This is a genomic window from Halobacillus sp. Cin3 (genome assembly GCF_947311855.1).
Classification (GTDB): Bacteria; Bacillota; Bacilli; order Bacillales; family Halobacillaceae; genus Halobacillus; species Halobacillus kuroshimensis.
On the sequence record NZ_CAMZMV010000005.1, the window covers coordinates 1 to 57,671 of the forward strand.

Below are 57,671 nucleotides of genomic sequence, written 5' to 3' on the forward strand. Positions count from 1 at the left end.
GCGGGAGTAGTTCAGTGGTAGAACACCACCTTGCCAAGGTGGGGGTCGCGGGTTCGAATCCCGTCTCCCGCTCCATACATTCACATATTCAGGATCCACTGAATATGATACAATCATAATTGAATATCTTATGGCGGCATAGCCAAGAGGTAAGGCAGAGGACTGCAACTCCTTTATCACCGGTTCGATTCCGGTTGCCGCCTCCATAAGATTATTTGCCGGTGTGGCGGAATTGGCAGACGCGCACGACTCAAAATCGTGTTCCTCACGGAGTGCCGGTTCGACCCCGGCCACCGGTACTAAATAGCTTGAATGAAAGACGATATCTACTTATTGTAGATATCGTCTTTTTTGTATGGTTTCCTACTCATAAAGGAACTCTTCCAGTCTAGTACACTTCCTTTTGCATACATTCCCGAACGTTATACACTGGATATCATAAGAAAGACTCTCTCTCCGTTTGAATATTTCAGGAGGAAATGCTGAATCTAATCAGGTGGTTCCATTACCGATGGATTAGGGAATGTGAGAAGTACGGATCGTTATTGAGGGAGGAAGATGGTAATGAAGATCGTAGTCACAGGTGCAACAGATGGCATCGGCCTTGCGACAGTAAAACGACTCGTCAAGGAAGGCCATGAGGTGCTTCTGCACGGCCGCAGCGCAGAGAAACTGGCTGACGTAGCCAACGAGCTGGGGGATGAGGAGATCGATCAGTATGTGGCTGATTTGTCTTCAATGAGTGAGGTAAGAAGGTTTGCAAAGGAAGTCGCAGCCAACCATGATTACCTGGACGTTCTAATCAACAATGCAGGCGTATACAATGCCACGGAGCCTGTCACGGCCGAGGGACTAGACATTCGCTTTGCCGTGAATACATTGGCTCCCTATGAGCTGACAAAAGCACTCCTTCCGCTTATGGATGCTTCAAGCCGTATCGTTAACTTATCCTCGGCTGCGCAGTCGCCGGTGGATGAGCAGGCTCTTTACGGGAAGAAGAAGCTTGCTGATGGAGAGGCGTATGCGCAGAGTAAGCTGGCGCTGACGATGTGGACGTATGAAATGGCCCGGCGGGTGGAGCCTGTTGTGGTTGCTGTGAATCCTATGTCCCTTCTGGGCAGCAAAATGGTGAAAAAGGCCTTTGGAACAGAAGGACGCGATATCAACATTGGTGCAGATATTTTGTGCCGGGCGGCCTTGTCTGATGAATTTGCAGATGCCTCAGGGGAATATTATGATAACGACATCGGATCGTTCGGTAAACCGCATCCGGATGCGCGTAACGTGGACAAGTGTGAAGCTCTTGTCAAACAGTTGGAAGAGATGGCAGCGAGGGTATAAACAACAGGTGTCCGGCGTGAAGCCGGGCACCTGTTCTATTCTCTCGTTTTCTTCCTGGTAGAAACGGGTAAACCTATGGATAGAGAATGTGAAGGAGGAATAGACGTGGGTCAAAACGCAGATTTAATTCACCACTATACAGAGTTTGCTTCATTTGAAGCCGAAGGGCTGCAAAAAGGGGAAATTGATTTTCCTGAGTTTGAAAAGGTCTTGAATGACTACATATTGAGCCAGCCGAAAGAGACGATGGAGTTCAAGGAGTGCTGGGTGTATAAAGAGCAGGATGGACTGCGGACGGTACGTGTGGATTTTTATGATCACAATTTGAAAAATGATATCCGTCTGTGGGGATCCAGAAATCCGGAGGACGGTCAGGTGAAAAGCTTGAACGTGGATGCTTTGGATGTGTCAACGAACGAAGTGGTTTATGAACGTAAACTGATGTAAGGAAAGAGAAGGCCGATGCTGTCATGAAGACCGCATCGGTTTTTTATATGCCGCAGAAGGACAATCATGCCTCCTTAGGAATAAAAAGGGGGGATAGGTGGATAGAATAGTAATGGGTGATAAACATGACGAATTCTACACTTTTTCCTACGTTGTTGTTCTTTCTATTTCTATTGTTCTCGTTTGGACTTATTTTTTCAAGTCGCCGTCAGGCTGAAGAAAAGCAGCTGGTTGAAAAGGAAGTGTCCAAGAAGGCGCTGGCAGAAAAGCTTCACAGCGAATTGTCCAAGTATGGGCTGCATCCACAGCAGTACTATCAGGAAGGGGAATTCATTATCGATATGGCTTTTCCTGAATTGAAAATTGCGATCGAAGCTGTGGAGCACGAGTATTTGGTATCTCCTGATGAGTGGGAGATGGAATGGGAAAGGGATGCCTTTTTGAAAAATCACGGGTGGACCGTACTGAGGTTCAGTGCGGCACGTATTGAAGAGGATATTTCAAGGATTGCGGAGAAAATCAGCAGGGAGCTGGCCGGCCGGCATCATGCAGGATCTTGAATAGGACGAAAAGATCGAGTCAGAGAGGCCTCTGGCTTTTTCTTTTTGTTAAAAAGGTCAGAATCTTTGATACAATGGAGAGGGTCCTGTTTCTGTGGGAAACAGGCAGGAGGGCGAGTACTTGGTAAAGGAAGGTTTTATGACAGCTATGGAAGATAACTTGACCAGATTAACGATAGAAGGAAAAGAATATATCCTGATCGGCACGGCTCACGTCTCCAGACAAAGTGCGGAGCAGGTGAAGCAGGTCATTGAACAGGAACAGCCGGATGCTGTCTGTGTGGAGCTGGACGAACAGCGTTACCAGTCTATCAGGGACGGTGACCGGTGGAAGAATACGGATATCTTTGAAGTGATTAAAAGTAAAAAAGCGACGCTGTTATTAGTGAACCTCGCTGTTTCATCGTTTCAGAAGCGGATGGCGAAGCAGTTTGGCATTCAGCCGGGTCAGGAGATGATCCAAGGGATTGAATCTGCGGAAGACGCAGGGGCTGAGCTGGTGCTCGCCGACCGGAACATTCAGGTGACATTCTCCCGGATTTGGGGCAATCTTGGCTGGAGTGGAAAGTCGAAGCTCTTAATGTCGATCTTCTACGGCATTTTCAGCAATGACAAAATTTCCGAGGAAGAGCTGGAGAAAATGAAGTCCCAGGATATGCTGGATGGGATGCTTCAGGATTTGACCGATCATTTCCCGGACTTGAAGAAGCCGTTGATTGATGAGCGGGATCAGTACCTCGCACAGAAAATCAAGGATGCGCCCGGAGAGAAAGTGGTTGCTGTACTCGGAGCGGCCCACGTGCCCGGGATTAAGAAAGAGATTTATAACGATCATGATTTGAAAGCGTTGAAAAAGCGGCCGCCTAAATCAAAAGCGCCGAAAATCATCGGGTGGTCGATTCCGATATTAATTTTATCAATTATTTTATATACATTCCTCTCCAATCCAGCCGCGGGTACCCAGCAGACGATCAGCTGGATCCTTTGGAACGGGTCGTTTTCAGCGATAGGAGCAGCGGCAGCTTTGGCACACCCGCTCGCGGTTGTGGCCGCATTTTTACTTGCGCCGATTACATCGCTGAATCCTCTCCTTGCGGCCGGCTGGTTTGCCGGGATTGTACAAGCCTATTTCCGACGGCCGAATGTGGGGGATTTTGAATCCCTTTCCGATGATGTCACGACGGTAAAAGGCTTCTGGCAGAACAAAGTAACGAGAATTCTGCTTGTTGTCGTGCTTGCAAATCTGGGAAGTACGCTTGGGACCGTCATTGGTGGAGCTGATGTGATCCGTTTATTTATTGAAAACTTGTAAAAGAGAAGTCTATGACAGACTTCTCTTTTTTTATGCTCATTTACAGTATTTTCAACGAATGTTACAATTAGATGACATGTGTTTGTCGGAAAAATATAAATTCAGAGAAAATATGCGCAATAAGGAATGAGAGGATATGAGCAGGTTTGTAAAGGGAACATCGATTCTTGGGATTGCACTCCTTGGTTTTGGTGTGTGGCAGCTGACAGAGATGGATCGGGAGAATCATGGGGAAGCGGAAAGTGCCCAGACGATTATTCAACAGGATCAAAGCTATGAGAAGGTTTTTATTGAACAGGAAGACGAAGAAGAGGAGAACCGTCCGGATTATGAACGCGTGGATAATCAGATGCTCCGAACGATTGAAGACAATGACGAAATGAAAGAACTCGTATCCGGCCTTGGTAAAGGGGTAACGGAGGATTTGAATGATCTGGAAGCGGAAACGGAAGAGCAGTGGAAAACAATTGAAGAAGATACAAAGCAGAAGAAGCAGATGTTGAAGCGGTTGATTGAGCTTACGGATGATAAGAAGATTGAGCAGATTGCTTCCAGTGCTGAGGCCAAACTGGACCGGATGATGGAGGATAAGAAAATCGACTTTTATAAGGAAGCTGTCCTTTCCTTCCAGTTGATTTCCGAGCGGTTGTCTTAAGATTGGCTGTCAGGTAAGAGCGAGCCTCCTCACGTTTTGTCGAAATCGTGAATCATTGGAATGAGTCATCATCAATGACATGGTAATTTTTGTTTATTTTGCCGTTTTTCCGTTTTTCATGGTGATAAAACGGGGATGTGGAGAATGTAAAACAAATAAGGAGGTTCTTCATTTATGTCCATTGCTGTAAAAGATAGGTTGAGTACAGACAAGCTTAGTAAACTGAGAACGGCCGCTGTTTTGGAGTTTACCGAGGAAATCTTTGAGTCAGACAATTACCGCTGCCTTGAAGTTCTGGATTCGGATCAGCAGCACCTGTTTATTGTGAACAGAAATGACCGCACGCTGACAGCCTTAAGCTTATCGCCGGATATGTCATTGAAAAAGGAAACGTTGTTTGCGGACAAGATCATTTCTATGAAGGAGTACTTCGACGATTACAGCCTCAATGAAAACACACCTCCTAGAAAAATTGAAATCGTATTTATGGAAAACCGGACAGTGCTCATTGAACCCGTCAGTTCCATGGAGCAGGATGAGGAGTACAAGAAAAACGATGTCGCTGCCCAAGTGAATGAGGATTTTGAAAACTTGATCGCTGCTTTGAAAAACACTTTAATTCTGTAAGTTAAAAAGAGGTAGAGCCATTTAATATGGCTCTTCTTTTTATTTGTGATACATAAAGGCGGCACGTCCGGGGACAATAAGAAGACCCCGGCAGTGGATGCGCCAGAATATTTCTCCAGATGCAGCTACCCTCCCGCACACATCCTCGTCCATCAGGATTGTGGAGGTGATTGAGATGAATACAACCGATCTGTTTGAGCTGTTTAAACTCTTCATTGACTCCCTGCATTTCACCGCTTTTCTCGTATTTTCCATCATCTACGTCTTCCAGCATAAGCAGAAGGATTAGTTCCAGGCGGACTGCTTCACCCGGCAGTCTGCTTTTTTATGTATAAAAAAGATTCCATCCGGGTATGGTAGGCCTATCAGGCTTTTAAACTATAACCCCATAACATTGTAAAGCTGCTATTAAGATTTCGACAAAAAAACGTAAAAATCATGTTGCATCGATAGAATTCGGATGTTATCATAACAAATATAGATGAGGGAAGTTGTACGGACAACTCAGCTCTTTATATGCGGGTGTAGTTTAGTGGTAAAACCTCAGCCTTCCAAGCTGATGATGAGGGTTCGATTCCCTTCACCCGCTCCATTCACTATTGTGATGCATTTATTTTTTATACTTATGTGAACCAACGCAGTGTTTCGTTAAATGGGTAACGAAGCATTGCGTTTTTTAATGCGGAAAAATGGATACAACCTATAATAGAACGAAGACAGGAGGATGCCGGAATGAAAAAACTTCAAACGATGCTGAAGCAGATCGACGGAAAGAGTTACAAAGGATATAAGCAGATTCAAGGGACGTACAGTTTTGAGGATTATACGCTTCATATAGACTATGTGCAGGGAGATCCATTTGCGGCTCCATCGAAAATCAGGATACAGGTGCCTCAAAGCAGGCGCCCTGTTCCTGCCGAATATAAAGAGACGAAGAGTCGAAAAACGTACGCAGAAGATACCTTTGCGAGAGCGGCAGCGGATACGATTAAGAAAACCCAGTTCAGTGTGAAGGGATCAGGAAAAAGCGGAATGGTCGCCATCGATCAGCCGGGGCAGGAAATTTTAGAGCGGACAGCGGTTACCCTGATGCCTGAAGACATCATCATCTGCCTGACGGTCGGCCTGCCCGCAAATGGTCGGCGCATTAATGGAAAGCAGGCAGAAAAGCTGTTTTTCTCTGTGATTCCGGAAATGCTGAAGCAGTCTGTGTTTACTGTCAAAGACAGCGAGCTGGAGGAAGTTTGTCAGCTTGCCGATCAGCACGATGCCCTTTTAGAGGCGATGCGTGAAAACGGCTGGATGTCCTTCGTGGCAGACGGGGCGGTTCTTCCAAGGGAGAGCGGAGTGAGCCAGCGTCCGATGAAAAAAGCCGTTCCCTTTGAAAGCCCTGAGGAGAACCGTGTTTCCATTGCTATCCCTCATCGTCAGGAGCCGCTGACAGGGATGGCCTTGAAAAAGGGGATTGTCCTCATCGTTGGTGGTGGGTACCATGGTAAAAGTACCCTCTTGAATGCCATCGAGCGCGGGGTGTATCCTCACATTAAAGGGGATGGACGTGAATATGTCCTGACAGATCCGGACAGTGTGAAAGTAAGAGCAGAAGATGGACGTCAGGTCACCAAGGTGGATATTTCGCCGTTTATTAAAAATCTTCCGCACGGAACGGACACGACGGCTTTTTCTACGGAAAACGCGAGCGGAAGCACCTCCCAGGCGGCCAACGTTATGGAGGCGCTTGAGGCTGGGGCACGCACACTGCTGATCGATGAAGATACCAGTGCCACCAACTTCATGATCCGTGATGAGCGGATGCAGGAGCTTGTCGTACAGGAAAAAGAACCGATCACGCCGTTCATTGATAAAATCAGACAGATGAGAGACGATCTTGATGTTTCTACGATTCTCGTCATGGGAGGTTCCGGCGACTACTTCCAGGCAGCGGATGACGTTATCATGATGGATCAGTATGTCCCGGTCAACGTCACGCAGAAAGCGAAAGAGATTGCCGAGAAGTATCCGTCAGAAAGACAAACGGCCGGAGAAGAACGCTTCGGCAGCGTTCCACAGCGTGCCTTTCTTCCGAATACGCTGCAGACGAGAAAAGGGAAGAAGGAAAAAGTCCAGGCTAAAGGACTGTTCAAGCTGCTGATGGGTCATGAAGATATCGACCTTTCCGGTGTAGAACAACTGGTCGATGCCTCACAGACACGTCTGATTGCCGATATCCTTCTGCATCTCGATAAAAAAGGCCGGCTGAAGGCTGAGCAGAGTCTGCCGGAACTTCTGGATCATATTGAAAAACAGCTGGACACGAAAGGCCTCGCTTCCTTCGGTCCGTTTAAAGACCAGCATCCAGGGGAGCTGGCCAGACCAAGAAGATTTGAAATCGCAGCAGCTATGAACCGGATTCGGACAGCTGCCGTGAAAGATATCCGTTAGAAAGGAGAACGTCCGGGTGGATTTTCATCAGTTTAAAGAAGAAGTGATCACCTACAGCAGAGAAATCGGCATCGATAAAATCGGATTTGCTTCTGCTGATGTGTTCGGAGAATTGAAAGCCCGTTTGAAACGCCAGCAGGAACTCGAATACCAGTCTGGTTTCGAAAAGGGGGAGGTGGACGAGCGGACCGAGCCCGGCCGCCTTCTGCCGGGCGCACAGTCGATTATTTCCATTGCTCTTGCGTATCCTTCGAAAATGAAAGATGCACCGCGCAGTGTGAAGGGAGAACGGCGGGGAATTTTCTGCCGAGCCTCCTGGGGACAGGATTATCACGATGTGCTGCGGGACCGGCTGCACAAACTCGGTGCTTTCATAAAAGAGAGGTTTCCGGAAGTGGAACTGAAATCCATGGTGGATACAGGGGAGCTCTCTGATCGTGCTGTAGCGGAGCGTGCAGGGATTGGGTTCAGTGGAAAAAATTGTGCCGTGATCACTCCGGAGTTTGGTTCATATGTATATTTAGGAGAACTTGTAACGAATATTCCTTTTGCTCCCGATGAGCCGGTGGATGACAGCTGTGGCGACTGCAACATTTGTGTGGACGCCTGCCCGACCGGAGCCCTCGTCCAGGGCGGCCAGTTGAATGCTCAGCGCTGTATCGCCTTTTTAACGCAGACGAAGGGTTTTCTGCCTGATGAGTTCCGCACAGTGATCGGCAACCGTCTCTATGGCTGCGACACGTGCCAGACCGTCTGTCCAAAGAACCGGAAGAAAGATTTTCATAATCATGAAGAATTCGAGCCGGATCCGGAGGTTGTCAAGCCGAAGCTTACACCGCTGCTGTCCATTTCCAATCGGGAGTTCAAAGAGAAATTCGGGTTCATTTCCGGCTCGTGGCGGGGCAAAAAGCCGATTCAGCGGAATGCGATTCTGGCGCTTGCTCATTATCGTGACGAAACGTCCGTTGATGAATTGATCCGTTTAATGAATCACGACCCAAGACCGGTCATACGCGGAACCGCCGCGTGGGGACTCGGGAAAATCGGCCGTCCCGATTGTTTTGAGGCCATTGAGAAAGCGATGGAAAAGGAAGAAGATGAACAGGTCTTGTATGAAATGGAAAAAGGGCTGCAATTTCAAACGTAATCAACTCCTGTACCTTTTCAATCCACTAGAGCTCTAGTATAATAGAAAAAACTGTTAATAAAGAAGGGGTTGGCTATGAACCATCATTCTTTTCTATATTACGACACGTTTCAAACTCCTTTGGGGGCTATGACTGTTCTGGCCAATGATGAAGGAGTCTGCCGCATTGACTTTGGTCACCATGAAGATCGACTCCCAACCTATCAATCTTGGAAAAGGAAGCATTTTCTAAAAGGTGAACTGGTTTATGACCCCGATCATTCATTGATTGTTCAGACAGAAAAAGAACTGCAGGAATACTTCCAGGGGATCCGCACAGCGTTTGATGTTCCGCTCAACTGTTACGGAACAGATTTCCAGCGGAAAGTGTGGAAGACACTGCTGCACCAAATCCCGTTTGGTGAAACACGATCCTACAAGGATGTAGCCTTAGCGCTGCATTCTCCGCAGGCAATCCGTGCTGTTGGAGGGGCCGTGAATAAAAACCCTTTCTCTGTCATCGTGCCGTGCCACCGTGTCATTGGAAGCAACGGAAAGCTCGTCGGTTATGCCGGCGGACTGGACAAAAAAGAAAAACTGCTGGATTTTGAAAAACAGCATACAGCTATACAACATTAAAAGTCCCTGCGGGGGCTTTTTTTCATGGCCTGACGCCCCCTTCATATACTGAAGGAGGGGGGAAGCGGATGAATAGCACGGAGGAAATCAAGCGTTACTGGCAGAAAGTGCTGGACCGGGTTTTCGATCAGGAGGAAGAAGGGTGGTTAAAGCGGAAAATGGAGGGCATGGAAGCGCGTGGTCACAAGCTCCAGCGGATGGCTTTCCGCATTTATCCTTATCACAGGAAGGCTTATGATCACGTGGTGGATGTTGCTTATGACTTGCATTTGACCATGCTTGTAAAAAGTGGGCGCCATGTTTTTTTAGAAGAAGGGTTCTACACAGGTCGTGGACAGTGGACCAAAGGGAAGTGGGTTCATCACGAAGTCGTAACGGAGATTCCGGCATCCGGGGATTCTTCTTTGCCTTTGACCTTCGAGATGGGGGAGAGAGAGCCGGTGGATGATCCACGCTTCGACTACAACCGCCGGGAGGCAGTGCGGTATGCTGACCGTTGGTGGGACAGCTACAACCCGGCTTATAAAAAGTTTGAAGTTGATTGTACCAATTATGTTTCCCAATGTCTGCGGGCCGGCGGTGCCCCGATGAGGGGAGCCGGGGACCGGACGCGCGGGTGGTGGTACGGGAATGGAACGTGGAGCTACAGCTGGACCGTGGCTCATGCACTGCGCTGGTATTTAAGTGGATCGCGTAGAGGCTTGAAAGCTGTGGAAGTATCCTCCGCGGATCAGCTCGCGCCGGGGGATGTCATCTGTTATGACTTTCAAGGAAACGGGCGGTATGATCATAATACTTTTGTTGTGAAAAAGGATGCCCAGGGGATGCCGCTGGTCAACGCTCATACATCAAACAGCCGGCACCGCTACTGGGCCTACGAGGATTCTACCGCTTACACGCCGGATATTCAGTATAAATTTTTCAGAATTAACGGGTGATCGATATGGTATAATGGTCTGGTTGACTACGATTAGACTGAGGTGAAAGTGATGCCTAACCATATTGTCCTTTTTCAGCCGGAGATTCCGGCCAATACCGGAAATATCGGGCGGACCTGTGTGGCGACAAATAGTGAACTGCATCTGATCCGGCCGCTCGGTTTCTCGACTGATGATAAAATGGTGCGCCGCGCGGGTCTGGATTACTGGCCCAAACTGACGGTCCATTACTATGACTCGATAGAAGAGTTGTATGAGAAATATCCAGAAGGCGAGTTCTACTACATTGAAAACTTCGGAACGAAATCGTATGCTGATTTTGATTTCAGTGATGCGGAAAAAGATCAGCTGTTTGTTTTCGGACGAGAGAGTGACGGCATACCGAAGGAGCTCTTAACAGGCCTTGAAGACCGCTGCCTCCGGATTCCTATGACCGGCGAGGTCCGCTCGTTGAACTTATCCAATACCGCATCGATTATTTTGTTCAATGCTTTACTGCAGCAGGGTTTTCCGGGATTAATCAAATAAGGCATGAAAAAACGCACCCCATGGGGTGCGTTTTTTTACTTTCTTGGCCCTGGCTTCGTATCATATCCAGCTGAGAAGATAGCTGTCAAAAATGCGAGGCAGACGAGAATAATCAAGGTTACATTCATGAATAGTCCTCCTTTTCTAGCCAGACAAGCGTTTCTTGTTTAAGTATACCCCATTTTATTCGAGGTGTGAATGGGCTTACAGTTAATTTTATCCTATCCCAGGTGACAGATGCCTATACGATGGCCGGGCTGGTGACATAGAGTGAAGAGTAGGTGAATAACCACAGGAATGGATAGGAGGAGAACGAGTGAATCAGTACCCATATGCTTATCCTTATGGAATAGAAGAAGACTTTCGGAATGAAGAAGAGCGTTTCTTCTTTTTCGGCCCCTTTGCCGGTGGGTTACTGGGTGGCTTTTTAGGCGGTGCCCTGGCTCCTGGTTTGTATGGAGGATTTGGCGGCGGCGGCGGTTATGGCTATCCACCTCCTTATTACGGACGCCCGCCTTATTATGGAGGCGGAGGCGGAGGCTATTACGGCCGTCCCCCGTACGGAGGTTTCTGGTAATCAATAAATCCCCTTCTCCTTAATCAGGAGAAGGGGATTTTGTTTAGAAGTTCGTCGTGTCGAGTTCTTTCCCTTGGGACTCATAGCCCTGCATGTATTTGATCCGCCGCTGGGCGGAGGTGCTGTTCACCTGTTCATCCGCATGATAGGAGGAGCGGACCATCGGGCCTGCCTCACAGTGCTTGAATCCTTTTTCAAGGGCAATCTGCTTCAGTTCCTCGAATTCGTCTGGATGGTAGTAGCGTTCCACATTCAAGTGTTTTTTCGTCGGCTGCAGGTACTGGCCGATGGTCATGATGTCTACGTTATGAGCAAGCAGATCATCCATTGCTTCGATGATTTCCTCTTTCGTCTCGCCAAGACCGACCATCAGGCTGGACTTCGTCGGTGTATTCGGACGGATTTCCTTCACACGGCGGAGCAGTTCAAGAGAACGGTCATACATGGCGCGTGCACGGACTTTCTTCGTCAGACGGCGGACGGTTTCAATATTGTGGTTGAAAATATCCGGCTCACCCTCCATCAAGGTATGCAGGCTTTCATAATCACCTTTCATATCAGAAGGAAGAATTTCTACCGTGCATCCCGGTACCCGTCGGCGGATCGCCTTCACCGTTTCACCGAATACAGCAGCACCGCCGTCATTCAAGTCATCACGGGCAACCGCTGTAACAACGACGTGTTTCAATCCCATGATTTCAACGGATTCCGCAACACGCTCCGGCTCGCCCCAGTCAAGTTCGTTCGGCAGCCCGGTCTTAACGGCACAGAAGCGGCATCCGCGTGTACATGTATCACCCAGGATCATGAAGGTAGCGGTTTTCCGTTCACTCCAGCATTCGTGGATGTTCGGGCAGCGGGCTTCCTCGCACACCGTGTTCAATTTCTTTTCGCGCATCAGTTTTTTCAGGCCTGTGTAGGACTTATTGGTGTTGATCTTGATTTTCAGCCATTCCGGCTTTCTTATGTATTCCTGGTTTTTACTCACGTTCACCACTCCTTATCCCGCTCAGCGGGCGTAGTTCCATTCATCTGTTTCGTAGCGTTCCCGGGCGATTTTCCTTACCTCGTCCCATTGTTCCTCAGACAGGTGGAAGGGCTCCAGGTGGACATTCAATCCTTTTTCAAACCCTTGTTTAAATGCATGTTTTGTTTCTTCGAAAGAGACAGGCTCTTCGAGGATTTCGTTGATGGCAACGGCTTTGCTGCCGAAAGCTTTGCGGGCTCTTTCCTTGATGCGTTCATTTTTGTAAACAAACATGTCAAAAAGCTTCCCATCATCCACTTCAATCGGGATGGACCCGTGCTGCAGGATGATGCCGCGTTTTCTAGTCTGTGCACTTCCGGCCGCTTTTTTTCCATTCACAATCAATTCATACCAGGACGGTTCTTCAAAACAGACAGCTGAGCCGTTCACATCCAGCTTGCCTTCAGGAACAGCAAAGTCTGCATCAATGTTCAGGTTTCTGAACCCTTCAAGCAGGCCCTTGGAAATGACGAGATACGCTTCTTTCACGGAATCCGGCATGTCCTCGTGTTTTTCCGATACGATGACACTATATGTAAGTTCATGGTCATGTAATACCGCACGGCCGCCCGTTTGGCGGCGGACGAGCTGATACCCATGCTTCTGAACACCATCCAAGTCAATTTTTCCTTTTACTTTTTGAAAATAACCAACAGACAGCCCGGCAGGTTCCCAGCCGTAAAAACGCAGAACAGGCGGGATGGCCCCTTCCCGGTGCCAATTCATAAGGGCCTCGTCCAGTGCCATGTTGATGGCAGGTGTACAATGGCCTGAATCGACAAAGTACCATGTTTCCATATGCAGTCCTTCTTTCTTTTTGAGTGAGTACTTTATCAAAGTAAAATAGTCAAAACAATTCTAACAATCGGACAGAGGCATGTCAAAATATAGTAAATCATTCTTTGAGGAATTTATTAGGACTTTAGGCTGAATAATTTGCATCCTCAGATTCGGAATATGCCTATATAATGAGAAGAGGAGGGATTAAGATGAATCAAACCTTGCTGTCCAGCGTGCTTTTTTTAATCAGTGCATCCATCTGGGCCATCCTTGCTATTTTTTACGACGATTACCGCTGGCTGAATTTATTCTTATTTATTTTGTTCCTCGTCATGGGACTTGCCAAAAGAAAAAGTTATATGGAAGGGAAAGATGTGGAAGAGGACGGAGATTGATTCCGTCCTCTTTTTTCATAAATGGCGGGCTGCGGCATAGGTTTAAGTAGAGGGGCTGTCCTTCTACCCTGCAGGGTGCAGGTCAAAATGATGTGAAATCACTGGATAGGCAACACCGCATGGGGACAAGTCGAACGGATTCGTTGTTGTAGTTGAGAGATTCCTGGAGTTCTTTCATGATTGATGTTTTGGTTCTTTGCATAGGCTTGTCGGGACTGACCAAGCCGCTTCCACATTTCTTTGTCGTCCAGTTGCAGCGGCTAGTCCCTCGAGGTCATAAGTCCATCACCTCTGTGGAGAAAAGCACTCCACGGCGGTGCTGGTCTTATGCTTGTCGGGACTGACCAAGCCGCTTCCACATTTCTTTTTGTTGTCCAGCTCTGGCACCCAGATGCTCGAGACATAAGTCAATGATCTGTGCGAAGGAAGAACGCTTCACTCCGATCCTTGTCTTATGCTTGTCGCATCTACCGGGGTGCCTCCGCATTTCAGTCTCATTGTCCAGTTGCAGCGGCTAGTCCCTCGAGGTCATAAGTCCATCACCTCTGTGGAGAAAAGCACTCCACGGCGGTGCTGGTCTTATGCTTGTCGGGACTGACCAAGCCGCTTCCACATTTCTTTTTGTTGTCCAGCTCTGGCACCCAGATGCTCGAGACATAAGTCAATGATCTGTGCGAAGGAAGAACGCTTCACTCCGATCCTTGTCTTATGCTTGTCGCATCTACCGGGGTGCCTCCGCATTTCAGTCTCATTGTCCAGTTGCAGCGGCTAGTCCCTCGAGGTCATAAGTCCATCACCTCTGTGGAGAAAAGCACTCCACGGCGGTGCTGGTCTTATGCTTGTCGGGACTGACCAAGCCGCTTCCACATTTCTTTGAATCACACATGTTTTACATGAGCCAGGCATAGGATGTATTAAAATTCGTCTCTTACGACGGGGGAGGTCGCGAAGTGGACATTTTAAAGAAGATACAAGACCACCGGGAATACGAGGAAGAACTGAAGTGGGAAGGAACGTTTGCTGAATACTTGGAGCTGTTGAGAGAGCGGCCGTATTTAGCACAATCCGCTCATTCCCGCGTTTACAATATGGTTAAAAGTGCTGGTGTGGAAGAAGCGCATGATCATAAGCGTTATAAGTTCTTTGATGATGATATCTACGGACTGGATGAAGCGATGGAAAAGCTGGTGGAGGAGTATTTCCATCCGGCAGCGAGAAGGCTGGATGTCCGCAAACGTATTCTATTATTGATGGGACCTGTCAGTGGCGGGAAGTCCACACTTGTGAACCTGCTGAAACGTGGGCTGGAGGAGTACACGCATACGGATGAGGGGGCCGTCTTTGCCATCAAGGGCTGTCCGATGCATGAAGACCCGCTGCATTTGATCCCGAGCCATCTGCGCAAGGATTTTCAGGATGAGTACGGCATCCGTGTTGAAGGAAGTTTGTCTCCGTTAAATACGATGCGTGTAGAAACGGAGTATGGGGGAAGGATTGAGGATGTTCTAGTAGAGCGGATCTTTTTCTCAGAGGATAAGCGTACAGGCATTGGTACCTTCAGTCCGTCAGATCCGAAGTCCCAGGATATTGCCGATTTGACCGGTTCGATTGACTTTTCGACTATTGCTCAATTTGGTTCGGAATCGGACCCCCGCGCTTATCGTTTCGATGGTGAATTGAACAAGGCCAACCGTGGCATGATGGAGTTCCAGGAAATGCTGAAGTGTGACGAGAAGTTTCTCTGGCACCTGCTCAGTTTGACACAGGAAGGGAACTTCAAGGCTGGACGCTTTGCCCTTATCTCAGCGGATGAGTTGATTGTAGCTCATACGAACGAAGCGGAATACCGCTCTTTTATTGCCAATAAGAAAAACGAGGCGCTCCATTCCCGAATGATTGTCATGCCTGTGCCGTACAACTTGAAGGTCAGTCAGGAAGAACGGATCTATGAAAAGATGATCCGGGAAAGTGACATCCGTGATGTGCATATTGCCCCGCACACGTTGAGAGTGGCTGCGATGTTCACGATTTTGACGAGATTAAAAGAATCGAAAAAAGCGTCCATTGATGTCTTGAAGAAAATGAGACTTTATGATGGAGAAATTCTTGAAGGATTCAGCGATGTCGACGTTGAGGAATTGAAGAAGGAGCATGGCGATGAGGGAATGAGCGGGATCGATCCACGTTACGTGATCAACCGTATATCATCCACCATCATTAAGAAAGAACTGACATCAATCAATGCGCTGGATGTTCTCCGTTCCTTGAAGGATGGACTTGGAAGTCATGCCTCCATCTCCAGTGAGGACAAGGAGAGATATCTTGATTTCATTTCCCTGGCGAGAAAAGAATATGATGAAATTGCGAAGAAAGAAGTGCAGAAAGCATTTGTGTACTCCTATGAAGAATCCGCCGTTACGCTTATGGACAATTACCTGGATAACGTCGAAGCGTACTGCAACAAGGCGAAATTGAGAGATCCGCTTACAGGAGAAGAGCTGAACCCGGATGAGCGTCTCATGCGCTCCATCGAAGAACAGATCGGTGTTTCGGAAAATGCGAAAAAAGCCTTCCGTGAAGAGATTCTTATTCGTATCTCCGCCTACGCACGAAAAGGCAAGAAGTTCGACTACCAGTCCCATGAGCGTCTGCGCGAAGCCATTCAGAAGAAGCTGTTCGCTGATTTGAAGGATGTTGTGAAGATTACGACATCCACGAAGACGCCGGATGAGCAGCAGTTGAAGAAGATCAACGAGGTTGTAGCCACGCTTGTCGATGAGCATGGGTACAACTCCAGTTCAGCGAACGAACTGCTGAAATATGTAGGCAGCCTGTTGAACAGGTAATCCCTTGTCAGACCGCCCTCTTTTTCTATAAGAGGGTGGTCTTTTTTATGTTATAATGTCAAAAAATGAAGAGTGGTGAAATCATGGCCAGGAAATTTTATGCAATTATTGATGTGGGTTCAAACACGATGCGTCTAGTGATTTATCTGCGTGATAAAGGTGGACGTCTGCGTGAAGTGGAGAACGTAAAAGCGGTCGCACGTCTGCGCAACCATTTAACAAAGGATGGTCTGTTATCCACCGAAGGGCTGCAGACGCTGCAGACGACACTGAAGAGCTTCAAGGAAGTCGCTGAATCGTATACGCTTGAGGAAATGGTATGTGTCGCTACGGCTACGATCCGCCAGGCGGGGAACCAGGAGGAGATCATCACCCAGGTTTCCAAGCATACCGGTTTTGACATGCGCATTTTATCGGATCACGAAGAAGCGTATTACGGATACCTGGCCGTTGTGAATTCCACTCCGGTTACAGAAGGGATCACCGTGGATATAGGCGGGGGAAGTACCGAAGTTACATATTTTAAAGACCGTGAATTGATCGAATCCTACAGCTTCCCGTTCGGAGCGCTGACGCTGAAGCAGGACTTTTTCAAAAATGAACTGCCGACCGAGAACGAATTCGCGGCCTTGCGCCGGTACCTGCTTGACCAGTTCAAATCACTGCCGTGGCTGCAGAAGAAGGATATTCCATTGATCGGAATCGGCGGTGGAGCGCGGAACCTTGTACAGATCGACCAAAACTTGAAGGAGTACCCGCTGGCCGGCCTTCATCAGTATAAAATGAAAGACAGTGACCTCGCTTTTATTAAAAATTATTTATTCACCCTGCCGATGAAGAAGCTGCAGAAGGTGGAAGGGCTGTCCAAAGACCGGGCGGATATTATTCTGCCGGCGACGGAAGTGTTCCATTCCCTTTATGATACTATGCAGGCTTCCGGATTCATTCTGAGTAGAAAAGGGCTTCGGGACGGTGTCTTTTTTGAACAGCTGACGAAGGATATGGGGACGTCGGTTTTTCCGAACGTGCTGGAGGAGAGCATTCAGGAACTGATCAATGATTATGACTTGAATGTCAAGCAGATCCAGCATGTCCAGCATCTGGCTCATCAGCTTTTCAGTCAACTCCATGAAAAAGGACTCGGTTCCCTGAAGAATTCGGACTGGCAGGAAGTGAAGAGGGCGAGCTATGTGTTCAACCTGGGGGATTATATCGACAGCGAAGCGAGTGCCCAGCATACCTTTTACCTGCTTGCCAACCGGACGATTGACGGCTTGATGCATATGGAGAGGCTGCGGATGGCGCTTATGGCCTCCTATAAGAACAAAACGATTTTCAAGCAGTTCCTTCAGCCGTATAAGAAGTGGTTCTTAAAGGATGAACAGAAGAAGCTCCGTCTTCTTGGTTCCCTCCTGAAGTTTTGCTACAGCCTGGACAGCACCCGCAGACAGACGATTCAAAGCCTTGAGTTGACGAAGGAAGGTCATGATCTGCATATTACGTGTCACTGTTCGGGCGAATGGATGCCAGAAGAATATCAGGCGGAAAAACAGAAAAAACATTTGGAAAAGTCACTGAAAAAGACTATAGAACTGTCTTTTGTGGAAAATAAAAAGTAAGTCCCGCTGCGGGCTTCTTTTTATTAACAACTGTTAATTTCGGAATATTCTACCTTAAAAGAAAACATAATTCAGCAAAATTCATCATTTTTTTACAAAACCTTAACACCTGTTTTATATAGAGGATATAGAGACGTACTAACATATAGAGTGGAATAAATGTGTAAAGGGTGTGCGGCATGTCAACAGAAAACAAGACGCAGGAATTGAACAATCCATCATTTTATAACAACCGGGAGCTGAGCTGGCTCGCTTTTAATGAGCGTGTACTGGATGAGGCTCTTGATTTGGATAACCCTTTGCTTGAACGTTTAAAGTTTTTGGCGATCGGCTCCTCCAACCTGGATGAATTTTTCATGGTACGTGTAGCAGGGTTGAAGGACCAGGTAAAAGCCGGTTTCAACAAGCCGGAGAACAAAGCCGGGCTGACGCCGAAGCAGCAGCTGGCAAAAATTTCGGAAATCAACCATAACAACGTGAAAAAGCAGTATGACTCTTATCAGTCGATGAAACCGGAGCTGGAGAAAGAAGGCATCTCCCTGCTTTCCATAGAGGATTTGACGAAAGAGGAAATCAACCGCTTCGAAAAATATTTTGACGAGGAAATCTTCCCGGTGCTGACACCGATGGCTGTGGATGCCTACCGTCCGTTCCCGATGCTTCTTAACAAGTCCATCAACCTTGCTGTTGTCATCAAAGATGATATCGACCCGGAGAACACAACAAAGACCGCAATTGTTCAGGTTCCGGCCGTACTCGATCGATTTGTCCAGGTGGAGCATGAAAATAAATACCAATATGTGCTTCTTGAGGAAATTATCAGCCATTTTATGGGTAAACTGTTTAAAGGATACAAAGTGGAGTCTGTTACAGAGTTTCGGATAACGAGAAATGCGGATATGACGATCCATGAGGAAGGTGCCCGGGATCTTCTGAAGGAAATCGAGAAGGAATTGAAAAAGCGCAAATGGGGGGCAGCTGTCCGCCTCGAAGTCAGGGATGGAAAGTACGATGAGAAAGTGGTCAAGTTCCTGCTCAGCGTCCTGGAAATTCATCGTGATGACCTGTACATTGCGAACGGTCCGCTTGATCTCACGTTCCTGTTCAAGTTCCATAAAACGTTTGTCGATGTGAAGGACCACCTTTACTACGAGACACTGATATCCCAGCCGCCGCGTGATCTGGAGGGGGAGGAGAATATCTTTGAAGCAGCGGAGAACCGCGACATCTTCCTGCACCACCCTTATGAATCCTTTGAGCCTGTCGTCGATTTTGTGGCGGAAGCGGCAGACGATCCATACGTGCTGGCCATCAAACAGACGCTGTACAGGGTAAGTGGAGATTCACCGATTATAGACGCTTTGAAGCGGGCCGCAGAAAAGGGGAAACAGGTGACAGTGCTTGTGGAACTGAAGGCGCGGTTTGATGAAGAGAACAACGTGCAGTGGGCCAAGGAGCTCGAAAAAGCCGGGTGTCACGTCATATACGGCATGACTTACTTGAAAACCCACAGCAAAATCACCCTTGTCGTCAGGAAAAAAGCAGAAAAGATCGAGCGCTTCGTCCACCTGGGTACCGGCAACTACAACGACCAGACGGCTTCTCTGTATACCGATATGGGCATCATTACTTCGAAGCGGAAGTTCGGGATTGATGCGACGCACTTCTTCAATTACTTGAGCGGATTTACCGAAAAACCGGAGTTCCATCACTTGTCTATGGCTCCATTTGATATCCGGAATGACTTTATCCGCTACATGAACAATGAAATCCGCTTCCATAAGCAGCACGGAAACGGGCGGATCATTGCGAAGATGAACTCGCTTACGGACAAAAACCTGATCATGAAAATGTACGAAGCTTCCCAGGCAGGCGTACAGGTCGACCTGATCGTCCGGGGGATCTGCTGCTTGAAGCCCGGCATTGAAGGTGTCAGTGAAAATATCCGCGTGTACAGCATTGTCGGACGATTCCTGGAACACAGCCGGATTTATTATTTCCATCACAACGGGGACGACCGCCTGTTCCTTTCCTCTGCGGATATGATGACTCGAAATATGGTGAAACGCGTTGAACTGCTTTTCCCGATTCACGAGCCCTCTGTGAAAACCCGTCTGAAGAAAATCCTGTCCATCATGCTGAATGATAACGTCAAGGCGAGGGAGCAGAAGAACGACGGCAGTTATGAGTACGTACAGCCTGAGAAAAACCAGGTGCGTATCAACAGCCAGATGAAGTTTTTCGATATGGCTTACCGGGTTCTTGAGGATGAGGAATAATCTTTACCAGTAAAAAGTAAAAAGGCGTACCAAAGGGTGCGCCTTTCTTGTTATAATGGAATTGTTACCATTTGAGAAAAATAAGCGAAATTTGTTGAATACGTAAGCGTTTCAATTCTATAATAGTATGTGGACTTGGAAACGTTTTCGAGGAAACTTTAGCCAACAACTACTTGGAGGTATTCTACGTGTCTAAACAAGGCTCCACTCAAAGATTTTGGGATAATTTCCACGGCCCCAACATGGGGTATATCGAAGAGCAATTCGAAGTATATGAAGAAAACCCAAGTGCTGTCGATCCTTCACTGAAGGATATTTTTGACGAGCACGGGGCACCTGACTGGATGAAGACTAGCCCGTCTGTTGAGACGAACGGCGCTGCGTCTCCTTCGGAAAGGGACATTGCGAAAATCACCTCGGCATTGAAACTTGTTGAGGCTATTCGTCGTCACGGCCATCTGCAGGCGAATATCTATGCTGTAGGAAGTGACGAGCGACCTAAAACAAATTTGCTTGATTTAGAAACCTACGGACTTCAGGAGAAGGATCTGGAGGCTATGCCGGCGGAGTGGGTCTGGCCGGACGCGCCTATGAAACTGGACAATGCCCTCCAAGTGGTCCATGTACTTAAAGAAAGATATGCGGGGACGATTTCCTTTGAATTCGGCCATGTCAATAATGAGAATGAAAGAAAATGGCTGCAGGACAAAGTCGATACAGGGTCGTATCAGGTATCTTTGACAAACCAAGAAAAGAAACAGCTGTTGTACCGCCTGGCTGAAGTGGAAGGCTTTGAGAACTTCCTTGCCAAAACATTTGTGGCACAGAAGCGCTTTTCCATCGAAGGCCTTGATATTATGGTGCCGATGCTCGACCATATTATCCAGTCGGCTTCCGGCGATCACATTAAACATATCATGATGGGCATGGCCCACCGGGGAAGACTGAACGTTCTTGCCCACATCCTCGGGAAGCCTTATGACCGGATCTTCTCTGAGTTCCATCATTCGCCTGATAAGGAGCTCGTTCCTTCAGAAGGTTCGATGGGAATCAACTATGGGTGGACAGGTGATGTGAAGTATCACTTCGGAGCCCGGAGAGAGATCGAAAACGGCGAGCAGTCGGCAACGAAAGTGACGCTGAGCCATAACCCTTCCCACCTGGAATACGTCAACCCTGTCGTCCAGGGTTTTACAAGAGCGGCGCAGGATGACCGCAGGGAGCCGGGCTATGCGAAAATGGATGAAGATGAGGCATTCGGCCTCTTGATCCACGGGGATGCAGCCTTTATCGGTGAAGGGGTTGTCGCAGAGACGCTGAACATGAGTGACCTTCCCGGCTATCGTACAGGGGGAACGGTCCATATCATCGCCAACAACCTTGTCGGTTTCACGACCAACCGCAGAGACGGACGTTCGACAAGATACGCCAGTGATCTTGCGAAAGGCTTTGAAATACCGGTGCTGCATGTGAATGCCGACGATCCAGCGGCATGCCTTTCTGCTATGGCGCTTGCGTATGAATACCGTCAGAAGTTCCATAAGGACTTTCTGATTGATCTCGTCGGGTACCGTCGTTTCGGACACAACGAAATGGACGAGCCGCGCTCTACACAGCCGAAACTGTACAAGGAAATCGACGAGCATCCAACGGCTGCCGCTGTTTTTGAGAAGCAGCTTCAGGATGAAAGTGTTGTGGAAGAGGGCGAACTGACGAAGATGAAAGAAGAGATTGAAGAAAAGCTTCGGGATATCTACAACAATATGGGTGAGCATGAAACGGCCGCTCCTGATGTGAAAGACCGCCCGAGTGGCGTGGAAAGGGATCTGGACGAAATTCAGACATCCGTGGATATTGAGCGTCTGCGTGGACTGAACGAAGGCATGCTGAAACGTCCGGAAGGCTTCAATGGATTTATGAAGCTTGAGAAAATCCTTCAGCGCCGTGCGAAAATGCTGGATGAAGGGCAGAAAGTGGACTGGGCGACAGCGGAAGCTCTGGCCTTCGCTTCTATACTGGAAGATGGCATCCCGATCCGGATTACCGGTCAGGATACGGAACGTGGAACCTTCGCTCACCGTCACCTTGTCCTTCATGATGTGGAAACAGATGAAACCTACTGTCCGCTCCACGGACTGGATCAGGCGGAAGCGTCCTTTGATATTCACAACAGTCCGTTATCGGAAGCCGGGGTTATCGGATTTGAGTACGGATACAGTGTTCATGCTTCCGATTCTCTTGTCCTGTGGGAAGCCCAGTTTGGTGACTTCGCCAATGCCGGGCAGGTCATTTTTGATCAGTTTATTGCCGCCGGCCGTGCGAAGTGGGGCGAGAAATCCAATATGGTCTTCCTGCTTCCGCACGGGTATGAAGGACAGGGACCGGAGCATTCCAGTGCCCGCCTTGAGCGCTTCCTTCAGCTGGCTGCAGAAAACAACTGGACCGTGGCCAATGTCACGTCATCAGCCCAGTATTTCCACCTGCTCCGCAGACAGGCGGCCATCAGCAACCAGGAAGAGGCACGTCCGCTCGTATTGATGACACCGAAAAGCCTGCTGCGCAATCAAAGAGTCGCCGTAGACGGGGCTGCTTTCAGCGATGGGAAATTCCAGTCGCTCATGATGCAGCCGGGATTATCTGAGAATAAAGATAAAGAAAAAGTGAAAACCCTTCTATTAGGAAGCGGAAAAATCATGGTGGATATCGAAGACAAAGTGGAAAGCATGGACGAAACCTTTGAAACCATCGATGCTGTCCGGGTGGAACAGATTTATCCATTCCCGGATCAAAAACTGGCAGAAATGCTGGAAACCTATCCGAATTTAGAAGAACTAGTATGGGTCCAGGAAGAACCGCAGAACATGGGTAGCTGGTATTTCGTGGAGGGGATCCTCCACAGACTCCTGAAGGATGGACAGATCCATAGATTTGTAGGACGTCCGCACAGGGCTTCCCCTTCCGTTGGAGAACCGAATATCCATAAAACAGAGCAGAATCGAATCATTCTTGAAGCGCTGCAGATGTCTAAAGGAGGAGAAACAAAATGAAGGAAATCAAAGTACCTGAATTAGCTGAATCCATAACTGAAGGCACGATAGCCGAATGGCTTGTAAAAAAAGGCGATCACGTTTCCAAAGGCGATCCGATTCTTGAGCTGGAAACAGACAAGGTCAATGTGGAAGTGAACGCGGATGCAGACGGAGTTATTGCTGAACTGCTCAAGGAAGAGGGAGATGACGTGGAAGTCGGAGACGTCATCGCCAAAGTGGATGAGAACGGAGAAGCTTCCGCATCTTCTGAGGATTCCTCCGGTGATCAGCAGGCAGAAGCATCTGCAGCTGAACAGAAGGAAGAGCCTCAGCAGCAGGAACAGAAACAGGAGTCCAAGCAGGAAGAACAGCCAGCGGGCTCCAATGGACAGAACAATGGGAATAAAGATATTGTGGCCACTCCGGCTGCCAGAAAGCGTGCTCGTGAACTCGGCATTGATTTGAGCAGTATTTCTGCCCGTGATCCACTGGGCCGCATCCGTCCGGAAGATGTCGATGCAGCTGCTAAGGGTGGCAGCAAGTCGGAAGAGCCGAAATCATCGTCTAACGATAAGCCGAAGAAAGAGAAAAAGGAAGAGGAGAAGACGCAGTTTGATAAGCCGGTGGAACGGATTAAAATGTCCCGCCGCCGTCAAACGATTGCCAAGCGTCTTGTAGAGGTCCAGCAGGAAGCAGCAATGCTCACGACGTTCAACGAAGTGGACATGACGAACGTTATGAAGCTCCGCAGTGACCGCAAGGAATCCTTCCAGAAAAAACACGATGTGAAGCTCGGATTTATGTCCTTCTTCACGAAAGCGGCTGTCGGTGCCTTGAAGGAATTCCCGAACTTGAACGCAGAAATTCAAGGCAACGAAATCATTCAGAAGAAATTCTATGATATCGGAATGGCTGTTTCGACAGAAGAAGGCCTTGTGGTTCCTGTCGTCCGTGATGCCGACCGCCTTGATTTCGCTGGTATTGAGAAGGGAATCGCTGATGTAGCAACGAAGGCCCGGAATAAAGAACTGCAGCTGGAGGATCTCCAAGGAGGTTCCTTTACCATCACAAACGGTGGAATTTTCGGGTCCATGCTTTCTACACCGATCCTGAATTCCCCTCAGGTCGGAATCCTTGGGCTGCACAATATCGAGAAGCGCGCGAAAGTCATGCCTGATGACAGCATTGAAGCACGTCCGATGATGTACATTGCGCTTTCCTACGACCACAGAATCGTTGATGGAAAAGAAGCGGTCCAGTTCCTGCGCCGCATTAAAGAAATGATTGAAGATCCGTACGACCTTCTTTTAGAAGGATAATAGGAAATGAAAGTCCCCTGCAGCCTGGCTGCAGGGGCTTTTTTATGAGAAAACCTAGTAGAAGGGCTCAGAAATAAGAGAAAAAGATAGGCGGAAATAACAAATAATCTTTACATATCCCAATATGTTTCATCCATTCACGTGGACCTGCATACGATAGAGTAATACTCGATTAGGAGGGAATAACATGGATGAAGAGACGAGTTTTGTAATCGCCGAAGACGACTGGTCCCTCCATCGGAAAGGCTACGACGATCAGCGTCGACACCAGGAAAAAGTCAAAGATGCCATGAGCAAGCAGCTGCCTGATTTGATAACCGAAGAGAACATTGTCATGTCCAATGGAAAGCGTGTCGTGAAGATTCCTATACGTTCATTAGATGAATATAAAATCCGCTACAATTATGAAAAGAATAAGCATGCGGGACAAGGAGAGGGAGACAGCGAAATTGGCGATGTGGTGGCCCAGGCCCCGCAGCCCGCTAAAGGGAAGCCCGGCGATGGAGACGGCGCTGGTGACCAGGCGGGAGACGATTATTATGAGGCGGAGGTATCGCTGGCTGAGTTGGAAGAGGCTTTATTCAAAGAGCTGACCCTTCCTAATCTTGATGAGAAAGAAAAGGACAATATCCTTCATACGGATATTGAATTCAGCGATATCCGTAAAACGGGGTTGACCGGCAATATCGACAAGAAGAGGACAATGCTTGAAGCCTACAAGCGGAATGCGCTTCGGGGGGAACCCTCTTTTGCACCGATTTACCCGGAGGACATCCGATACAAGACGTGGAATGAGAAGACCAAACCGGAGTCCAAAGCAGTCGTCATTGCCATGATGGATACCAGTGGATCGATGGGGCAGTGGGAAAAATACATGGCCAGAAGTTTCTTTTTCTGGATGACCCGCTTCCTGAACCGAAACTATGAAACGGTGGATATTGAATTTGTAGCCCACCATACGCAGGCGAAAGTCGTCAGCGAGGAGGATTTCTTTTCGAAAGGGGAAAGCGGAGGAACCATCTGCTCATCTGCTTACAGGAAAGCGCTGGAGCTTATTGAGACTAAATATTCGCCGGAACGCTACAACATCTATCCGTTCCACTTTTCTGATGGTGACAATCTGACCTCTGATAATAAACGATGTCTCGGTTTAATTGAACAGTTGATTGAAGTTTCGCAGATGTTCGGGTACGGGGAAGTGAATCAGTATAACCGTTCCTCCAGCTTGATGCAGGCTTATAAATCCATCGAACATGATAAGTTCCGTTATTACATTCTACGCAGAAAAGCCGACGTTTTTCATTCGATGAAGCATTTCTTCAGCGAGCAGGCCGAGGAAATGTTCACGTAGCTGACATAAAGAGGGGGTCGAGAGAGTTCTCGGCACCCTTTTTTGTGCGAAAGGTTTACAAGTACACGGGAATGGAAACTCCTTGGTATAATGAAAAGGGTAATCCTACATATAAGGAGTTCATTCTATGATTCAAGAAATTCTGCAGTCCAATCAATTCATTATGCTGATGGCACTGCTGCTCATTGTCAGCATCATCGTTACGAAATTCTCTTCCCGGCTCGGGGTCCCGTCTCTTGTGTTGTTTATTCTTGTCGGGATGATGGTCGGAAACGAGGGTCTGGGTTTTATTGATTTTGACAATCCGGAAATCGCCCAGCTTGTCGGTGTCATTGCTTTGATTATCATTCTGTTTGAAGGTGGAATGCTGACCAAGTGGAAAGATATTCGTCCTGTCCTCGCCCCTTCGTTGACGCTTGCGACCCTCGGAGTCGTATTGACGACAGGAATCGTCGCTGTTGCAGCGAAATATTTCCTTCATATCGGCTGGGTCGAGGCGATGCTCGTTGGAGCGATCGTCGGTTCTACAGATGCTGCAGCCGTCTTTGCTGTACTGAAAGGGAAAAATGTAGACGGGAAGCTGGAGGCTACACTGGAAGCTGAATCAGGGACGAATGATCCAATGGCTGTGTTTTTGACGATCAGCTTCATTCAACTGCTGACGGTTGATGAAGTCAACATGTTCGGCATGGTCGGTTCCTTCTTCTGGCAGATGGGAGCGGGGGTCGTTGTTGGTGCTGCGATCGGGTGGGGGGCGAGTTTCGCTTTAAACCGAATCAACCTCGATTCCAGTGGGCTTTATCCACTTTTTGCGCTCGGTTTCGCCTTTCTTTCCTATGGGGCAAGCTCTCTTCTTCAAGCCAGTGGACTTCTTGCCGTCTATGTAACTGCGGTGATTATCGGAAATGCGGAACTTGCCTACCGTTATTCAATCCTTCGATTCGATGAAGGCTTTGGCTGGATGGCACAGATTCTGATGTTCATCATCCTTGGGTTGTTTGTCACTCCCTCAGAGGTGTTTACGTGGTCTGTAATGTCGAGTGGATTATTGATTGCCGGGGTGCTCATTTTTATTGCCAGGCCGGCAGCGGCTTTTTTGAGTCTATCCGGGTTTTCGTTTTCATGGAAGGAAAAGGTGTTTCTATCGTGGGCGGGTGTCCGGGGAGCAGTTCCGATCGTCCTGGCAATTTTCCCGATGCTTGCCGGCATCGAAAACAGCCAGGTGATCTTCAACGTCGTTTTCTTCACGGTCCTGACTTCAGCGCTCATCCAGGGGTCCTCGATTACTTGGATGGCAGACCGGTTCAAACTGGTTTCCGACAAGCTTGGCAATCCGATTCATTCTTTGGAACTGATTTCAATTGGAAAAGCGAATGTAGAGATGATTGAGTTTGAGGTTACTCCGAGGAATGTCGTCGTCGGGCAGAAGCTTGAGGAAATGGAGCTGCCGGACAGGGCATTGATTAATGCCATTATCCGTAAAGGTGATGTGATTACACCATACGGACAGACGGAAATAAAAGCGGGGGATACGTTATACATTCTAGTTTCCAGAAAAAACAAGAAAGAAGTCAAGAAAGTTCTTGAAGCCGTTAAAGATCACGGACACAACGAGAAAAGCCGAGCTTAAACAGCTCGGCTTTTCTCGTAGCAGCTATGATATTTTGGGCGTTTCTTTATGATATGAAGAATACAGTCTTTATTATAGGTAACAAATGCTGATTTGTAAACCTTTTCTAATAAAAACGTGATCATTTTACTAGAAAATATTAGTGGAAGCGGGAAGCAATTGTGTGTTCGACAAAGTTCCTATACAATAAGAATCACCAAGGAGGGATGTACGGTGAAGAAACGTATAGGTTTTATCGGCTGCGGTCAGATGGGCCAGGCCATGATTCAGGGCATGATTGATGCAGGGGTCGTGGAACCGGGACATATCGCTGCGACCGCTTTGTCTGATGAAACGATCGATTTTGTGGCCGATGAGTACGGCATACATATTTCCAATGATAATAAGAAGCTGGCAGCAGAAAGCGACCTGCTGTTTCTGGCCGTGAAGCCATATGTGTACAGAGATGTGATTGAGGAAATCCGTGAAGAGGTCTCCGATGATACGGTAGTCATTACGGTTGCTGCCGGCATTACACTTGAATCGATGGAAGAGGCGTTTGATAAGAATGTGAAAGTCATCCGCTCCATGCCGAACACCCCATCATTGGTTGGTGCAGGTATGAGTGCGCTCTGTCCCAATGCTTTTGTGACACAGGAAGATCTGGCCGAAGTGCTCGAGCTGTATGAAAGCTTTGGGGAAGCGGAAGTCATTGAAGAGAAACTCATGGATGCTGTGCCGGCGGTCAGTGGTTCTTCCCCGGCTTTTGTATACATGCTGATTGAAGCGATGGCGGATGCCGCTGTCCAGCAGGGCTTTCCGAGGGACAAGGCTTATAAAATGGTTGCCCAGACGGTCGAGGGGGCTGCGAAAATGGTCAAGGAAACAGGCAGACATCCAGCAGAATTGAAGGATGCCGTCTGCACGCCTGGAGGCACTACGATTTCCGGTGTAACCAAGCTGGAGGAAGCTGGGTTCAGGAAGGCCATTATTCAAGGGATGACGGCCACAACAGAAAAGTCGAAAGCCTTATCCCAAGGGAGAAAGTAACAGAAAGCCGGGCCCCGGATGCCGGGCTTTCTGTTTGTTTGAAACGAATGGGCTCGCATATCCGTACAGATAGTACAGGAGGTGGACGTATGAATAATCAGCCGGCTCAACGTATTTCTAAGCGGGCTTTAACGCTATGGCGCATATACGGCGTCATACACAGCTTCATTCTATTACTTATCACAACGGCTTTAACCGTTACGGTGTTCCTCTGGGAATGGCCGTGGTGGCTGGCGGCAGGAGCAGGAGGACTGGTCGTTCTGGATGCCGTTCTTTTCATCTGGTTGATTCCAGGCCTTCGCTGGAAACGTTGGCGCTATGAGGTCAGTGAACAGAACATCGATCTGCAGCACGGCATTTTCATCATTACCCGCACATTGGTACCGATGGTCAGGGTTCAGCACGTAGATACGGAGCAGGGACCGCTGCTCCGGAAATACCGACTTTCCACCATCAGCATATCGACAGCGGCGACGATACATAAAATACCAGCGCTTGATGAAGATGAGGCAGAACGTCTGCGCCAGTCGATTTCTTCTTTGGCAAGGGTGGCTGAGGATGATGTTTGAACCACGGAAGCTCCATCCTATTTCTGCTTTGATCAATTTTGTGAAGACATTGAAAGATGCGGCGCTGCCGTTGATTGTGGTGATCTTTATCAACGGGAGCCCGTTCAGTGGGGACTGGAACTGGGTCCCGCTGGCCATCTGGGGCGGTCTGCTGGTGATTGTGCTTGGTTCAGGAGTCATCCGCTGGCTGCGCTTTTCTTATTGGATGGAAGATGGAGAACTGCGTATTGAATATGGGTTGATTTTCAGGAAAAAACGCTACATTCCTGTGGAGAGAATCCAGAGTCTTGATTTTTCGGAAGGAATTTTCCACCGCCCGTTGAAATTAGTGAAAGTTTCTGTGGAAACGGCAGGGGCGACCGGTACACAAGGAGCGGAGGCAGAACTGACAGCTATTACCCGCGAAGAAGCCAAAGAGCTGGAGACGCTCATCTTTCAGCAGAAGCGGGCGGCCCAGGAAGAAGAAACCGTTGAGGAGAATGCCGGGGAACAACCGGTAGAACCGCCAAGACAGAAGGTGTTCGGCATGACGATGAAGGATCTTGTCCTTATGGCCGTCACTTCCGGAGGGGCGGGAGTGGTTATTTCCGGTGTGGCCGTGTTCTTTTCCCAGTTCATGGACATTCTTCCTGTCGGGGCGATTTATGAAGAACTGCTGGACTGGATTCAGATCGGTGTTCTGATGGTGGCTGTTACCGTCCTCTTTGTTCTCTTGATTGCTTATGGGATATCGATCCTCCTTACGATCATGCGCTATGCGTATTTCTCTGTCTACTTGGAGGAAGAGGACCTGATTATTACCCGGGGATGGCTGGAGAAAAAGCAGATGACCATCCCGCTCAACCGGATTCAAGGGGTGCGGATTGATGAAAACCTGATCCGCCAGCCAATGGGGTATGCATCGGTTACGATCATCAGTGCCGGTGGTTCCATCATGAAGAACGATGAACATCAGTTGAAACTGCTTCCAATGATCCGGAAAAAGGAAATCGAAGCAGTCCTCCAGATGATTCTCGAAGATTATCAGGTTGCGGGTGATTTCAAACAGCCACCAGCCAGATCGAAATATCGTTACATGATCCGGCAGTCGTGGCTCGGGGTGTTGGCGGCCATACCGGTCAGCATATACTTTTATCCGTATGGGTTACTGGCTGTTCCAGCTGTCGCGGCGCTAGCGGGCTTCGGCCTGCTTGCCTATAAAGATGCAGGGTGGACGATTGATGGTACCCAGTTGAGTCTGCGTTCAAGAAATATTATCAAGCAGACCTACTTGATGAAGAGGTTCCGCATCCAGGCCGCATCCAAGAAGCAGACCCTGTTGCAGAAGCGTTCCGGTCTTTCTACTATTCAGGTGACGCTTACCTCAGGTGGAGGCGGAGCGGTGGCGCGCTGCTACTACCTGGAGGAAAAAGATACCGATTCGGTCATGGGCTGGTATATTGATGCTGTGACCAATCAAAAACCAGTGGAAAAGTAATTTTTCCACTGGTTTTTTTCTGTTTACAATAAAAACACGAACATTAATAAATTACAGTTGATTTTTGTTCGTTTTACTATTACTATAAGAGACGTCCTATTCTTACGTGAAAGATTGGTGTTAACATTGATGAATAAATTATTCCGTTTGGAAGAGAACCAAACCACTATAAAAACTGAAATACTTGCGGGAATTACGACCTTTTTGACGATGGTCTACATTGTCGTTGTAAACCCTGCGATCCTGTCCGGGGCGGGTGTTCCGTTCGGTCAGGTGTTTATGGCGACGATCATTGCTGCTGTCACAGGAACGCTGATTATGTCCTTTGCAGCCAACTATCCGATTGCCATCGCCCCCGGGATGGGATTGAACGCCTATTTTGTTACAGAAGTGGTCCAGCAGGATGTCAGCTATTCGGTCATCTTCGGATCCGTCTTTGTTGCTGGGATTCTATTTGTTATTTTAAGTTTAACAAGTCTTCGAAAAACGTTGATTATGGCGATTCCGCCATCCTTGAAATACGGCATAACCTCCGGAATCGGTCTGTTTATTGCGTTTCTTGGACTGCGCATGTCCGGAATTATTGTTGAGAGTGATACAACGCTTGTCACCCTTGGAGACATGACATCTCCCGGTGTGCTTCTGACCGTCTTTGGTCTTATGGTTACACTCGGCCTGATCGCAAGAAAAGTTACCGGCGGACTATTTATCGGCATGTTCATTACCGGCCTTGTTGGATTTTTCACCGGTCAGCTTGAACTGAATGGTTTTGTTGATACACCACCAGCTCCCGTTTTCTGGGATATGGATATTGGAGCGGTGTTCAGCAACGGGCTTTATACTGTGATCTTTGCGTTTTTACTCGTGACTATTTTTGATACGACGGGGACGATGATCGGTGTAGCCGAGCAGGCTGGATTCATCCGCAAGGACGGAAGTCTTCCGAGAGCCCGCGCAGCTTTAATGGCGGACGCCTCTGCTACAACGGTCGGTGCCGTGTTCGGAACAAGTCCTTCTTCGGCGTACATTGAATCTTCTTCTGGTGTAGCAGCAGGAGGACGGACAGGATTGACGACGATGGTCGTTGCCGGTCTGTTCCTTGTTTCCATGTTCTTTGCACCTGTTGTAGGGGCGGTTTCCGGCCTGCCTGCGATAACTGCTCCGGTGTTGATCATCGTCGGCTGCTTTATGATGGAGGGGCTGGCAAAAGTCAACTGGGGATCCTTTGATGATGCTTTCCCGGCTTTCATCATTATCCTTACTATGCCGCTTACCTCAAGTATTGCAACAGGGATTGCATTTGGGTTCATTACGTACCCGATTTTGAAACTTGTCGTCGGCAAAGGAAAGCAAGTCCACTGGATGCTGTACATGTTTGCTTTAATCTTCATCCTGCAGATGGCCTTCTTCCCTGGTCATTAATCCTGAACCTGCGTGCCCTTAAAAAGGCAGGCAGGTTTTTTTATGTTCCTACGGGTATATTTTCCTTTCCGATTGGAAGATTAAGGACAGGTGATGCTCATGGGATTTTTTAAGCGGTTGTTCTTTGGAGATCATACAAGACTCCAGGACAGGGATTTGGCGCACGATCATAATCATGGTCGTAAACAGCTGAGTTCCAAGAAATTATCGGAGAATGTTGATTACCTCTTAAGCAATTTTCATAAGTCCAATGATTTGAAAATCCGTGTTCTCAATGAAGGGAATGCGGCTTTACTGTATTTTGAATCACTGTCTGACCAGGAAAAGGTGTTTGAAAAAATCTTCGCCCCTGTCGAAAACGGCCAGATTGACGAAATTTCCAAGTTGAGAAGTGCACGGATTACTCAAAACCTTGAAGAAGTGATCACGAATCTGCTTGGTGGTCAGGCGGCTTATATCGAGGATGGTTCCAATAAAGTTCACCTCTTTGATGTGACGTCCTGCTATAACCGGACACCGGAAGAGCCGCAGAACGAGCGGGTCATCCGCGGGGCGCACGACGGATTCATCGAAAATATCATGATTAACATCAACCTGATCCGAAAAAGGATTGAAAATCGGAATTTAACCGTGAAGTACATCAAGCTTGGCACATACACCAATACAAATGTCGCTATCATTTATATGGACGGCATCGCAGATCCTTCCTTGGTTCAGGAGGTGGAAAGAAGGGTCAGCTCTATCGAAACGGATATGGTGCACAGTCCCGGCCTGATTGAAGAATACATTGAGGATCAAACGAATACGCCATTCCCACAGATGCTTCATACAGAAAGGCCGGACAGAGTGGTCGGCAATTTAATGGAAGGCCGTGTGGCCATCATGGCTGAGGGCACTCCGACAACGCTTATTGCCCCATCCACATTCTTCATGTTTTATCAGGCGTCTGATGATTACAACATGCGCTGGTTCACAGGAACATTCATCCGTCTTGTCCGACTGTTCAGTTTTGTGATTGCCGTCGGCCTTCCGGCATTTTACATTGCTATCGTCGGTTTTCATTTTGAGGTCATCCCTGATGAACTGATCATCCCTGTGAAGGCTTCCATCAATGAAATAGCCTATCCTCCGATTATCGAAGCGCTGGTCATGGTCGTGATTATCGAATTGATCCGTGAGGCCGGGGTCCGGCTGCCGGCGCCGATCGGCCAGACCATCGGTATCGTAGGGGGGCTCGTAATCGGAGATGCGGTCGTACGTGCGGGGCTTGTTTCCAATTTAATGGTTATTGTTGTCGCTTTAACGGCGATTGCTTCTTTTGTAGTGCCTTCCAATGAATTGAGCACAGCGCTTCGTCTGTTGACGTTTCCGTTAATTGTTCTGGCCGGAACAATGGGGTTTGTCGGTATTGTGTTTGGGATGCTTATCATTATTATCCATCTGACAAAGCTGCAGTCCTTTGGTGTACCCTATCTTGCTCCGGTAGCACCGCTCAATTTTGGAGATCTCAAGGATACGTTTGTCCGCCTTCCGATGTTTATGATGAAAACGAGACCGAAAGACTCGCATGCGATAAAGCCTGACGCATTGAATCCAGTAAGGAAGTGGAAGCTCAGTGACCAGCAAGGATCAAAACCAAACCAACAGCCGGACGGGGCAGAAGCCTCTTCAAAAAAACAATCCGATAGATGATCAGAAAATTTCCAGACGTCAGTTTTTCTTTATTATCATTCAGACCCAGATTGGTGTTGGAGTGTTAAGTGTTCCTTTTGAACTTCATAGTGCAGCCAGGCAGGATGGATGGATATCCCTGATTATAGGAGCTTCGGCCCTTCCTGTCGTTCTCCTGGCGATATGGGGGACGGCGAGAAATTTCCCTGAAGATTCGCTGTACAGGATCAATGAAAAAATCTTTCTCACATGGGGAGGGCGTGTGCTGAGTGCCGGGTTCGTCCTCTATTTTATTAGTGTGGGGACTTTGATCATCATTCTGTACAGCCGGATGATCAGTCTATGGGTGCTTCCTCATACACCTTTGTGGATTACTGCTAGTTTAATGATTCTCGTCTGTTTTTATATGATCTCCGGCGGCCTGCTTGTCATGGGCAGATTGTATACCATGCTCTCTGTTTTAATCCTCATTTTATTTGGAGTGATCTTATATTCTGCAAAAGAAATGAATATCGTTTATCTGTTTCCGATACTCGAAAGTGGATGGGGCAGAGTGTTGGGCGCAGTGAATCAAGCGTTTTTTTCGTTCTTCGGTTATATCGTATCGCTTGTGATTTATTCCAAGGTGTTAGGCACGCACAAAGAAAAACTGAAGGTGATCTTGTATGCCCACAGTTTTGTGTTTTTGTTTTATTTCATCATTGTGTTTGTCAGCTTCACGTATTTCAGCACAGAGGAAATCACACTTGTCCCGGAACCGATTTTATACATGCTGAAAGCTTTTGAACTTCCGATTATAGCAAGACTTGACTTGTTTTTTATATCCATATGGGTCGTAAATGTGGCTACCACTTTTGGAACCTATTTATACATGGCGGGTCTTGGTTTAAGCCACCTGTGCCCGATTTGTACAAAAACGACAGCCGGAATCATAGTCGGTATCATCGTCCTTGCTTTGACCCTTTATGTCGGGTATGACATTCAGAAAACAGAGCAGTTGAATCAACTGGTCCTTCGTATGGGGTACGCTTTTTCGCTGGGTATTCCTTTAATCATGCTGCCGTTGTCCTATGTGAGGAAAAAACGGTACAAGGAAGGTGAATAAGATGAGGAAAGGGGTATTGATCCTGACTGCACTTATTCTTTTGACAGGCTGTTGGGATGAGCGGCAGTTTAAAAATATCAGCCTTGTTCTTTCGATGGGATTCGATACCGGAGAAGAACAGGCTATCCGGCAGACAGTATCCATCCCCACGGTTACCCGAAGCTCAGAGGGTCCTGGTCAGGAATTCATCAATGTACTCTCCACGGAAGCTCATACACCGAGAGAAGCGAGAGATAAAATTGACATGATGATTTCAGATAATTTTGATCCGTCCAAGGTCAGGGTGGTCGTATTTGGAGAAGAGCTGGCAAAAGAAGGGATTTTCCCTGTGCTGGACGATATGTACAGAGATCCGAAAAGTAACTTGAATGCCTATATGGCGGTTGTGGAAAAAGGTACAGCAGAGGAAATCACACGTCTGAGAGCGACCGGAGAGACCAGAATCAGCGAATATCTCGGAGGAATGCTGGAAACAGCGGCTTCTTCGACCCATACCACAGGGGAAAATCTGCAGCTGTTATGTGCGGAGCTTATTGAGCCCGGCATCGATTTTTCGGTTCCGCTCATCCAGCTTGACAAACAGAATGGAGCCATCAATTTCAGCGGGATGGGTTTATTTCATGAAAAAACGTACACAGGAGAGAAGATTCCAGCGGAGAAGTCCACTTTATACATGCTGCTTCAGGGAAAGAAAGGGAAAATCGCCCGTCTGACGGAGAAGGTTTCTGGTGAGAATGATGAGATTACGAGCTATGCGACCGTTGAAGTGAATAAAATGAAAAGGAAAATGAAATTGACGGTTGATGATGGGGTGACGGCTGATATTCATGTAAACCTGGAGTTGAAAGTGGTCGAGTACCCGTCCGATCATCTCTATGTGAAAGGAAAAATTAAAATGCTGGAAGAGCAGCTTACTGATGTATTCACGAAGGAATCAAAAAAAATACTCACTACGCTTCAGGAAGCGAACAGTGATGTGTTCGGGATTGGAAGACGAGTGAAAGCGTACCATCCTGACTATTGGAATGAGGTGGAATGGAGTGACGAATATCCTGAAATTGCGATTGTGCCTCACTTCGATATCAAGATCATTGAACATGGCATCATGAATTAGGTAGAAAAAGATATGGATTTTTTCCTTCCTTCTGAAACCTTTTCAAGTCGAGTCTCGTCTGTAGAGTAGAACAATTTTGGAGGACGTTCTTTCAGCAGTCCAAACGACTGGGTTTGTACGCCGGAATCGTTCTCAGTTCCTGCATTCCGGTAAAAGGGTTCCTGCGGATGAGAAAAGCAGGCACGTTCAAGTCTGAATCTGCCGCTTGTGCTTCCACGCTTTACCCCTTTCACGTCTGCCTGTATATTGAAGGGAACGAAACCATGTTCTTTTCAGCACAGAGGATGCGTGATAACCGTGCTGCCGAAAAGCTAGGATGGACGAAGAACGGCATCTTCAATCGGCTTGTGTCCCGAAGAGTCTGCTGTTCCTGATGACATGAATGAACGTAGTGTGACACCTCAGCACTTGGTTGAAGTGGCTCACTCGTTTCATTAATAAAATGGTTTATACCTCCCCTATGGTATAATACATGTGCACCTGCCGCCTGACCAACGGCAGGTGTTTTTTTGTTTCCTTTTTATACATAATTTCCCTCTCTTGAACCAAACTATAGCTATGAATAGGAGGGAATGATCGTATGAAAAAATGGATCGGTACGGCTGTACTGCTGATCGTACTGCTGTTCTCAATGAGTCCTGAAATCATTCACGCGCAGACGGATACGTATACGGTTAAGCGTGGAGATACCCTTTGGAAAATCTCACGGAAATACAAAATCGGTCTTTCGGAAATTATCAATGCCAACCCCCAGTTCAATAATCCGGACTTAATTTATCCCGGTGACAGGGTGACGATCCCGTTAAAGCCGAACATCAAGTCTGTGGAAAGCCAGGTCATTGATTTAACAAATGAAGAACGGGCAGCCAATGGCCTTCCAGCTTTGAAGGCGAATTGGCAGGTCTCCAGGGTCGCCAGGTATAAGTCGCGTGATATGGCAGGGAAGGGGTATTTTTCTCATCAATCCCCGACCTATGGATCTCCGTTTCAAATGTTGAATGATTTTAATGTTTCCTACCAGAAAGCAGCGGAAAATATCGCTGCCGGCCAGCGCACACCACAGGAAGTGGTAGAGGGCTGGATGAACAGCGCCGGCCATAGGAAGAATATTCTTGACCCTGGGTTGACCCAGATCGGTGTCGGTTATGCAGAGGGTGGAAGTTACGGCTATTACTGGACACAAATGTTTATCACTAAATAGGAGTGGACATTAGAGGAGGTGCAGGTGCGCCTTCTCTTTTTTCGGTCCTTTACACGGCGGAGAATTCTTATTATGATAGAATGAGTTTGTGATAATGGTTATCAATTATAGGGGGATGTTTATGAAAAAGTATTGGAGTTACATAGGGCTCTTCTTCCTTGTACTTCTGCTTGCCGCGTGTGGCAGTGAGAATGAAGGGGAACAGCAGGAAAGCTCAAATGGGGAAGGCTCCAGTGAGCAGGAAACACGGGTGATTGAACATGAGATGGGAGAGACGGAAATCAGCGGCCAGCCTGAAAAAGTCGTAGCCCTCGAGTTTTCTTTCGTGGATAACCTGGCTTCTCTTGGTGTATCACCTGTCGGAATTGCCGACGATAATGATGAGGCGCGGATCATAGAACCGATCCGTGAGAAAATTGATGACTATACGTCTGTCGGTACACGGAAGCAGCCTTCTCTTGAAGTGATCAGTTCACTTCAGCCGGACTTGATCATTGCGGACATGCAGCGTCATAAAGACATTTATGATCAGTTGTCTGAGATTGCTCCAACGATCATTCTTCCTTCACTGGCCGCCGATTACGATGGCATCATCGACAGCTTCCAGACGGTTTCGAAAGCTGTGGGTATGGAAGAACATGGAGAAGAAGTACTGACTGAACATAAAGAAACGATGGAAGAACTGCGCAGTCAGGTGCCTGAGGATGAGGACCGGACTGTTCTGCCTGCTGTTGTCGCTGACAGCGGCTACTTTGCTCATAATATGGAGTCCTACACCGGTTCACTCCTTGAGTCCATTGGGTTGAAGAATGCGATCCAAAGCGGCGATGACCGCTACAACAAAATCAACCTGGAACAGCTCGTAGAGTTTGACCCTGACGTCATGTTCCATATGTCTTCAGGTGATCAAACGGTTGTTACGGAATGGGAAGACAGCGAATTGTACCGGGACATATCCGCTGTAAAAAATGGAGAAGTCCATGAAGTGGATCGCAACATGTGGTCACGTTTCCGCGGCTTGATTTCTTCAGAGAAAATTTTAGAAGATGCCGTTCAGTATCTTTATGAGGGTCAGTAAGTAACAAGCGGAGGGATACCTCCGCTTTTTTTATGTAAGGATGCAGGAAAGAGGAGGATGTCGTGTGAATCAAACCTTACACCGTTTTAAAACAGGAACGGTCATCGTAGTAGGCATCCTTTTGCTGCTGGCCAGTTTTACGGCCAGTTTAAGTATTGGAGCTTACGCAATCTCTTTTTCAGAGGTATTGAGCCTTCTGTTTTCCCCTGATGGAAGTAAAGCCTCTTCCATCATAGACACCATCCGCCTTCCGCGGGCGGTGACGGGCATTGTGATCGGGATGTGTCTTGCTGCCGCAGGAGCTATCATGCAGGCGATTACCAATAATCCGCTCGCCTCTCCGCAGGTCTTCGGAGTAAATGCCGGGGCGTCCCTGATGGTTGTGATTGGTGTCGTCCTTTTTCCGGGGTTAGGAGCTGGGACGCTCGTTTATGGGGCATTTTTAGGGGCGGCAGCCGGTGGCGCTGCTGTGTATTATATGGCTTCAACAGGAGGAGGGATGACTCCTGTAAAGCTCGCTTTATCCGGCATTACCATCCACCTTCTGCTTTCATCCATGATTGAGGGCATTGTATTGTTTCATGAAACATCGACGGAAGATGTTTTGTTCTGGCTTGCCGGAGGGATTGACGGACGGACGTGGACAGATGTGAACCTGCTTCTTCCCTGGGCCGCTGTCGGCTTAGCGGGTGCAGGTATACTAGGCAAACCGCTGACGACACTCGGTCTTGGTGATGATGTCGCTCAAGGACTAGGGCAGAAAATCGGGTGGATCCGGGGAGGGGCGGCTCTCCTGGTCGTTGTTCTTGCGGGTATATCCGTAGCTGTAGCCGGACCGATCGGATTTATTGGATTGATCATTCCGAATATAATCCGTAAACTTCTTGGTCCTGATTACCGGATCCTGCTGCCTGTATCTGCGCTTTATGGAGCCGTACTGCTGACGTCTGCAGACGTGCTCTCCCGGTTTATTTCCTATCCAGGGGAAGCCCCGGTGGGGATCGTTACCGCACTCATAGGTGCTCCATTCTTTTTATATCTGGCCGGCAGAGGAGGTCGTAACGGATGAACTCGTTGATTCGAACACCAAAAAGATGGCTCGGGATGCTGCTGATGCTGCTGTTGGTCATGATCTATTTATCGATAGGAGTAGGTGCAGTATGGATCGGTCCTGCAGGGATCTTTGAATATATCATTGGCAAAGAGGCGTCAGGACAGGCGTACATTATTGAAAACTTCCGTCTCCCACGTATTGTGGTCGGCTTGTTAGCCGGAATAGGGCTCGGGTTATCCGGGGCCATTCTTCAGGGTGTCATCAGAAATCCGCTTGCCTCGCCTGATGTAATCGGAATTACGAAAGGCGCCGGCCTGGCTGCTGCCGCTGTAATTCTGTTGTACCCGGGCCTGCCGGTACTTGTGCTTCCGGCCGCGGCATTTTCAGGAGCCGCTCTCGTCATGCTTGGTCTGTATGTATTTGCTTTCAGGCGGGGTGTCCAGCCGGCAACCCTTGCTTTAATAGGGATTGCTCTGGGGGCAGTGTGTCAGGCAGGCATTCAATTTCTTACCATCAAATTTCCATTGGAAACGAACGCAGCTCTCGTCTGGCTGACGGGCAGCGTATGGGGGAAAGATTGGACGGATGTCCTTATGCTCGTTCCGTTTATTCTGATCGGGGCGCCTGCTGCATGGCTGTTGTCCAGGAAGCTGGATGTCCTGAACTTAGGTGATGATGTAGCTGAGGGCTTGGGAGAACCGGTTCAAAAAGCGAGGCTGTCTCTTCTTGCTCTGGCTGTTGTTCTGGCAGGGGCTTCTGTGGCTGTAGTCGGAACCCTTGGATTTGTCGGGTTGATTGCTCCTCATATTGCTAGGCAGATGGTTGGGAACAGGCATGTGTATCTGCTTCCGGCTTCCGCCTTAACGGGAGCCCTTCTTCTTGTGACGGCGGACAGTCTGGGGAGGGGCTTGTTTCCTCCTACAGAGGTCCCGGCCGGAATATTTACAGCTGTGATAGGAGCCCCTTATTTTCTATTTTTGTTAAGAAAAATACAAAAATCTTAAAAAATGGTTTATTTACTTTTCTTGATTGTATGGATAAATTTTAAGAATATGCGACATATTACACAACAGAACGACAATAATAGCAGAAATGTATTATATTTCATACAAATAAACCTTGCATGACGTCTGACAACCTGATAAAATCCATAGTGGAATTACTAGATGTAAGCATTTTCATTTTAGCTTTTTTGTCAAAAATAGAGGGGGAGGACTTTTCATGGATATTCTATTAGGAATTCTTGCAGTTGCCGTCATTATTGGAATCGCTTTTCTAATGTCCAATGACCGCAAAAATATCAATTTTAAGGGTATTGGAATTATGCTCGCTGTCCAGCTGCTGATTACGTGGTTCATGTTCAATACCAAAATCGGTGAGGCGATCATCACCGGTATTTCCTGGGGCTTTAACAAGCTTATCGCCTTTGGTACAGAAGGTGTGAACTTCGTGCTTGGTGGTGTAGAGGTTGGAGAAGGCGGCGTGTTCTTCTTTAACGTACTGCTTCTTATTATTTTCTTCGCTACCATTTTGTCTGTTCTTACGTATTTGAAGATACTTCCGTTTATTATCAAGTATCTCGGCTGGGGACTTTCCAAAATCACAGGTCTTCCTAAAGTCGAATCATTTAACGCGGTCAACAGTATTTTCTTCGGTCAGTCTGAAGCGTTGATTGCGATTAAATCGCAGTTCCACAATTTGAATGACAACCGTCTTTATATTGTGAGTGCGTCAGCGATGGGTTCTGTGTCGGCTTCCATTGTAGGGGCTTACCTGAATATGCTCCCGGATCAATATATCCTTGTTGCACTGCCGTTAAACATGTTTAGTGCGTTGATTGTCGCTTCCTTGATTGCACCAGTCCGAGTGTCCAAGGAAGAAGATAAAGTTGACATCCAGGATGTTTCCAATGCGAAGAGTTTCTTTGAAGCCATGGGTAACGGAGCCCTTGATGGTGGTAAAATCGCCTTGATCGTAGCGGCTATGCTGATTGCCTTCATTGCTTCCCTTGAATTGGTTAACGCAATGTTCGGTGCGTTGTTCAGCGGATTTACATTGCAGCAGCTGCTTGGATATATCATAGCTCCTATCGGCCTGTTGATGGGGATTCCGGCAGCTGAGGTTCTGGATGCCGGAGCGATTATGGGAACGAAAATCGTGACCAACGAATTCGTAGCCATGCTTGAATTCCAGTCTATGCTTGACGGTGTATCTGCGAAAACCGCGGGTATTGTGACGGTCTTCCTTACAAGTTTCGCCAACTTCTCCTCCATCGGGATCATTGCTGGTACCGTTCAGGGGATCGATCCAGAAAAAGGCGGCCGCGTATCAGGCTTCGGTTTGAAGCTTTTGATCGGTGCGACGCTTGGATCTATGCTTTCTGCAACAATTGCCGGTCTTTTCTTGTAATCGTATAAAAAGTCTGAATGGATGCGTCCATTGAGACTTTTTTTTGTCATCAAACCCGCCGTCGATCGATGCATGAACCAATAGATTCCGGGCCCAGATATTATAGAGAAACATTGTTTTTTAAGTGGGAAAGAGATGCGAAGTGCTTTTTAGTTATATTAGGATATTTTTTGTTCGTGTGTTATGTTGGGCTATGTCTCTTTAATCAGACATGACTCAACCCTATAGAAAGGAAGGACGCATCCATGTTTACGCTCAGTGATCTTCCGATGTTTTTCGTTAACTTTTTTCTCATTCTCCCGCTGGTCACCCTTATTCATGAAGCCGGGCACGTATGGACAGCACGATTATTCGGTGGAAAGATCAAATTCTGTCTCGGTACAGGAGAGACGCTCTTTCACATCGGACCTCTGGAAGTGAAAAAGAAATACTTCATGGAAGGCTGGTGCCAGTATGACTCTCTGACCTACAACAAAACGTGGGCACATGTCGCCATCTATCTGGCCGGTAGTGGTTTCAATTTGATGGTTATCCTGCTCATCAATTATTTAATCACCATTGATGTCCTGCCTTCCACGTTGTTTTTTTACCAGTATGCTTATTTCTCCATCTACTTCATATTTTTCTCTTTGTTCCCTTACCGCAATGATAATGGTAAACCGAGTGATGGCATGGCCGTTTACGATGTTCTCCGTTATGGAAAGGCGAAAGACCCGATTGATTAACGGAACCTGTAGTGTCTGTCCCCCATCATAGAAGATCCAGTTTCTTCAAGGAGACGTTTACGGATATTTTATTGAGGAAATAAACAGGTATAGACATTTTAGATAAGGGAGAGATGACCGTGGAAACCTATCAACTGTTCATAAATGGAGAATGGATCAAAACCGGTGAAACACAGGAGGTCCTTAATAAATATACACAGGAAACCTATGCACATGTGGCTAAAGCCTCTGAAAAAGAGGTCGATCAAGCTGTTGCGGCTGCATCCGATGCGTACCGGAATAACCAGCTTTCTCCTTACGAACGTTATCAAGTGCTGAAGCGGGTCAGTGAACTTCTGCAGGAAAATAAGGAAGACTTAGCGGCAACGATTACCCACGAAGCTGGAAAGCCGTTGAAGCAGGCACGCTCAGAAATCGATCGTGCGACCCAGACGTTTGAACTTTCCGCTGAAGAGGCGAAACGCATTCATGGGGAAGGGGTCCCGGTTGAAGCAGCACCTGGATCGGAAAACCGCATGGCCTTTACAATCAAGGTTCCGGTCGGTGTCGTTGGAGCCATCAGTCCGTTCAACTTCCCGATCAACCTCGTCGCTCACAAAATTGCCCCAGCTATTGCCGCAGGGAACGCAGTGGTACTGAAACCGGCAAGTAAAACGCCGATTTCCGCTCTGAAACTGGCCGGTTTGTTTGAAGAGGCAGGACTCCCGAAAGGGCTGCTCAACGTCGTTGTAGGTTCCGGATCGACGGTCGGTAATCAGATGATGCAGGACCCCCGCATTAATCTCTATACGTTTACAGGAAGCGCAGAAGTAGGATTGAAGCTGAAGCAGAACACAGGATTGAACAAACTGGTGCTCGAACTTGGGAACAATTCGCCCGTAATCGTCGATAAAGAAGCGGATGTAGAGGCAGCGGCGGAAAATATTGCGGCTAAAAGCTTTGCCTTCGCCGGACAGGTGTGCATCTCGGTGCAGCGGATTTATGTTCACGATGATGTGAAAGATGCTTTTCAGGACAAGTTCATCCAGGCGATTGAATCTCTGAAGGTCGGCGACCCGAATGATCCGGAAACGGACGTAGGGCCGATGATCAGTGAGGATGAAGCCGAGCGTGCCGGGCAGTGGATCGAGGAAGCGAAGGAAGCAGGAGCGGAAGTCGTTTATGGAGGGGAACGCGAAGGTGCTCTTCTGAAACCGACCATCCTTACCAACGTGACCGGCGATATGAAGGTGGTTTGTGAAGAAATCTTCGCCCCAGTAGTCACCATTCAAACGTTCTCTGACATAAAAGCCTGTATCGAAGACGTCAACACGTCAAGCTATGGTCTGCAGGGAGGGATTTTCACCCAGAATGTAGACACGGCTTTCTATGCGGCTAGAAACGTGGAAGTTGGAGGATTCATGATCAATGATTCTTCTCAATACCGCGTGGATCTGATGCCTTATGGTGGTGTGAAGGACAGCGGATCCGGCAAGGAAGGTCCGAAGTATGCGATGGAGGATATGACAGAAGAACGTCTCGTGGTTATGAACTTAAAATCATAATAAGACGCCTGAACATTAAAAGTGATTCTACACGACTTTTGTCAAAGTTGAAGTAAACGTTTTTCGTTAAGTTTGAATGGCTGTGTTAAGGTACATTTTTCACATCAATCTTGTTGAAAAAGAAAAAACTTCTTCGTTGCTCATCATTTAGTGAAGTCACGGGAAGCGTTCGGTGGTGGCGCCTGCGGGAACAGCGCAAGCTCAAGATCCACTTGATCAAGGTAGCTGAGGCCGTGCCCGCGGCAAGCATCCACCGAAAAGCTGGATGTGACGGTTTACACGATTATGGTATTTCTTCAATATCTTGAGCCTCCTGTTCGTTTACAGGAGGCTTTATTTATTCACGAAGCTGTTTTCTCTGCAGCAGAACCATCCGGGTAAACAGGGCTGCTGCTCCGGCTGTTAAGCCGATGGTCAGACTCAGCCAGTAGCCGTAGGGGCCGAAAGCTGTGTAGTTGGCAAGCAGCCATCCGCTCGGAAGCCCGATTCCCCAGTAGGAAACGAAGGCCATCACCAATGTAATGTTCACATCCTTATATCCACGGAGGATGCCTTGAAGCGGGGCTCCGAATCCATCAGAAAGCTGGAAAAATACCGCGTAAATAATAAAGGTCTTTGTTAATTCCACGACAGCTTCATCAGAGCTGTACAACCTTGCCACACTGTCATCGAATACGTATAGGATGAGGCCGGCAATGACGCTCATACATACAGCGAGTCCGATGCCCAGGTAGGAATAGGTGCGGGCTTCCTTGTAGCGCCCCGCCCCTGATTCAAATCCGACAACGATCGTCAAAGTGAAGGCAATGCTGAGCGGTACCATGTACAGAAACGAAGCGAAGTTGATCGCTGCCTGGTGCGCAGCGATCGTATTGGTGTCATACACCGTCATGAAGAAGGTCACCGCAGCAAAAATGCTCGTTTCAAAGAAAATCGCGAACCCGATGGGAACACCGATTTTCAGCTGATCTTTCCATTCATGCAGCGATGGCCGTTTCCATGCCTTGAAGATCTCATAGCGTCTCAATGGTCTTACCCGGTGGATGATCAGGACGAGGATAAGTAAAGACACCCAGTAAGTCAGAGACGAAGCGGCCCCCGCCCCTACACCTCCAAGAGCAGGAGCGCCCCATTTACCAAATATCAACACATAGTTGAATAAGAGATTAAGTGGGAGTGTCAGTAGAATGACCATCATGGAAAGTCTTGTCAGTCCGAGAGCATCCACAAAGGAACGAAGGATATTAAAGACGAATAAAGGCACGATACCTGTTCCAAGGGCGACTAGATAATAACGGGCCACGCGGGCAACTTCAGGTTCGATATTCATGAGGGACAAGATGGGGTCCAGTAGAAACCAACCGGTCCCTGCTACAACTACGGCCAGCAGGACAGCCAGATAGACCCCTTGTTTGACGGAAAAAGGAATCTCTTTTTCCCTCCCGGCGCCTTTTAATTGAGCAACGATCGGGGAAATCGCCATCAAAATACCGTTCAGACCTGTGAAAACGGGTACCCAGATGCTTGACCCGATTGCAACACCAGCGAGCTGATCTGGTCCCGCTCTGCCGGACATGACGGTGTCAAAGAAGTTCATGGCGTACATGCCGAGCTGGGTAATTAAAATAGGAAACAAAATGATTAGAAATAGTTTGATTTTCTCTTTTATTGTGTGAGTTTCATACATGATGATCTCCCTTTTCTGTTACAATGCAATTTAGAGGAATATGAGGATTATAGCACATTTATCCATAGAAGAAAGATCTTAGAAAGGACGTTAATCCAATCATGAACGATAAGCGTATTTTATTTACAGGCGGAGGAACGGCAGGTCACGTCATTGTGAACCTCGCTCTTATCCCGGAATTTCAAAAGCAGGGATATACCGTTGATTATATTGGTTCCTATGAAGGAATTGAAAAGCAGTTGATTGAACCGCTGGAAGGAGTGACCTACCACGGAATCTCCACAGGAAAGCTCCGGAGATATATGTCGAAGGAGAACTTCAAGGATCCCTTTAAAGTAGCCAAGGGCCTGATGCAGGCTCTGTCTATCATCCGGAAGAGAAAACCAGGCGTTGTCTTTTCAAAAGGCGGGTTTGTTTCGGTTCCGGTCGTGATGGCTGCCAGATTAAAGGGCGTTCCCACGCTCATCCATGAATCCGACTACACGCCGGGTCTTGCGAACAAGCTTTCTTTCCCGTTTGCGAAAAAGATTCTGGCTACATTCCCGGAAACGATGAAGCACCTTCCGGAAGACAAAGGTGAATTTATTGGAGCCGTTGTCAGGGAAGAGCTGTTCCAGGGCAGTCGCTCCAAAGGTCTTTCTATGTGCAGCTTCCATAAGCAGAAACCTGTCGTGATGGTCATGGGAGGAAGCATGGGCTCCAAGGTCATCAATGATGCGGTCCGCTCCAATCTGGATCAACTGCTGCAGAACGTGCAGATCATTCATATTTGTGGACGTGGAAACAAGGATGACTCATTGAAGCGGCCGGGTTATGCCCAGTTTGAATATGTCCAGGACGAGTTGAAGGATTTATTTGCAGCCACGGACTTTATCGTTTCCAGGGCCGGGTCCAACGCCATCTTTGAATTTCTAGCATTGAAAAAACCGATGCTTCTTATTCCATTGTCGCGAAAGGCCAGCCGGGGTGATCAAATCCTGAATGCCGATTCCTTTGTCAAGCAGGGCTATGCGATGAAGCTGGAAGAGGAAGAGATGACCAGGGACCGTTTTGCGACGGATCTTCAGACGTTGATGCAGAATAAACAACAAATATTGGAAAGTATGCAGGATTATAAGAGTGAACAGACGAAAGAAAGGGTTATACGACTCATTCAGGCGTTTGAAAAGTGAGTGCTGAAAGAAAGAGTAAAGAAGTTTTTTTCCATTTTTATGAAAAAAACGATCGAACCTTTTATAGGGCGACATAAAAGGGAATAGGTAAATGTAGACAAATCACCACATTAGTCATTCTTTACTCATTCAGCAGAGGAGAGGTTGAATCATGAAGACGTCTCTTGAAGCACAGATCAGACATCCACGAGAAATAAGGACGATCCGGAAAAAATACCACCCCTATTTAGCCAAGTACTTTGGGAGTGATCAGCTGCTCGTCGACGCCAGTATATCTGAGGCGGTATGGAATGCCTGGGAGCACGGACACGGGCAGAACAGAGATTACCCGATCCTGCTGAAGGTGAACTTTCTAAAGCACCGTCTCGTCGTACGGGTCTACGATCAGGGCGGAGGTTTTGACTGGCGGCCTTATCAACTATCGAGCGATGTGAGGCATTGGTTTCCGAAAATGGAGGATCTGGATGAAAACGGCCGGGGCATTATGCTCATCCTTCGGGTTATGGACTGTCTGAGGTATAATGAAAAAGGCAACGAATGTTTGCTGATGAAAAATTATCTTCAGGAGTAGATACTGTGAAATCCAATATGTGCCGCTACTGTTATAAAGAAATCAAGGACAGGGATGAGCTGGTGACGGCATCCAGCTGGTTCCGCCTGCGTCCCTATCATTATCAATGTTTTGAAAAACTTGTACAGGACACCCGGACGGTTGCGGGCGTCTGGAAACCGGTAAACGGTTTGACGGGCTCCGTCAATCTCCTTGTCATGCTGATTCTGGCTGTGGGTCTCCTTGGTACTGATCTTCTGGGCAGCATCGGAGATATCATTGGGGTGATCGCATTGTATCCCCTTTTCCTCCGGCTGTTGTCTTATATGATTTTTGAGCGGCCGCTTCCTAAACTCGCACCGGAAAAGCAGAGGTAACCGACAGGATTCCTTCATACCGAGCTTGTAGAGAATTTCCTCTACAAGCTTTTTTTCATGCTCCCAAAAGGTTTACAATAGTTTTGATTGCGCTTCCATAAAGGGTGTGATATGTTGGTTTTCTCTGTTTTTAGATTTGTTGATCGCAGCTATTCATGGAAGGGAGGAGATTCAGCTTGAATGAATTTCAGTATGAGAAGGATCGTCTGGATTTTACGAAGGCTTATATGGAGCGGATGATTGCTGCCCAGGAAAGCGGTCGTGCCTCTTTAAAGGAGCGCCAGGGGGATACGCTGGAAAACCTCGATTTCCAGGACAGCAGTTTGCGGTATCAGGAAATGCTCTCCCACGCCAACTTTATGAAGATGTCCAGCGACCAGCTGGATAATTTGAAAAGTCTGCGACGTAAGCCTTACTTTGCCAGGATCGATTTTCACCGGAAAGAAAATCCCGAAAAAGAACAGTTCTACATAGGGAAGGTCTCCTTGTTCGACAGGGAAACGCAGCTTCCCATTATCCTGGATTGGCGGAGCCCGCTGGCTAACGTCTATTACGAAGGACGGCTTGGGGAGGTCAGCTATGAGGCGTTGGGCGAGCGGTATGAGGGAGAAGTTTCTTTAAAGCGGCAGTACCAGATTGAAGAAGGAGAGTTGATTGACTACCGGGACATAGACGTAACGGCTAATGACGATCTCCTGCAGGACTCCCTTTCCCAAAACGCCGGTGGGCGCTTATCCGAAATTGTTTCGACGATTCAGGAAGAGCAGAACCGTGTCATCCGGGCGGATCTTCGAAAGCCGATCATTGTCCAGGGGGCAGCGGGAAGTGGAAAGACGACGATTGCTTTGCACCGCATATCCTACTTTCTTTATACGATGAAGGAGATATTCAAGCCGGACGAAATGCTGATTCTCGCTCCCAACCGTCTATTCATCCAGTATATCTCAGAAGTACTTCCTGAACTGGGGGTGCAGCGCGCCAGACAGTCCACTTTCCAGGATTACGCCGTTCATACGGCCGGGATCAAGAGGCCGGTCATTACTCAGCATGATGTGCTCACACAGGCTGTTGAAGGTACTATTGGTCGGGATGGGGTTACTGCCGCCAGTTTAAAAGGATCGAAGGAATTCCAAACCATCATGGACACCTATATCCAATCATTGAAAAAGCAGTACACCATCAATCAGGATTTTATGCTTTCGGAGTTCCGGATAAAAAATGCTCGAGCCATCAACCGTCTGTTCTTTGAGGAATACAGCTATTTTCCTTATGAGGTACGGGTGAAAAAAATTAAAGCGGTTCTCCAAAGTGAACTGCGGCGTAAGAAAAAACAGATTCTTGAAAAGGTGGCTGCCAAATACGATGAAGCACTGGATAAGGCTTTGTACGGAATGAAGGATCCGGATAAACGGAAAATTCGAGTCAGCTACTTGATTACAAGAAAAGAGGAACGGCTCGCTGAGATCAAAAAGGCCGCACGGACGGCAGTCGCTTCCTTTATGAAGCAGTACCCGTCTTTTCCTATAGAGAGGACGTATGAAAGGTTGTTTGAGGAGGACGTATTTCTGGGCGTCCACCCTGAGGATACCGAAGAATGGAGAGCGGTCCGCCGCTGTTCCCGAGCGGCATTTGCAGAGGGATATGTCTACTCCGAGGATCTTGCGGCTCTGCTTTATCTCTATACATTTCTAAAAGGCATCCACCCGGATGACCGAGCTAAAAAAGTGGTGATTGATGAGGCACAGGATTACAGCTATTTTGAAATCTATGCTCTGCGCAGGGCCTGTCAAACGGACTTGTTTACCATTGTCGGAGATCTGGCCCAGGGCATTTATCAATACAGGGGGCTTGACAATTGGGAATCATTGGTCGAGGACATCTTTCCTTCAGCCTCTTATTTAACCTTACAGAAAACGTATCGGACAACCATTGAAATTATGGATCTTGCGAACGGCCTGCTTACTTATCTTCCGGTCTCTCTGCCGCGGGCGGAGCCTGTCGTCCGTCACGGATCTCTTCCACAGTTTCTTCCTCTCAGAAATGGATGGGAGGAAAGAGTCAATGCCTACTGCCTCGGTCTCGTGGAAGAAGGGCTGTCCAGCTTTGCCATCATTACAAAAACGATGGCGGAAGCTGAGGATGTCCAGAAAAAACTGGAGGTTTATGGCATGGCTTTTAAGCTTTTGAGAGAAGGGGAGGAAAGCTTGTCTGAACGGATGGTTTTGCCTGCCTATATGGCCAAAGGTCTTGAATTCGATGCTGTTCTTTTATATAACGACCACGATCCTTTCAAGGAGTTGGAGCTTGATTTGAAAATGCTGTACGTAGCTATGACCCGTCCCCTTCACAGGCTGCTGATGATTGGAGAAGAAAAAGAGGACTTTCTGCTTCATCTCATCCAATCGGACCTCTTCGTAGAAGTTTAGATTCCCGTCCATAAAGGGTACATCCTGTCATAAAGCTGATGGTGTATGCAGAGGACTGCATTTTTCAGACCGCTTTTCAATAATGAAAGGAGTTTTATTGATGGGAATCCGTTCGGAAGCCGTTCTAAGTAATGGTGTGAAAATTCCGCGTGTAGGTCTTGGCGTTTATAAAATGGAAGATGGAGAAGAAGTTAAGCAAGCGGTTCAATCCGCTGTCGACCTTGGTTACCGCCACATTGACACTGCTTCATTCTATGGGAACGAAGCAGGGGTTGGGGAAGGAATAAAAGCCTGTGCGGTGCCCAGGGATGAATTGTTCATTACTACGAAGGTGTGGAATGACGAACAGGGATATGAAGAAACGCTGGAAGCTTTTAATAGAAGTCTTGATAAACTGGGAGTAGAGACCCTGGACTTGTACCTCATTCACTGGCCGGTTCCCGGGAAATTCAAAGACACGTGGAAAGCGTTGGAGAAACTCTACCATGAGGGGCGTGTCAGAGCCATTGGGGTGTGCAATTTTATGGAGCATCACCTCGATGAACTGATGAAGGGTGCAGAAGTGACCCCTATGGTCAACCAGGTGGAATTCCACCCGGCCCTCTACCAGGAAGCGCTTGCTGATTACTGTTATCAAAAAGGAATCCAGCTGGAAGCATGGGCTCCGTTAGCCCGAGGCCGCTATTTTGATGCCGCGATTTTAAAACAGCTCGCTGAAAACTATCAAAAAACCCCGGCTCAGGTTATTTTAAGATGGCACCTGCAGCATGATGTCGTCGTTATTCCGAAGTCGTCCAATCCGGATCGTCAGAAAGAAAACTTTGATGTTTTCGACTTTGACTTGAAGAGCGATGAAATGCTGCGTATCGACGAACTGCACAGTGGGGACCGTATCGGTAAGCATCCAGATGAATTTGATTATGATGCATAAAGAAATCACCAGCCTCCGTGGCTGGTGATTTCAGCTTTTAATGGACCAGAGGCGTATGCGCTTCTCTCTTTGTGGGACATTAATAAAAAATGTGCCGGCAGGGAGGATGGTCTGTTGAATGTGCAGCTGATAGAAGTTTATATCCCGGATAAGCACTTTGAATCAATCAATGAAAAGCTTCAACAATACGATCATCGGTCCTATTGGATTTCCAGCGAGTCTGAAGAGCGCATGCTCGTCCGGATGCTCGCCGATACAAGTGATGTCGAGGAAATCCTCAACTATTTGGAGGGAGTCTCAAACGTCGTTGAAGGATTTGAAACGATGCTGATCCCTGTCCAGACGTACTTATCCAAGGAAACCATCAATGAATCGGTGGAGGAAGAAGGAGAGAAGCAGGAGGCAGAAAAAGCGAAACTGCTGAGAGCGAGCCGTCATGAGCTTATGAATGCAGCAGAAAAAAACAGCAGGATTTCCTGGAACTATTCTCTTTTAATCGTGCTTTCAGCGATCGTGGCAACAGTCGGGATCATCAAAGACAGTGAAGCGGTCGTTATCGGTGCCATGGTAATCGCGCCGATGATCGGCCCCGTCATCTCCATTGCCTTCTCTGCCATCCTTGGAGACTATAAGCTGCTCGGCAAGTCTGCTCTGTCTTCCTTATACAGTGTACTCATCGTATTAGCCATATCGATTCTTTTTGGTTATGTGACGGATGCTGGAATGGAAAACAGTCAGTACCTGGACCGGACAAAGGTGACTTTGATCGACATCCCGCTCGGCGTAGCTTCCGGGGCAGCGGGGGCTCTTGCTTTTCTCAACCGGTTGTCCGGGAACCTTGTCGGCGTTATGGTAGCGGTTGCATTACTGCCGCCTTCTGTCGCCCTTGGCATGTCCATCGGTGACGGGGCGTTTGTGTCAGCTTACGGCGCCTTCCTGCTTGTCACAGTCAACATCATGTCAATCATTCTTGCGGCCGTTATGATCTTTTCCATCAGCGGCATTCGTCCCGTCCGATGGCAGGAGGTCCAGAGAGCCAATGTTTCCCGGCCGCTTTCCATTGTTTTTGTCAGCATCATCATCCTTGTCCTGGCCATCGTCATTCTGGAAGGTCAGAAAATTATATAATTGCCGAGCGGGTTTTGAATGAGCCTCCCGCAGGTTACCGAGGAAAAACATACGTCCGGAGCGTATGTTTTTTTATGGTTCACAGCATGGAAACTGATCTATCAAAAATAATGTCGTATTTCCCGGGAAATGTCCACCGCGTTTTTGCTGGTCGGCTTTTCATCCATAACCGTGATACAATGATGAAGCGGAGAACGCATGAGCAAGATCATGGGCTTCTCTAATTCAAAAGAGTTGGAGGCAAATCCGATGAGTGATCAAGATGAGAAAAAAAGAGACATCATTGATGAGGATTTGTATGAAGAAATAGATGAAGAAGAGTTGTATGATCTCGTGCAGGAAGAAAAGCGAAAAGCACTGGAACGGGATCGTGAAGAAAGGGAACAGCGCAGAGAAAAGCGTCCTTTTCCCAGATGGATTTTCTGGCTGATTGCCGGGGTTATGGTTGTCAACGTAACGGCAGCTCTGCCCAATACCTTTTCCATTCCGGCGGTGGATTTCCTGATGACCTCGGCTCGGTTATCCAATGACGAAACCATTCAAACATACAAAGAGGCCGTCGTCGTTGTAGAAGCAGGGCAGAGTAAGGGCACCGGCTTTGCAGTATCTGAAGACGGGACGATTTTGACGAATCATCATGTCATCGAAGGGGAAAAGCGGATTGCTGTAGCTTTTCCTGAGCAGGGATTGTTTAGTGCTGAGGTTCAAGCCGTTTACCCTGAGGTGGACCTCGCCGTCCTGCAGGCGGATGGGGAGGAAGGCTTTCCCCACTTGGACCTTGCCGCCTCCACCCGGTTTCAGAGGGATGAGCATGTCTATTTCATTGGAAACCCCCTTCGTTTCTCCGGGATCGCTAATCAAGGAAATGTGCTCGGTTATACGGACGTTTCCGGTATGGAGCAGGAGGTTCTCATGCTGGATGCCCCCATCTACCGTGGGAATTCCGGTAGTCCAGTCATCAACGGGGAAGGGGATGTCATCGCCGTCGTTTATGCTACAATGAATGATGAAGACGAAGGACGTGTCGGACTGGCTGTACCGATTGATTATTATTATGAACAGTCAGGAGAGGCTCCATGATTGGAGCTTCTTTTTTTAGTTCTAAAGTCCTGTTCCGGTGTGGGAAACTGGATGATAGTTTTGTCATTTGGTGTAGAATACGGTCCCATTGGCGAAAGGTGGATGGAAAAGGGGACGAATGGCCTGAATTTTGAAATGATTATTTAATAAAATGTAAACCTCATGTGGTAGACCAGTCCCCCTTTCTTTGAGTAAAATGGTCATGCTTACATGCAATATCTATGCCCAAAACCCATTCAAACACATACTTCAGGCATATTGGTTGATACAAATCTGTAACATAAATGAAACAATTTATAGATAAACACCCAGAAATAGACGGATTTATACGAAAACATTAGTAGGCTGGAGGTGGTAAAGGTTGATCAAACGTCTTTTTCACAAAAACGACGCCTCCCTGGACGAACAAGTAGCGTCCGCAAAAGAGGGAGATGACGAAGCAAGAAACGAAATGCTCAAGCAGTATCAACCTTTTATCGCCAAAAGTGTTTCTGAAGTGTGTAAAAGATATATAGACCCTGCCAGAGATGATGAATTCAGTATTGGACTGCTCGCTTTCAATGAAGCGATTCAATCCTACTCTTCGAACAAAGGAAGTTCCTTTCTATCCTTCGCCCGTCTTGTAATCAAACGGAAAGTGATCGACTATATCCGTAATGAGCAGAAGCGTCCACCCGTTACCTCTTTGGATGAGGACTTCCATGAGGAGGAACAGATGGAGAATCCATTGGAAATCTCCGCAGCCAGAGAGCGGCATCAATTGGAGACGGAAGCTTGGCACCGCAGGGAGGAGATCCTTGAATTCCAGCAGGAGCTGGAGCGGTACAGGCTTTCCTTTGAAGAATTGATTGAAGTATCTCCCAAGCATCGGGACGCAAGGGAATCAGCGGTACAAGTGGCCCGACTCGTTTATGATGATCACGATCTGCGCGCACAGGTACTTGAAAAAGGCCGCCTTCCCATTAAGGATTTAGTCGAACGTGTGGATGTCAGTAAAAAGACACTGGAGAGAAATCGGAAATTCATCATTGCTCTCGTACTCATTTTTAAGGGGGATTATATTTATCTTAAGGACTATTTGAAAGGAGTGGGCATGTGAAAACAGGCATTGTCATGGAGCGTAAGAAAGAGTATATGATTGTCATGACGAATGAAGGCCGCTTTTATCGAGCTGTTACGATTGCTCATGCAGAAGTGGGGACAGAAGTACAGTTTCAATCCATCCCCTCAAGTAAAGCGGCCCGGCAGTGGTCAGAGATGCTGCAGTACCGTTATACAAAAGCCGTCGTGGCGGCTGTGCTTTTTCTAATGGTTTTAATTCCCGCATACTCCTGGCATGGCAGCAACCAGGCCTTTGCTTATATGAATATAGACATCAACCCTAGTGTTGAACTTAAGTTGAATGATCGAATGCAGGTGCTCGACATCGAGCCGAATAACGCTGAAGCGGAGGAAATTGTCGCTCTTCTTTCAGATTGGAAGAAGGAAGATGCTTCGGATGTAACAATGGACCTGATTCAAGCGAGCCGTGATAACGGTTTTGTAAATGAGGGGAACCAGGTGCTCATCGGCATCAGCTATCTGGAATCAGACTTTGATCACCAATACTTAGAAGAAATGGAAGGTACGCTGAACGAGGAGTCCAAACAGATGACTGTAGCGGCCTACCTTATTCCGGACGAATGGCGCAGAAAGGCCAAGGACGACGATCTTTCTGTGAATAAATGGATGGCCGAACGGCTCACGGATGAGGAGAATCTGAACGAAGACACAGAGAATATCCCGGAAACCATTGATGATACGGACAAAGAAATCATACAATCCTTTTATCAAAAACCGGCATCTCAAGGTGAAAAGGATACCAGTGAATCTTCTGACGATTTTTCTGATGCAGTCCCTGTCCATCCAAAAGTAGAACCGCAGAACTCCATTGAGCGACAGTCTCCTGGTGGCGATCAGGAAAAAGAACCGGAGCTTCTTCCCGGGAAAGCAGAATTCGACCTTCATCATGAAGACCGGTCTTCCCGCAGTCCCGCCACCAGTAATAATGGGAATGATCCTGTCCCGGAGACCTTACCGTAAAAGGCATGTCCTGTGTTTAAGAAAGTATTCCATGTGACTGAAAACACTCCTGATTTATTGGGGAGTGTTTTTTTATTGTATTTTGAGTGAATATAGAGGTAGTGTGAGTAAAAGGAGGAATAGTGATGAGTAAACCGTATCTGGGTGTAAAAGACGGCCGTCTGGCAGAATGTCCGTCCTCCCCCAATTGTGTGTCCACACAGACCGACCAGCAGGATAAAAAGATGAATGCTCTTCCATTTACCAATGATCTGGAAACCTCTAAGCAGGTCATGAAGGAAGTGCTCCATCAGATGGAGAGAACGACGATTGAAACGGAAACAGAAAATTATATCCACGGCATCGTCAAGTCTAAATGGATGAAATTCAAGGATGATGTGGAATTTTATTTTGATCAGGATGAACAGGTGATCCACTTCCGTTCCGCCTCCCGTACAGGGTATTCGGATATGGGGGTCAACCGGAAGCGGATGAATGGCATCTCAGAACATTACGAAAGCATGAGGAGGAAATAGACGATGGATTATGATTATCAAATTGCGGTGATCGGGGGCGGATCAGGAGGCCTTACCGTCGCCGCAGGAGCTGCAAGCTTCGGTGCAGAAACGGCTCTTATTGAAAGAAAGCCGAACCTTGGAGGCGACTGTCTTCACTACGGGTGCATGCCGTCCAAAGCCCTCATACAAGCTGCGAAAGAGGTTCACACCAGTTCTCACTATCAATCCTTCTCTAATGAGGACTACGATCACCTGTTCAGTGGAGCAATGGAGCGTGTGGCTGAAGCGGTAGAGGATGTGCAGAACCATGATTCTAAAGACCGTTTTATCGATATGGGCATCGATCTGTATGAAGCAGAAGCTGTCTTTCAAGACCCGCATACACTCCGCGTAGGCGAAAAGACGATCACGGCCAAGCGGATTGTCATCGCGACAGGGTCCTCCCCTTTCATCCCGCCGATCCAAGGAGTGGATGAGGTCGATTGCTTAACGAACGAAACCATTTTTTCTCTGCGTCAGCGGCCGGCATCCATGGTGGTTATCGGCGGCGGGATTATCGGCATTGAACTTTCCCAGGCCATGAGCCGTCTTGGTGTAGACGTGACGGTATTGGAAGGGAATGATACGATCCTCGCTAATGAAGACGAGGAAATTGCGGGGATCGCCCAACAGACAGCTTCCCGTGAAATGAACATCTTGACGAATGCAAAGGCAGACCGCATTGAGAAGACGCAGACCGGAGTCAAGGTCGTTTATACAAAAGACGGCGTGGAAAACACGCTTGAGGCTGAACAGCTTCTTGTTGCGACAGGAAGAAAAGCGAATACCGGTAGTCTCGGGCTCGAACATGCAGGCGTGGAGACAGAAAAAGGAGCGGTTACCGTCAACGCTTCTTTAAGAACGTCACAGAATCACATCTATGCCGTCGGGGATTGTAACGGGTCCATGCCGTTCACACATGTCGCCGGCATGGAAGGAAAAATCGCCGTGTCCAACGCTGTGCTGGGTCTTTCCCGGAAAGCTTCCTATGAGAAGATTCCATGGGTGGTGTACACGGCGCCGGAAATTTACCACCTCGGCTTAACAGAAAAGGAAGCAAAAGAAAAATACGGCGATAAACTGTTGACGTTCAAGACGAAACTGGAAAATAATGACCGGTTTATGGCGGAACGGAACACGACAGGCTTAGTGAAAATCCTGACGACCAGCAGAGGACGCATTGTGGGGGCCCATGCGGTCGGCGAAGGGGCAGGCGAATGGATGCAGGAAGTAGGAACCGTCCAAGCGCTGAATAAAAAGTTCCAATCGATTTCCAACATCATTCACCCATATCCCGCGCGCAATAATGTCGTATCCCAGACATCAGACCTTTATTGGAGAGAGAAGTTATTCGGCAGCCGGGTCAATGATTTGATTCAATGGTATGTGAAAAAGTGGCGTTAAAAAAAAGCTGATATGACATCCAGGCTCTCGGAAAACCCAGGGCTGCCTGCATGTCGGTCTATCATACAGCGGGGCCTTATCGCCTCCAAGATCCTCGTGACATTTCCTTCGTGTCTTCATGAGGGTGACGATAAAAAAAGCTGTCGAAAATTATTCGACAGCTTTTTTCATGGTTCTATTGATTCAAGTGCTGACTCTGGTCACCTGCCAGCCCATAAAAGAACATATGGGTAATTTCCTCTGTAAAGGCTGCAATCGATTCATCAAACAAGTGATCCGTTGACTGCAGAGCTTGATAAAAAGCGTTGATAAAAAACAAAACCGATCGGAAAGAAATATCGGGATGTACGTCTCCTTCTTTTTTTCCCTGTTCAATCAATTCCATTAAGAGCGGGATGGTTTCATTCTGGGTAAACGATTGAACAAACTCCTG

Annotated in this window: 49 protein-coding genes and 4 tRNA genes (1 of these 53 running past the window's edge); 49 read left to right on the plus strand and 4 right to left on the minus strand. The window is 47.8% G+C overall.

From position 1 onward, the window contains the following. The 16 genes from QMA39_RS15310 (at window position 1) to QMA39_RS15385 (ending at window position 11,192) form a co-directional block, all read left to right on the plus strand. Window positions 1–75, plus strand: a tRNA-Gly gene (locus tag QMA39_RS15310). A gap of 57 nt (window positions 76–132) precedes the next feature. Next, a tRNA-Cys gene (locus QMA39_RS15315) sits at window positions 133–206 on the plus strand. 11 nt (window positions 207–217) lie between these two features. Further along, window positions 218–299, plus strand: a tRNA-Leu gene (locus QMA39_RS15320). A gap of 265 nt (window positions 300–564) precedes the next feature. Beyond that, a complete protein-coding gene (locus QMA39_RS15325; RefSeq protein ID WP_281659254.1) occupies window positions 565–1,341 on the plus strand; it encodes an SDR family NAD(P)-dependent oxidoreductase in 777 nt (258 codons plus the stop codon). Window positions 1,342–1,446: 105 nt separating this feature from the next. Beyond that, window positions 1,447–1,788: a hypothetical protein gene (locus tag QMA39_RS15330; RefSeq protein ID WP_035532719.1), complete on the plus strand. Its 342-nt coding sequence runs from the start codon at window positions 1,447–1,449 to the stop codon at window positions 1,786–1,788. Window positions 1,789–1,913: 125 nt separating this feature from the next. Continuing rightward, window positions 1,914–2,348, plus strand: coding sequence for a DUF559 domain-containing protein (locus QMA39_RS15335; protein WP_281659255.1), 435 nt, complete (start codon window positions 1,914–1,916; stop codon window positions 2,346–2,348). Window positions 2,349–2,487: 139 nt separating this feature from the next. Next, window positions 2,488–3,660, plus strand: a complete 1,173-nt coding sequence (locus tag QMA39_RS15340) for a TraB/GumN family protein (RefSeq protein ID WP_027956642.1) — start codon at window positions 2,488–2,490, stop codon at window positions 3,658–3,660. A gap of 136 nt (window positions 3,661–3,796) precedes the next feature. Beyond that, on the plus strand, window positions 3,797–4,315 hold the full coding sequence (locus tag QMA39_RS15345) for a hypothetical protein (RefSeq protein WP_027956641.1): 519 nt from the start codon (window positions 3,797–3,799) through the stop codon (window positions 4,313–4,315). A gap of 174 nt (window positions 4,316–4,489) precedes the next feature. Then, complete coding sequence (locus QMA39_RS15350) at window positions 4,490–4,942, plus strand: hypothetical protein (RefSeq protein WP_027956640.1); 453 nt, start codon at window positions 4,490–4,492, stop codon at window positions 4,940–4,942. Between the two features lie 518 nt (window positions 4,943–5,460). Further along, window positions 5,461–5,534 (plus strand) — tRNA-Gly (locus QMA39_RS15355). A gap of 140 nt (window positions 5,535–5,674) precedes the next feature. Then, the gene (locus QMA39_RS15360; protein WP_281659256.1) at window positions 5,675–7,384 is read left to right on the plus strand and encodes an ABC-ATPase domain-containing protein; all 1,710 of its coding nucleotides are present in this window, start codon (window positions 5,675–5,677) and stop codon (window positions 7,382–7,384) included. Window positions 7,385–7,400: 16 nt separating this feature from the next. Continuing rightward, the gene (gene queG, locus QMA39_RS15365; protein ID WP_281659257.1) at window positions 7,401–8,531 is read left to right on the plus strand and encodes a tRNA epoxyqueuosine(34) reductase QueG; all 1,131 of its coding nucleotides are present in this window, start codon (window positions 7,401–7,403) and stop codon (window positions 8,529–8,531) included. Window positions 8,532–8,606: 75 nt separating this feature from the next. After that, entirely contained in the window at window positions 8,607–9,149 is a 543-nt protein-coding gene (locus QMA39_RS15370; RefSeq protein WP_206936095.1) for a methylated-DNA--[protein]-cysteine S-methyltransferase, read from the plus strand. A 68-nt stretch (window positions 9,150–9,217) separates the two neighbouring features. Beyond that, the gene (locus tag QMA39_RS15375) at window positions 9,218–10,087 is read left to right on the plus strand and encodes an amidase domain-containing protein (protein ID WP_206936092.1); all 870 of its coding nucleotides are present in this window, start codon (window positions 9,218–9,220) and stop codon (window positions 10,085–10,087) included. Window positions 10,088–10,138: 51 nt separating this feature from the next. Then, window positions 10,139–10,615 (plus strand): tRNA (cytidine(34)-2'-O)-methyltransferase, encoded by a 477-nt coding sequence (locus QMA39_RS15380; RefSeq protein ID WP_027956634.1) that lies wholly within the window; start codon window positions 10,139–10,141, stop codon window positions 10,613–10,615. Window positions 10,616–10,931: 316 nt separating this feature from the next. Continuing rightward, entirely contained in the window at window positions 10,932–11,192 is a 261-nt protein-coding gene (locus tag QMA39_RS15385) for a hypothetical protein (RefSeq protein WP_281659258.1), read from the plus strand. A gap of 43 nt (window positions 11,193–11,235) precedes the next feature. Here QMA39_RS15385 and lipA read toward each other — a convergent pair whose 3' ends face one another. After that, complete coding sequence (gene lipA, locus QMA39_RS15390) at window positions 11,236–12,180, minus strand: lipoyl synthase (RefSeq protein ID WP_027956632.1); 945 nt, start codon at window positions 12,178–12,180, stop codon at window positions 11,236–11,238. Between the two features lie 21 nt (window positions 12,181–12,201). Beyond that, entirely contained in the window at window positions 12,202–13,017 is an 816-nt protein-coding gene (locus QMA39_RS15395) for a biotin/lipoate A/B protein ligase family protein (RefSeq protein ID WP_281659259.1), read from the minus strand. A 191-nt stretch (window positions 13,018–13,208) separates the two neighbouring features. On the opposite strand from QMA39_RS15395, the gene QMA39_RS15400 reads away from it, so the two are divergent. The 22 genes from QMA39_RS15400 (at window position 13,209) to QMA39_RS15505 (ending at window position 43,865) form a co-directional block, all read left to right on the plus strand. Continuing rightward, entirely contained in the window at window positions 13,209–13,394 is a 186-nt protein-coding gene (locus QMA39_RS15400) for a hypothetical protein (RefSeq protein WP_027956630.1), read from the plus strand. 950 nt (window positions 13,395–14,344) lie between these two features. Beyond that, window positions 14,345–16,240: a PrkA family serine protein kinase gene (locus QMA39_RS15405; protein WP_027956629.1), complete on the plus strand. Its 1,896-nt coding sequence runs from the start codon at window positions 14,345–14,347 to the stop codon at window positions 16,238–16,240. Window positions 16,241–16,323: 83 nt separating this feature from the next. Further along, window positions 16,324–17,859 carry a Ppx/GppA family phosphatase gene (locus QMA39_RS15410; RefSeq protein ID WP_281659260.1) on the plus strand — a complete coding sequence of 512 codons (1,536 nt, stop codon included), beginning with the start codon at window positions 16,324–16,326 and terminating at the stop codon, window positions 17,857–17,859. A 179-nt stretch (window positions 17,860–18,038) separates the two neighbouring features. Beyond that, window positions 18,039–20,138, plus strand: coding sequence for an RNA degradosome polyphosphate kinase (locus tag QMA39_RS15415; RefSeq protein ID WP_281659261.1), 2,100 nt, complete (start codon window positions 18,039–18,041; stop codon window positions 20,136–20,138). A gap of 242 nt (window positions 20,139–20,380) precedes the next feature. Next, a complete protein-coding gene (locus QMA39_RS15420) occupies window positions 20,381–23,185 on the plus strand; it encodes a 2-oxoglutarate dehydrogenase E1 component (protein WP_281659364.1) in 2,805 nt (934 codons plus the stop codon). After that, the gene (odhB, locus tag QMA39_RS15425; RefSeq protein ID WP_281659262.1) at window positions 23,182–24,486 is read left to right on the plus strand and encodes a 2-oxoglutarate dehydrogenase complex dihydrolipoyllysine-residue succinyltransferase; all 1,305 of its coding nucleotides are present in this window, start codon (window positions 23,182–23,184) and stop codon (window positions 24,484–24,486) included. Before QMA39_RS15420 ends, odhB begins: the two co-directional genes overlap by 4 nt. A 187-nt stretch (window positions 24,487–24,673) precedes the next feature. Beyond that, window positions 24,674–25,837, plus strand: coding sequence for a sporulation protein YhbH (gene yhbH, locus QMA39_RS15430; RefSeq protein WP_206936081.1), 1,164 nt, complete (start codon window positions 24,674–24,676; stop codon window positions 25,835–25,837). A 127-nt stretch (window positions 25,838–25,964) separates the two neighbouring features. Then, window positions 25,965–27,467, plus strand: coding sequence for a potassium/proton antiporter (locus QMA39_RS15435; RefSeq protein ID WP_281659263.1), 1,503 nt, complete (start codon window positions 25,965–25,967; stop codon window positions 27,465–27,467). Window positions 27,468–27,680: 213 nt separating this feature from the next. Then, window positions 27,681–28,496 carry a pyrroline-5-carboxylate reductase gene (gene proC / locus QMA39_RS15440; RefSeq protein ID WP_027956622.1) on the plus strand — a complete coding sequence of 272 codons (816 nt, stop codon included), beginning with the start codon at window positions 27,681–27,683 and terminating at the stop codon, window positions 28,494–28,496. Window positions 28,497–28,585: 89 nt separating this feature from the next. After that, window positions 28,586–29,065, plus strand: a complete 480-nt coding sequence (locus QMA39_RS15445; RefSeq protein ID WP_281659264.1) for a PH domain-containing protein — start codon at window positions 28,586–28,588, stop codon at window positions 29,063–29,065. Continuing rightward, on the plus strand, window positions 29,055–30,542 hold the full coding sequence (locus QMA39_RS15450) for a PH domain-containing protein (RefSeq protein ID WP_051254773.1): 1,488 nt from the start codon (window positions 29,055–29,057) through the stop codon (window positions 30,540–30,542). The genes QMA39_RS15445 and QMA39_RS15450 overlap by 11 nt, the downstream gene beginning before the upstream one ends. Before the next feature lie 129 nt (window positions 30,543–30,671). Next, window positions 30,672–31,964 carry an NCS2 family permease gene (locus QMA39_RS15455; RefSeq protein ID WP_206936075.1) on the plus strand — a complete coding sequence of 431 codons (1,293 nt, stop codon included), beginning with the start codon at window positions 30,672–30,674 and terminating at the stop codon, window positions 31,962–31,964. A gap of 99 nt (window positions 31,965–32,063) precedes the next feature. After that, window positions 32,064–33,656 carry a spore germination protein gene (locus QMA39_RS15460; protein WP_027956619.1) on the plus strand — a complete coding sequence of 531 codons (1,593 nt, stop codon included), beginning with the start codon at window positions 32,064–32,066 and terminating at the stop codon, window positions 33,654–33,656. Continuing rightward, the gene (locus QMA39_RS15465; protein WP_206936073.1) at window positions 33,580–34,740 is read left to right on the plus strand and encodes an endospore germination permease; all 1,161 of its coding nucleotides are present in this window, start codon (window positions 33,580–33,582) and stop codon (window positions 34,738–34,740) included. Before QMA39_RS15460 ends, QMA39_RS15465 begins: the two co-directional genes overlap by 77 nt. Window position 34,741: 1 nt before the next feature. Further along, window positions 34,742–35,854: a Ger(x)C family spore germination protein gene (locus QMA39_RS15470; protein WP_206936071.1), complete on the plus strand. Its 1,113-nt coding sequence runs from the start codon at window positions 34,742–34,744 to the stop codon at window positions 35,852–35,854. A 580-nt stretch (window positions 35,855–36,434) separates the two neighbouring features. Beyond that, window positions 36,435–37,055, plus strand: a complete 621-nt coding sequence (safA, locus tag QMA39_RS15475; RefSeq protein ID WP_206936069.1) for a SafA/ExsA family spore coat assembly protein — start codon at window positions 36,435–36,437, stop codon at window positions 37,053–37,055. 121 nt (window positions 37,056–37,176) lie between these two features. Then, window positions 37,177–38,133 (plus strand): Fe(3+) dicitrate ABC transporter substrate-binding protein, encoded by a 957-nt coding sequence (locus QMA39_RS15480; RefSeq protein WP_281659265.1) that lies wholly within the window; start codon window positions 37,177–37,179, stop codon window positions 38,131–38,133. Window positions 38,134–38,197: 64 nt separating this feature from the next. Beyond that, complete coding sequence (locus QMA39_RS15485; protein ID WP_281659266.1) at window positions 38,198–39,202, plus strand: iron ABC transporter permease; 1,005 nt, start codon at window positions 38,198–38,200, stop codon at window positions 39,200–39,202. After that, a complete protein-coding gene (locus tag QMA39_RS15490) occupies window positions 39,199–40,191 on the plus strand; it encodes an iron ABC transporter permease (RefSeq protein ID WP_281659267.1) in 993 nt (330 codons plus the stop codon). The genes QMA39_RS15485 and QMA39_RS15490 overlap by 4 nt, the downstream gene beginning before the upstream one ends. 217 nt (window positions 40,192–40,408) lie before the next feature. After that, window positions 40,409–41,596, plus strand: a complete 1,188-nt coding sequence (locus QMA39_RS15495; protein ID WP_027956613.1) for a nucleoside transporter C-terminal domain-containing protein — start codon at window positions 40,409–40,411, stop codon at window positions 41,594–41,596. Between the two features lie 245 nt (window positions 41,597–41,841). Next, complete coding sequence (locus tag QMA39_RS15500) at window positions 41,842–42,321, plus strand: site-2 protease family protein (RefSeq protein ID WP_027956612.1); 480 nt, start codon at window positions 41,842–41,844, stop codon at window positions 42,319–42,321. 113 nt (window positions 42,322–42,434) lie between these two features. Continuing rightward, window positions 42,435–43,865 (plus strand): aldehyde dehydrogenase family protein, encoded by a 1,431-nt coding sequence (locus tag QMA39_RS15505; protein ID WP_281659268.1) that lies wholly within the window; start codon window positions 42,435–42,437, stop codon window positions 43,863–43,865. A gap of 337 nt (window positions 43,866–44,202) precedes the next feature. On the opposite strand, the gene QMA39_RS15510 is transcribed toward QMA39_RS15505, so the two are convergent. Further along, window positions 44,203–45,552 (minus strand): MATE family efflux transporter, encoded by a 1,350-nt coding sequence (locus tag QMA39_RS15510; RefSeq protein ID WP_206936057.1) that lies wholly within the window; start codon window positions 45,550–45,552, stop codon window positions 44,203–44,205. A gap of 101 nt (window positions 45,553–45,653) precedes the next feature. Between QMA39_RS15510 and QMA39_RS15515 the strand changes: the two genes are divergently transcribed. The 11 genes from QMA39_RS15515 to QMA39_RS15565 all read left to right on the plus strand — a co-directional run bounded on the left by QMA39_RS15515 (window position 45,654) and on the right by QMA39_RS15565 (window position 57,238). After that, window positions 45,654–46,724 carry an undecaprenyldiphospho-muramoylpentapeptide beta-N-acetylglucosaminyltransferase gene (locus QMA39_RS15515; RefSeq protein ID WP_206936055.1) on the plus strand — a complete coding sequence of 357 codons (1,071 nt, stop codon included), beginning with the start codon at window positions 45,654–45,656 and terminating at the stop codon, window positions 46,722–46,724. A gap of 151 nt (window positions 46,725–46,875) precedes the next feature. Further along, entirely contained in the window at window positions 46,876–47,295 is a 420-nt protein-coding gene (locus QMA39_RS15520) for an ATP-binding protein (RefSeq protein WP_027956608.1), read from the plus strand. Between the two features lie 5 nt (window positions 47,296–47,300). After that, on the plus strand, window positions 47,301–47,651 hold the full coding sequence (locus tag QMA39_RS15525; protein WP_027956607.1) for a hypothetical protein: 351 nt from the start codon (window positions 47,301–47,303) through the stop codon (window positions 47,649–47,651). Between the two features lie 176 nt (window positions 47,652–47,827). Further along, window positions 47,828–50,077 carry an RNA polymerase recycling motor HelD gene (gene helD, locus QMA39_RS15530; RefSeq protein WP_281659269.1) on the plus strand — a complete coding sequence of 750 codons (2,250 nt, stop codon included), beginning with the start codon at window positions 47,828–47,830 and terminating at the stop codon, window positions 50,075–50,077. A 100-nt stretch (window positions 50,078–50,177) separates the two neighbouring features. Continuing rightward, window positions 50,178–51,008 carry an aldo/keto reductase gene (locus tag QMA39_RS15535; RefSeq protein ID WP_206936050.1) on the plus strand — a complete coding sequence of 277 codons (831 nt, stop codon included), beginning with the start codon at window positions 50,178–50,180 and terminating at the stop codon, window positions 51,006–51,008. A gap of 120 nt (window positions 51,009–51,128) precedes the next feature. Then, the gene (locus QMA39_RS15540; RefSeq protein WP_281659365.1) at window positions 51,129–52,136 is read left to right on the plus strand and encodes a TIGR00341 family protein; all 1,008 of its coding nucleotides are present in this window, start codon (window positions 51,129–51,131) and stop codon (window positions 52,134–52,136) included. Between the two features lie 249 nt (window positions 52,137–52,385). Further along, on the plus strand, window positions 52,386–53,216 hold the full coding sequence (locus QMA39_RS15545; protein ID WP_206936046.1) for a serine protease: 831 nt from the start codon (window positions 52,386–52,388) through the stop codon (window positions 53,214–53,216). Window positions 53,217–53,577: 361 nt separating this feature from the next. Then, window positions 53,578–54,315 (plus strand): RNA polymerase sigma factor SigI, encoded by a 738-nt coding sequence (gene sigI / locus QMA39_RS15550; RefSeq protein WP_281659270.1) that lies wholly within the window; start codon window positions 53,578–53,580, stop codon window positions 54,313–54,315. Continuing rightward, window positions 54,312–55,298: an anti-sigma factor domain-containing protein gene (locus QMA39_RS15555; protein ID WP_281659271.1), complete on the plus strand. Its 987-nt coding sequence runs from the start codon at window positions 54,312–54,314 to the stop codon at window positions 55,296–55,298. The genes sigI and QMA39_RS15555 overlap by 4 nt, the downstream gene beginning before the upstream one ends. 125 nt (window positions 55,299–55,423) lie before the next feature. Then, on the plus strand, window positions 55,424–55,813 hold the full coding sequence (locus QMA39_RS15560; protein WP_027956600.1) for a DUF1499 domain-containing protein: 390 nt from the start codon (window positions 55,424–55,426) through the stop codon (window positions 55,811–55,813). A gap of 3 nt (window positions 55,814–55,816) precedes the next feature. Further along, window positions 55,817–57,238, plus strand: a complete 1,422-nt coding sequence (locus QMA39_RS15565; protein ID WP_281659272.1) for an NAD(P)/FAD-dependent oxidoreductase — start codon at window positions 55,817–55,819, stop codon at window positions 57,236–57,238. Between the two features lie 175 nt (window positions 57,239–57,413). Here QMA39_RS15565 and QMA39_RS15570 read toward each other — a convergent pair whose 3' ends face one another. Continuing rightward, window positions 57,414–57,671, minus strand: partial view of a TetR/AcrR family transcriptional regulator gene (locus tag QMA39_RS15570; RefSeq protein WP_281659273.1) — the end only. 351 nt of this gene lie beyond the right edge of the window; only the last 258 of its 609 coding nucleotides appear in the window; the start codon falls outside the window, past its right edge — the gene reads right to left on this strand; it ends in the stop codon at window positions 57,414–57,416.

What these genes read in the sequence shown, in the direction of transcription:
- QMA39_RS15565 (WP_281659272.1), top strand. Translation starts at nt 55,817, where the DNA reads ATGGATTATGATTATCAAATTGCGGTGATCGGGGGCGGATCAGGAGGC.
- QMA39_RS15445 (WP_281659264.1), top strand. Translation starts at nt 28,586, where the DNA reads ATGAATAATCAGCCGGCTCAACGTATTTCTAAGCGGGCTTTAACGCTA.
- QMA39_RS15410 (WP_281659260.1), top strand. Translation starts at nt 16,324, where the DNA reads ATGGCCAGGAAATTTTATGCAATTATTGATGTGGGTTCAAACACGATG.
- QMA39_RS15375 (WP_206936092.1), top strand. Translation starts at nt 9,218, where the DNA reads ATGAATAGCACGGAGGAAATCAAGCGTTACTGGCAGAAAGTGCTGGAC.
- QMA39_RS15535 (WP_206936050.1), top strand. Translation starts at nt 50,178, where the DNA reads ATGGGAATCCGTTCGGAAGCCGTTCTAAGTAATGGTGTGAAAATTCCG.
- QMA39_RS15435 (WP_281659263.1), top strand. Translation starts at nt 25,965, where the DNA reads ATGATTCAAGAAATTCTGCAGTCCAATCAATTCATTATGCTGATGGCA.
- QMA39_RS15470 (WP_206936071.1), top strand. Translation starts at nt 34,742, where the DNA reads ATGAGGAAAGGGGTATTGATCCTGACTGCACTTATTCTTTTGACAGGC.
- QMA39_RS15505 (WP_281659268.1), top strand. Translation starts at nt 42,435, where the DNA reads ATGACCGTGGAAACCTATCAACTGTTCATAAATGGAGAATGGATCAAA.
- QMA39_RS15450 (WP_051254773.1), top strand. Translation starts at nt 29,055, where the DNA reads ATGATGTTTGAACCACGGAAGCTCCATCCTATTTCTGCTTTGATCAAT.
- QMA39_RS15455 (WP_206936075.1), top strand. Translation starts at nt 30,672, where the DNA reads ATGAATAAATTATTCCGTTTGGAAGAGAACCAAACCACTATAAAAACT.
- QMA39_RS15520 (WP_027956608.1), top strand. Translation starts at nt 46,876, where the DNA reads ATGAAGACGTCTCTTGAAGCACAGATCAGACATCCACGAGAAATAAGG.
- QMA39_RS15350 (WP_027956640.1), top strand. Translation starts at nt 4,490, where the DNA reads ATGTCCATTGCTGTAAAAGATAGGTTGAGTACAGACAAGCTTAGTAAA.
- QMA39_RS15480 (WP_281659265.1), top strand. Translation starts at nt 37,177, where the DNA reads ATGAAAAAGTATTGGAGTTACATAGGGCTCTTCTTCCTTGTACTTCTG.
- QMA39_RS15345 (WP_027956641.1), top strand. Translation starts at nt 3,797, where the DNA reads ATGAGCAGGTTTGTAAAGGGAACATCGATTCTTGGGATTGCACTCCTT.
- QMA39_RS15490 (WP_281659267.1), top strand. Translation starts at nt 39,199, where the DNA reads ATGAACTCGTTGATTCGAACACCAAAAAGATGGCTCGGGATGCTGCTG.
- QMA39_RS15395 (WP_281659259.1), bottom strand. Translation starts at nt 13,017, where the DNA reads ATGGAAACATGGTACTTTGTCGATTCAGGCCATTGTACACCTGCCATC.
- QMA39_RS15545 (WP_206936046.1), top strand. Translation starts at nt 52,386, where the DNA reads ATGAGTGATCAAGATGAGAAAAAAAGAGACATCATTGATGAGGATTTG.
- QMA39_RS15370 (WP_206936095.1), top strand. Translation starts at nt 8,607, where the DNA reads ATGAACCATCATTCTTTTCTATATTACGACACGTTTCAAACTCCTTTG.
- QMA39_RS15400 (WP_027956630.1), top strand. Translation starts at nt 13,209, where the DNA reads ATGAATCAAACCTTGCTGTCCAGCGTGCTTTTTTTAATCAGTGCATCC.
- QMA39_RS15335 (WP_281659255.1), top strand. Translation starts at nt 1,914, where the DNA reads ATGACGAATTCTACACTTTTTCCTACGTTGTTGTTCTTTCTATTTCTA.
- QMA39_RS15360 (WP_281659256.1), top strand. Translation starts at nt 5,675, where the DNA reads ATGAAAAAACTTCAAACGATGCTGAAGCAGATCGACGGAAAGAGTTAC.
- QMA39_RS15560 (WP_027956600.1), top strand. Translation starts at nt 55,424, where the DNA reads ATGAGTAAACCGTATCTGGGTGTAAAAGACGGCCGTCTGGCAGAATGT.
- QMA39_RS15460 (WP_027956619.1), top strand. Translation starts at nt 32,064, where the DNA reads ATGGGATTTTTTAAGCGGTTGTTCTTTGGAGATCATACAAGACTCCAG.
- QMA39_RS15420 (WP_281659364.1), top strand. Translation starts at nt 20,381, where the DNA reads ATGGGGTATATCGAAGAGCAATTCGAAGTATATGAAGAAAACCCAAGT.
- QMA39_RS15500 (WP_027956612.1), top strand. Translation starts at nt 41,842, where the DNA reads ATGTTTACGCTCAGTGATCTTCCGATGTTTTTCGTTAACTTTTTTCTC.
- safA (WP_206936069.1), top strand. Translation starts at nt 36,435, where the DNA reads ATGAAAAAATGGATCGGTACGGCTGTACTGCTGATCGTACTGCTGTTC.
- QMA39_RS15325 (WP_281659254.1), top strand. Translation starts at nt 565, where the DNA reads ATGAAGATCGTAGTCACAGGTGCAACAGATGGCATCGGCCTTGCGACA.
- QMA39_RS15340 (WP_027956642.1), top strand. Translation starts at nt 2,488, where the DNA reads ATGACAGCTATGGAAGATAACTTGACCAGATTAACGATAGAAGGAAAA.
- QMA39_RS15380 (WP_027956634.1), top strand. Translation starts at nt 10,139, where the DNA reads ATGCCTAACCATATTGTCCTTTTTCAGCCGGAGATTCCGGCCAATACC.
- odhB (WP_281659262.1), top strand. Translation starts at nt 23,182, where the DNA reads ATGAAGGAAATCAAAGTACCTGAATTAGCTGAATCCATAACTGAAGGC.
- QMA39_RS15415 (WP_281659261.1), top strand. Translation starts at nt 18,039, where the DNA reads ATGTCAACAGAAAACAAGACGCAGGAATTGAACAATCCATCATTTTAT.
- QMA39_RS15510 (WP_206936057.1), bottom strand. Translation starts at nt 45,552, where the DNA reads ATGTATGAAACTCACACAATAAAAGAGAAAATCAAACTATTTCTAATC.
- yhbH (WP_206936081.1), top strand. Translation starts at nt 24,674, where the DNA reads ATGGATGAAGAGACGAGTTTTGTAATCGCCGAAGACGACTGGTCCCTC.
- QMA39_RS15515 (WP_206936055.1), top strand. Translation starts at nt 45,654, where the DNA reads ATGAACGATAAGCGTATTTTATTTACAGGCGGAGGAACGGCAGGTCAC.
- QMA39_RS15495 (WP_027956613.1), top strand. Translation starts at nt 40,409, where the DNA reads ATGGATATTCTATTAGGAATTCTTGCAGTTGCCGTCATTATTGGAATC.